This window comes from Citrobacter sp. Cb023 (genome assembly GCF_030336805.1).
Taxonomy (GTDB): Bacteria; Pseudomonadota; Gammaproteobacteria; order Enterobacterales; family Enterobacteriaceae; genus Citrobacter; species Citrobacter braakii.
Genome location: NZ_JAOWCV010000038.1, coordinates 57672 through 115342, shown reverse-complemented (window position 1 = coordinate 115342; position 57671 = coordinate 57672). Strand labels below are relative to the sequence as shown.

55 protein-coding genes and 2 pseudogenes (2 of these 57 cut by a window edge) are annotated in these 57671 nt (G+C 51.4%); 23 read left to right on the top strand and 34 right to left on the bottom strand.

Annotated elements, in window-relative coordinates:
- A protein-coding gene (locus OGW44_RS14120) for a SpoVR family protein (RefSeq protein ID WP_003833557.1) crosses the window boundary here: on the bottom strand, positions 1–1393 show its 5' portion. The gene continues 140 nt to the left of window position 1, outside the view; only the first 1393 of its 1533 coding nucleotides appear in the window; its start codon is at positions 1391–1393; its stop codon lies off the left edge, out of view.
- 322 nt (positions 1394–1715) lie between these two features.
- On the opposite strand from OGW44_RS14120, the gene OGW44_RS14115 reads away from it, so the two are divergent.
- From OGW44_RS14115 to OGW44_RS25815, 3 genes and pseudogenes are all read left to right on the top strand, one after another.
- Entirely contained in the window at positions 1716–3014 is a 1299-nt protein-coding gene (locus OGW44_RS14115) for a D-amino acid dehydrogenase (RefSeq protein WP_016156783.1), read from the top strand.
- A gap of 12 nt (positions 3015–3026) precedes the next feature.
- On the top strand, positions 3027–4097 hold the full coding sequence (gene dadX, locus OGW44_RS14110) for a catabolic alanine racemase DadX (protein WP_016156782.1): 1071 nt from the start codon (positions 3027–3029) through the stop codon (positions 4095–4097).
- Positions 4098–4102: 5 nt separating this feature from the next.
- Positions 4103–4273 (top strand): annotated as a pseudogene (locus OGW44_RS25815) (hypothetical protein); the annotation flags it as partial.
- On the opposite strand, the gene OGW44_RS14105 reads toward OGW44_RS25815, so the two are convergent.
- Both OGW44_RS14105 and ldcA read right to left on the bottom strand, forming a co-directional pair.
- Entirely contained in the window at positions 4205–5944 is a 1740-nt protein-coding gene (locus OGW44_RS14105) for a potassium/proton antiporter (RefSeq protein WP_016153367.1), read from the bottom strand. The pseudogene OGW44_RS25815 and the gene OGW44_RS14105 sit on opposite strands and share 69 nt — an antisense overlap.
- A 97-nt stretch (positions 5945–6041) precedes the next feature.
- The gene (ldcA, locus tag OGW44_RS14100) at positions 6042–6956 is read right to left on the bottom strand and encodes a muramoyltetrapeptide carboxypeptidase (protein WP_016156781.1); all 915 of its coding nucleotides are present in this window, start codon (positions 6954–6956) and stop codon (positions 6042–6044) included.
- 98 nt (positions 6957–7054) lie between these two features.
- Between ldcA and emtA the strand changes: the two genes are divergently transcribed.
- Positions 7055–7666, top strand: a complete 612-nt coding sequence (emtA, locus tag OGW44_RS14095) for a membrane-bound lytic murein transglycosylase EmtA (RefSeq protein WP_016156780.1) — start codon at positions 7055–7057, stop codon at positions 7664–7666.
- Between the two features lie 11 nt (positions 7667–7677).
- Here emtA and ycgR read toward each other — a convergent pair whose 3' ends face one another.
- On the bottom strand, positions 7678–8412 hold the full coding sequence (ycgR, locus tag OGW44_RS14090) for a flagellar brake protein YcgR (protein ID WP_016156779.1): 735 nt from the start codon (positions 8410–8412) through the stop codon (positions 7678–7680).
- Between the two features lie 200 nt (positions 8413–8612).
- Between ycgR and OGW44_RS14085 the strand changes: the two genes are divergently transcribed.
- Entirely contained in the window at positions 8613–8867 is a 255-nt protein-coding gene (locus OGW44_RS14085; protein ID WP_016153363.1) for a GlsB/YeaQ/YmgE family stress response membrane protein, read from the top strand.
- A 41-nt stretch (positions 8868–8908) separates the two neighbouring features.
- Here the strand turns inward: OGW44_RS14085 and OGW44_RS14080 are convergent, their stop codons facing one another.
- The 17 genes from OGW44_RS14080 to OGW44_RS14000 form a co-directional block, all read right to left on the bottom strand.
- On the bottom strand, positions 8909–10879 hold the full coding sequence (locus tag OGW44_RS14080; protein ID WP_016156778.1) for a TonB-dependent receptor plug domain-containing protein: 1971 nt from the start codon (positions 10877–10879) through the stop codon (positions 8909–8911).
- Positions 10880–10902: 23 nt separating this feature from the next.
- A complete protein-coding gene (modD, locus tag OGW44_RS14075; protein ID WP_016156777.1) occupies positions 10903–11760 on the bottom strand; it encodes a ModD protein in 858 nt (285 codons plus the stop codon).
- Positions 11757–12569, bottom strand: a complete 813-nt coding sequence (locus OGW44_RS14070; RefSeq protein ID WP_016156776.1) for a class I SAM-dependent methyltransferase — start codon at positions 12567–12569, stop codon at positions 11757–11759. Before OGW44_RS14070 ends, modD begins: the two co-directional genes overlap by 4 nt.
- A gap of 9 nt (positions 12570–12578) precedes the next feature.
- Positions 12579–13340, bottom strand: coding sequence for an ABC transporter ATP-binding protein (locus OGW44_RS14065; protein WP_016156775.1), 762 nt, complete (start codon positions 13338–13340; stop codon positions 12579–12581).
- A complete protein-coding gene (locus OGW44_RS14060; RefSeq protein WP_369707202.1) occupies positions 13337–14296 on the bottom strand; it encodes a FecCD family ABC transporter permease in 960 nt (319 codons plus the stop codon). The genes OGW44_RS14065 and OGW44_RS14060 overlap by 4 nt, the downstream gene beginning before the upstream one ends.
- Before the next feature lie 26 nt (positions 14297–14322).
- Complete coding sequence (locus tag OGW44_RS14055) at positions 14323–15345, bottom strand: ABC transporter substrate-binding protein (RefSeq protein ID WP_185654681.1); 1023 nt, start codon at positions 15343–15345, stop codon at positions 14323–14325.
- 208 nt (positions 15346–15553) lie between these two features.
- Positions 15554–17266 carry an alpha,alpha-trehalase gene (locus OGW44_RS14050; RefSeq protein ID WP_185654680.1) on the bottom strand — a complete coding sequence of 571 codons (1713 nt, stop codon included), beginning with the start codon at positions 17264–17266 and terminating at the stop codon, positions 15554–15556.
- A gap of 171 nt (positions 17267–17437) precedes the next feature.
- Positions 17438–18868, bottom strand: a complete 1431-nt coding sequence (gene dhaM / locus OGW44_RS14045; RefSeq protein WP_101700541.1) for a dihydroxyacetone kinase phosphoryl donor subunit DhaM — start codon at positions 18866–18868, stop codon at positions 17438–17440.
- Between the two features lie 10 nt (positions 18869–18878).
- Entirely contained in the window at positions 18879–19511 is a 633-nt protein-coding gene (gene dhaL / locus OGW44_RS14040; RefSeq protein WP_016153354.1) for a dihydroxyacetone kinase subunit DhaL, read from the bottom strand.
- Between the two features lie 11 nt (positions 19512–19522).
- A complete protein-coding gene (gene dhaK, locus OGW44_RS14035) occupies positions 19523–20593 on the bottom strand; it encodes a dihydroxyacetone kinase subunit DhaK (RefSeq protein WP_047358282.1) in 1071 nt (356 codons plus the stop codon).
- 325 nt (positions 20594–20918) lie between these two features.
- Positions 20919–22193, bottom strand: coding sequence for a Glu/Leu/Phe/Val family dehydrogenase (locus OGW44_RS14030; RefSeq protein WP_185654679.1), 1275 nt, complete (start codon positions 22191–22193; stop codon positions 20919–20921).
- Between the two features lie 321 nt (positions 22194–22514).
- Positions 22515–23483 (bottom strand): Csu type fimbrial protein, encoded by a 969-nt coding sequence (locus tag OGW44_RS14025; RefSeq protein ID WP_016153351.1) that lies wholly within the window; start codon positions 23481–23483, stop codon positions 22515–22517.
- Between the two features lie 13 nt (positions 23484–23496).
- On the bottom strand, positions 23497–25782 hold the full coding sequence (locus tag OGW44_RS14020; protein WP_185654678.1) for a fimbria/pilus outer membrane usher protein: 2286 nt from the start codon (positions 25780–25782) through the stop codon (positions 23497–23499).
- A 55-nt stretch (positions 25783–25837) separates the two neighbouring features.
- Positions 25838–26560 (bottom strand): fimbrial biogenesis chaperone, encoded by a 723-nt coding sequence (locus OGW44_RS14015; RefSeq protein WP_075848690.1) that lies wholly within the window; start codon positions 26558–26560, stop codon positions 25838–25840.
- 14 nt (positions 26561–26574) lie between these two features.
- Positions 26575–27105 carry a Csu type fimbrial protein gene (locus OGW44_RS14010; RefSeq protein WP_016153348.1) on the bottom strand — a complete coding sequence of 177 codons (531 nt, stop codon included), beginning with the start codon at positions 27103–27105 and terminating at the stop codon, positions 26575–26577.
- A 320-nt stretch (positions 27106–27425) separates the two neighbouring features.
- On the bottom strand, positions 27426–28157 hold the full coding sequence (locus tag OGW44_RS14005; RefSeq protein WP_032931597.1) for a MerR family transcriptional regulator: 732 nt from the start codon (positions 28155–28157) through the stop codon (positions 27426–27428).
- A 221-nt stretch (positions 28158–28378) separates the two neighbouring features.
- Positions 28379–29590: a diguanylate phosphodiesterase gene (locus tag OGW44_RS14000; RefSeq protein WP_016156768.1), complete on the bottom strand. Its 1212-nt coding sequence runs from the start codon at positions 29588–29590 to the stop codon at positions 28379–28381.
- 318 nt (positions 29591–29908) lie between these two features.
- Here OGW44_RS14000 and ycgZ point away from each other — a divergent pair, with 318 nt between their 5' ends.
- The 5 genes from ycgZ (at position 29909) to OGW44_RS13975 (ending at position 31686) form a co-directional block, all read left to right on the top strand.
- Positions 29909–30145 (top strand): regulatory protein YcgZ, encoded by a 237-nt coding sequence (ycgZ, locus tag OGW44_RS13995; RefSeq protein WP_016153345.1) that lies wholly within the window; start codon positions 29909–29911, stop codon positions 30143–30145.
- A gap of 42 nt (positions 30146–30187) precedes the next feature.
- A complete protein-coding gene (locus tag OGW44_RS13990) occupies positions 30188–30460 on the top strand; it encodes a hypothetical protein (protein WP_016153344.1) in 273 nt (90 codons plus the stop codon).
- Between the two features lie 34 nt (positions 30461–30494).
- The gene (locus tag OGW44_RS13985; protein WP_016153343.1) at positions 30495–30761 is read left to right on the top strand and encodes a biofilm development regulator YmgB/AriR family protein; all 267 of its coding nucleotides are present in this window, start codon (positions 30495–30497) and stop codon (positions 30759–30761) included.
- 128 nt (positions 30762–30889) lie between these two features.
- The gene (locus OGW44_RS13980) at positions 30890–31135 is read left to right on the top strand and encodes a hypothetical protein (RefSeq protein ID WP_016156767.1); all 246 of its coding nucleotides are present in this window, start codon (positions 30890–30892) and stop codon (positions 31133–31135) included.
- Complete coding sequence (locus OGW44_RS13975; RefSeq protein WP_094761123.1) at positions 31135–31686, top strand: LuxR C-terminal-related transcriptional regulator; 552 nt, start codon at positions 31135–31137, stop codon at positions 31684–31686. The genes OGW44_RS13980 and OGW44_RS13975 overlap by 1 nt, the downstream gene beginning before the upstream one ends.
- Positions 31687–31828: 142 nt before the next feature.
- Here the strand turns inward: OGW44_RS13975 and OGW44_RS13970 are convergent, their stop codons facing one another.
- Positions 31829–32620 (bottom strand): SDR family oxidoreductase, encoded by a 792-nt coding sequence (locus OGW44_RS13970; protein WP_185654677.1) that lies wholly within the window; start codon positions 32618–32620, stop codon positions 31829–31831.
- A gap of 148 nt (positions 32621–32768) precedes the next feature.
- On the opposite strand from OGW44_RS13970, the gene OGW44_RS13965 reads away from it, so the two are divergent.
- Positions 32769–33662: a LysR family transcriptional regulator gene (locus OGW44_RS13965; RefSeq protein WP_016156764.1), complete on the top strand. Its 894-nt coding sequence runs from the start codon at positions 32769–32771 to the stop codon at positions 33660–33662.
- Between the two features lie 24 nt (positions 33663–33686).
- Here OGW44_RS13965 and OGW44_RS13960 read toward each other — a convergent pair whose 3' ends face one another.
- From OGW44_RS13960 to OGW44_RS13950, 3 genes are all read right to left on the bottom strand, one after another.
- Positions 33687–34676: an aldo/keto reductase gene (locus OGW44_RS13960; protein ID WP_016156763.1), complete on the bottom strand. Its 990-nt coding sequence runs from the start codon at positions 34674–34676 to the stop codon at positions 33687–33689.
- A 26-nt stretch (positions 34677–34702) separates the two neighbouring features.
- On the bottom strand, positions 34703–35554 hold the full coding sequence (locus OGW44_RS13955) for an aldo/keto reductase (protein WP_047416655.1): 852 nt from the start codon (positions 35552–35554) through the stop codon (positions 34703–34705).
- 267 nt (positions 35555–35821) lie between these two features.
- Positions 35822–37051 carry an anaerobic sulfatase maturase gene (locus tag OGW44_RS13950; protein WP_185654676.1) on the bottom strand — a complete coding sequence of 410 codons (1230 nt, stop codon included), beginning with the start codon at positions 37049–37051 and terminating at the stop codon, positions 35822–35824.
- Between the two features lie 157 nt (positions 37052–37208).
- On the opposite strand from OGW44_RS13950, the gene OGW44_RS13945 reads away from it, so the two are divergent.
- From OGW44_RS13945 to OGW44_RS13920, 7 genes are all read left to right on the top strand, one after another.
- Positions 37209–38753 carry a PTS transporter subunit EIIC gene (locus OGW44_RS13945; protein ID WP_185654675.1) on the top strand — a complete coding sequence of 515 codons (1545 nt, stop codon included), beginning with the start codon at positions 37209–37211 and terminating at the stop codon, positions 38751–38753.
- A gap of 14 nt (positions 38754–38767) precedes the next feature.
- Positions 38768–40528: a sulfatase gene (locus OGW44_RS13940; protein ID WP_185654674.1), complete on the top strand. Its 1761-nt coding sequence runs from the start codon at positions 38768–38770 to the stop codon at positions 40526–40528.
- Positions 40529–40530: 2 nt separating this feature from the next.
- Positions 40531–41409 (top strand): aldose epimerase family protein, encoded by an 879-nt coding sequence (locus OGW44_RS13935; RefSeq protein WP_286454159.1) that lies wholly within the window; start codon positions 40531–40533, stop codon positions 41407–41409.
- Between the two features lie 43 nt (positions 41410–41452).
- Positions 41453–42334: a MurR/RpiR family transcriptional regulator gene (locus OGW44_RS13930; RefSeq protein ID WP_185654672.1), complete on the top strand. Its 882-nt coding sequence runs from the start codon at positions 41453–41455 to the stop codon at positions 42332–42334.
- Positions 42318–42710 (top strand): YidH family protein, encoded by a 393-nt coding sequence (locus OGW44_RS13925; RefSeq protein ID WP_185654671.1) that lies wholly within the window; start codon positions 42318–42320, stop codon positions 42708–42710. The genes OGW44_RS13930 and OGW44_RS13925 overlap by 17 nt, the downstream gene beginning before the upstream one ends.
- The gene (locus tag OGW44_RS25660; RefSeq protein ID WP_071600325.1) at positions 42707–42961 is read left to right on the top strand and encodes a DUF202 domain-containing protein; all 255 of its coding nucleotides are present in this window, start codon (positions 42707–42709) and stop codon (positions 42959–42961) included. The genes OGW44_RS13925 and OGW44_RS25660 overlap by 4 nt, the downstream gene beginning before the upstream one ends.
- Before the next feature lie 231 nt (positions 42962–43192).
- Positions 43193–43531, top strand: a complete 339-nt coding sequence (locus OGW44_RS13920; protein ID WP_047416664.1) for a hypothetical protein — start codon at positions 43193–43195, stop codon at positions 43529–43531.
- Between the two features lie 142 nt (positions 43532–43673).
- On the opposite strand, the pseudogene OGW44_RS13915 reads toward OGW44_RS13920, so the two are convergent.
- Positions 43674–43802, bottom strand: a pseudogene (locus OGW44_RS13915) (alpha/beta hydrolase); the annotation flags it as partial.
- A gap of 144 nt (positions 43803–43946) precedes the next feature.
- Here OGW44_RS13915 and OGW44_RS13910 point away from each other — a divergent pair.
- The 5 genes from OGW44_RS13910 (at position 43947) to OGW44_RS13890 (ending at position 50549) form a co-directional block, all read left to right on the top strand.
- A complete protein-coding gene (locus OGW44_RS13910) occupies positions 43947–44957 on the top strand; it encodes a LacI family DNA-binding transcriptional regulator (RefSeq protein WP_047416667.1) in 1011 nt (336 codons plus the stop codon).
- A gap of 125 nt (positions 44958–45082) precedes the next feature.
- The gene (locus tag OGW44_RS13905; protein WP_047416669.1) at positions 45083–46510 is read left to right on the top strand and encodes a glycoside-pentoside-hexuronide (GPH):cation symporter; all 1428 of its coding nucleotides are present in this window, start codon (positions 45083–45085) and stop codon (positions 46508–46510) included.
- Positions 46488–48176 (top strand): glycoside hydrolase family 32 protein, encoded by a 1689-nt coding sequence (locus tag OGW44_RS13900; protein ID WP_101700531.1) that lies wholly within the window; start codon positions 46488–46490, stop codon positions 48174–48176. The genes OGW44_RS13905 and OGW44_RS13900 overlap by 23 nt, the downstream gene beginning before the upstream one ends.
- Before the next feature lie 37 nt (positions 48177–48213).
- Positions 48214–49590: a NosD domain-containing protein gene (locus OGW44_RS13895; protein ID WP_137380194.1), complete on the top strand. Its 1377-nt coding sequence runs from the start codon at positions 48214–48216 to the stop codon at positions 49588–49590.
- Positions 49590–50549, top strand: a complete 960-nt coding sequence (locus OGW44_RS13890) for a carbohydrate kinase family protein (RefSeq protein WP_047416675.1) — start codon at positions 49590–49592, stop codon at positions 50547–50549. The genes OGW44_RS13895 and OGW44_RS13890 overlap by 1 nt, the downstream gene beginning before the upstream one ends.
- Positions 50550–51015: 466 nt before the next feature.
- Here OGW44_RS13890 and OGW44_RS25655 read toward each other — a convergent pair whose 3' ends face one another.
- From OGW44_RS25655 to OGW44_RS13855, 8 genes are all read right to left on the bottom strand, one after another.
- The gene (locus tag OGW44_RS25655) at positions 51016–51108 is read right to left on the bottom strand and encodes a hypothetical protein (RefSeq protein WP_353057862.1); all 93 of its coding nucleotides are present in this window, start codon (positions 51106–51108) and stop codon (positions 51016–51018) included.
- A gap of 285 nt (positions 51109–51393) precedes the next feature.
- Positions 51394–52011: a tetratricopeptide repeat protein gene (locus OGW44_RS13885; protein ID WP_109017614.1), complete on the bottom strand. Its 618-nt coding sequence runs from the start codon at positions 52009–52011 to the stop codon at positions 51394–51396.
- Positions 52008–52823 carry an SDR family oxidoreductase gene (locus tag OGW44_RS13880; RefSeq protein ID WP_230852504.1) on the bottom strand — a complete coding sequence of 272 codons (816 nt, stop codon included), beginning with the start codon at positions 52821–52823 and terminating at the stop codon, positions 52008–52010. The genes OGW44_RS13885 and OGW44_RS13880 overlap by 4 nt, the downstream gene beginning before the upstream one ends.
- Positions 52801–53466 carry an iron-containing redox enzyme family protein gene (locus OGW44_RS13875; RefSeq protein WP_047416676.1) on the bottom strand — a complete coding sequence of 222 codons (666 nt, stop codon included), beginning with the start codon at positions 53464–53466 and terminating at the stop codon, positions 52801–52803. Before OGW44_RS13875 ends, OGW44_RS13880 begins: the two co-directional genes overlap by 23 nt.
- 2 nt (positions 53467–53468) lie before the next feature.
- The gene (locus tag OGW44_RS13870) at positions 53469–54905 is read right to left on the bottom strand and encodes an AMP-binding protein (RefSeq protein WP_047416679.1); all 1437 of its coding nucleotides are present in this window, start codon (positions 54903–54905) and stop codon (positions 53469–53471) included.
- Positions 54895–55542 (bottom strand): thermostable hemolysin, encoded by a 648-nt coding sequence (locus OGW44_RS13865; RefSeq protein WP_065554730.1) that lies wholly within the window; start codon positions 55540–55542, stop codon positions 54895–54897. Before OGW44_RS13865 ends, OGW44_RS13870 begins: the two co-directional genes overlap by 11 nt.
- A 365-nt stretch (positions 55543–55907) precedes the next feature.
- On the bottom strand, positions 55908–56972 hold the full coding sequence (locus OGW44_RS13860; protein ID WP_047389853.1) for an alpha/beta hydrolase: 1065 nt from the start codon (positions 56970–56972) through the stop codon (positions 55908–55910).
- A gap of 135 nt (positions 56973–57107) precedes the next feature.
- Positions 57108–57671: the 3' portion of a carboxymuconolactone decarboxylase family protein gene (locus OGW44_RS13855; protein WP_137352333.1), read on the bottom strand. 198 nt of this gene lie beyond the right edge of the window; only the last 564 of its 762 coding nucleotides appear in the window; the start codon falls outside the window, past its right edge — the gene reads right to left on this strand; its stop codon occupies positions 57108–57110.

Genomic DNA, 57671 nt, shown 5'->3' with positions numbered 1-57671 from the left:
CGCGGTTATGCGGAATATAGCGCAAGGTGAGCGAGCGGTCGCCGCGCAGATCGACATTCCAGATTTGAATATTCGGCTCAAGGTTGCTCAGGTTATATTGCGACGACAGCCTGTTGCGGATCTCACGATATCCTTCCTCGTTGTGAATCGCGGAAATCTCCAGATAATTATGACGATCGTCATCCAGCACGGTGAACAGGCGGAAATCACGCATAACCTTCGGTGACAGGAACTGGCTGATGAAGCTCTCATCTTTGAAATCGCGCATCGCGAAATGCAGGGTTTCCAGCCAGTCAGAACCCGCTATATCCGGGAACCAGTATTTGTCCTCTTCGGTAGGCGACTGACAAATTCGTTTAATATCCTGGAACATGGCAAAACCCAGAGCATAGGGATTTATCCCGCTATACCACGGGCTGTTGTACGGCGGCTGGAACACCACATTGGTATGGCTATGTAAAAACTCCAGCATAAACCGTTCGGTGACTTTACCTTCGTCATAAAGGTGATTAAGGATGGTGTAATGCCAGAAAGTGGCCCACCCTTCGTTCATCACCTGGGTCTGTTTCTGCGGATAAAAATACTGGCTGACCTTGCGCACAATGCGCAGCACTTCGCGTTGCCAGGATTCCAGCAGCGGGGCGTTCTTCTCCATGAAGTACAGCAGGTTCTCCTGCGGTTCAGAAGGATAACGTCGGGCTTCTGCAACGGTTTTCTCTTCTTCTTTCTTCGGCAGCGTACGCCACAACATATTTACCTGGCTTTGCAGATACTCTTCACGGCTTTTCTGTCGGGCTTTCTCTTCCTGTAGGGAGATTTTTTGCGGGCGTTTGTAACGATCCACGCCGTAGTTCATCAGCGCGTGACAGGAGTCGAGGAGCTTTTCGACTTCATCCACGCCGTAACGCTCTTCACACTGGGTAATATAGTTTCGCGCGAAGATCAGGTAATCAACGATGGAGCTGGCATCCGTCCAGCTACGGAACAAATAGTTGTTTTTAAAGAAGGAGTTATGTCCGTAGCAGGCATGCGCCATCACCAACGCCTGCATGGTGATGGTGTTCTCCTCCATCAGATACGCGATACACGGATTGGAGTTGATAACAATCTCATAGGCCAGCCCCTGCTGACCATGCTTATACAAACGCTCGGTTTCAATAAATTTTTTACCAAACGACCAGTGCGGATAGTTGATTGGCATCCCGACGCTGGAGTAAGCGTCCATCATTTGTTCGGAGGTGATCACCTCGATTTGGTGCGGGTAGGTATCCAGTCTGTAGAGTTTCGCCACGCGGTCTATTTCCGCCAGATAGACATCCAGCAGATCAAACGTCCAGTCGGGTCCATCGCTTAACCGTGTGCTGTCCTTGTTCATGGAATCAATCGTAGCCATTCGCGCACCCTCATTGTTGGCGGCACTCTCTGTCTGGAGTACCTCATTTCAAGCATAGATCATGGTGTTAAAAAACGTGCTGCGGCTGAATTTTTTTCTTTGCGATTTCTTGTTAGCGAGGCGTCGAAAAACGGTATGGCCGCAAAATTTTATGCTGGATAAAAATAACGCACAGCAGGAGATACCAAAGCAGGGAGTTCCCCGCCATCACCGCCATATGTGAGATAAGTCACCATAAAAAAGCCATATGTTGAATAATATTTTCAACTGAGTTATCAAGATGTAATTAGATGATTGTTCTTTTACTGTTAACGGAGTGGCTATGCGAGTTGTCATACTGGGAAGTGGTGTCGTTGGCGTGACCAGCGCCTGGTACTTAAGTCAGGCTGGACACGAAGTCACCGTCATTGATCGTGAGCCCGGTCCGGCACTGGAAACCAGTGCGGCGAACGCGGGGCAAATCTCTCCAGGTTATGCAGCACCCTGGGCGGCGCCAGGCGTACCGCTTAAAGCAATTAAATGGATGTTTCAGCGCCATGCGCCGCTGGCCGTTCGCCTCGACGGGACGCAGTTCCAGTTGAAATGGATGTGGCAGATGCTACGCAACTGCGACACCAGCCATTACATGGAAAACAAGGGCCGGATGGTGCGACTGGCGGAATACAGCCGTGATTGCCTGAAAGCGCTACGCGCCTCTACCGGTATCGAGTACGAAGGACGCCAGGGTGGAACGTTGCAACTGTTCCGTACCGCTCAACAGTATGAGAACGCGACCCGCGACATCGCCGTCCTCGAAGACGCCGGCGTGCCGTATCAGCTCCTGGAAGCAAGCCGCCTGGCGGAAGTTGAACCGGCGCTGGCGGAAGTGGCACACAAGCTGACCGGTGGTCTGCGTTTACCGAATGACGAAACGGGTGACTGCCAGCTGTTTACCCAGCGTCTGGCGCTGATGGCGGAGCAGGCGGGTGTGAAATTTCGCTTTAATACTCCGGTCGATAAGCTGTTGAGCGATGGTGAGCAGATTTATGGCGTTCAGTGTGGCGAGGAGATAGTCAAAGCCGATGCCTATGTAATGGCGTTCGGCTCGTACTCTACGGCGATGCTGAAGGGGATCGTTGATATTCCGGTCTATCCGCTCAAAGGCTATTCATTGACCATTCCGGTGGCGCAAGATGACGGCGCGCCGGTTTCAACGATCCTTGATGAAACCTACAAAATCGCCATTACCCGCTTTGATAACCGTATTCGCGTTGGCGGCATGGCGGAGATTGTCGGCTTCAATACGGAATTGCTGCAACCCCGCCGTGAAACGCTGGAGATGGTCGTTCGCGATCTCTTCCCACGCGGTGGGCATGTGGAGCAGGCAACCTTCTGGACCGGGCTGCGTCCGATGACGCCGGACGGTACGCCAGTGATCGGGCGAACGCGCTTTAAGAATCTACTGCTTAATACCGGCCACGGCACGCTGGGCTGGACCATGGCCTGCGGTTCGGGTCAGTTGCTGAGCGACATTCTGTCTGGCCGCACACCAGCCATTCCTTACGACGATCTGAGCGTGGCGCGTTACAGCCCGGGGTTTACCCCATCTCGTCCACGGCATTTACATGGCGCACATAACTGATAAGGACGTGAGATGACTCGCCCGATACTGGCCAGCATTGACCTGCAGGCGTTGAAACAAAACCTGACCATTACCCGCCAGGCCGCGCCGGACGCCCGCGTCTGGTCGGTGGTGAAAGCCAATGCATACGGACACGGCATTGAACGTGTCTGGAATGCGCTGGGCACAACCGACGGTTTTGCCATGCTCAATCTTGAAGAAGCGATAACCCTGCGTGAGCGCGGGTGGAAAGGCCCGATACTCATGCTGGAGGGATTTTTCCACGCCGAAGACCTGATGGTGTATGACAAATATCGTCTGACCACTTGTGTACACAGTAACTGGCAATTAAAAGCGCTGCAGAATGCGCGCCTCAACGCGCCGCTGGATGTTTACCTGAAGGTGAACAGCGGCATGAACCGACTGGGTTTTTTACCGGAAAGAGTATCAACGGTCTGGCAACAGCTGCGGGCAATGCCCAACGTCGGTGAAATGACGCTGATGTCCCACTTTGCAGATGCGGAGCACCCGGAAGGTATTCAGGAAGCTATGGCGCGGATTGCACAGGCGACAGAAGGGCTGGAGTGCAGACGGTCGCTGTCCAATTCGGCCGCCACGCTGTGGCACCCTGAAGCACATTATGACTGGGTGCGCCCGGGCATTATTTTGTATGGTGCATCACCTTCGGGACAGTGGCGGGACATCGCCAATACTGGCCTGAAACCGGTCATGACCCTGAGCAGCGAGATAATCGGCATACAGACGCTGAAAGCAGGAGACCGGGTGGGCTACGGGGGACGCTATACCGCCAGTGGCGAGCAGCGTATTGGCATTGTGGCGACCGGGTATGCAGACGGTTATCCGCGCCATGCGCCAAGCGGAACGCCGGTGCTGGTGGACGGCGTACGCACTACAACGGTGGGGACGGTCTCAATGGATATGCTGGCGGTAGATCTGACACCGTGTCCGCAGGCGGGGATCGGGACGCCGGTAGAGCTGTGGGGCAAAGAGATTAAAATTGACGATGTGGCCAGCGCAGCGGGTACGGTGGGCTACGAGTTGATGTGTTCTCTGGCGCTGCGCGTGCCGGTTGTGACGGTGTAACGTATATGAAGCCGGATGTCGACGCTGATGCGCTTCATCCGGCTCCACCGTTTATGCGACGCAGAGCGCAAACCGGGCAAAGCGCTGCCGCCGCCCGGCAAAAAGCATCAACGCGCCTCATCCTCATCTTCAGCAACGCGAACACCGACCTTCAGCACCGCATTATCTTCTTTCTCAGCAACCGTCCAGATCATGCCAGCAAATTCGACCTGGTCACCGACGACCGGCGCGGCGCCAAGCAGATGCTGGACAATTTCACCCAGCGTTTGCTGTTTATCACGATACTCTGTGCCATCTTCCAGGCCATAAATCAGTGCCACATCGGCATATTTTGCGCTGGCCTCGAGAATAAAATCACCGAAGAAGCGCTGGTCTAACGACACCGGCGGCGACTGGCTGAACAGCTTGCCGAGAGCAGGGAGATCGCGCTCGCGGCCAATGACGCACAGAACATCGCCTTCACGCAGCCGCGTACTGCCGGATGGGTGAAACAGCACGTTGTCCCGAAACAGGGCGGCAATTCGCGTCTCTTCCGGCATATGCAGGTCACGCAATGCGGCTCCTACACACCACTTATCCGCGCTGAGCTGATAAACAAACTGCTCCCAGGGGTTTTCCGGGTGAATATCCAGACCAATGCGCGAAACGGGCCAGCCGACGGGAGGAACCACCACTTTGGCTTTTTTGGCGGCCCAGGAAAGCGACGTTCCCTGAAACAGCAGCGAGATCAGAACCACGAAGAACGCGACGTTAAAGAACAGGCGCGCATTCTCCAGACCCGCCATCATTGGGAACACGGCGAGGATGATGGGGACTGCACCGCGCAGGCCCACCCAACTGATGAAAATGCGCTCGCGCAGATTGAAGCCACGAAACGGCAGCAGTCCGGCGAAGACCGAAAGCGGACGGGCAATGAATATCATCCATGCAGACAAAATCAGCGCAGGGATCGCGATAGGCAGCAGGTCGGACGGCGTAACCAGCAGTCCCAGCACCAGGAACATGGCGATTTGCGCCAGCCATGCCAGACCGTCGAAGTTTTGCAGAATGCCAAATCGGTTGCGGATGGGGCGATTACCCAGCAGGAAACCACACAGATAGACCGCCAGAATACCGCTGCCTTCCAGTGCAGTGGTCAGGGCAAAAATCAGTATCCCACCGCTTAAGGCCAGTAGCGGATAAAGCCCGGCAGGCAGTGAAATGCGGTTAATCATTTGCTGAAGCAGGTAGCCCCCACCGAGGCCCAGTATGATCCCTAAGCCGAACTGCTGGATAATATGCACCGCAAACATCCAGCTTAATCCAGTCTCGTGATTTTGAATCATGGCGATAAGCGTGATGGTTAAAAACACCGCCATCGGGTCATTACTCCCGGATTCAATTTCCAGCGTAGAGCCAACACGTTCGTTAAGCCCCTTGCCGCCGAGCAGGGAAAAAACCGCCGCGGCATCGGTTGAACCGACAATCGCGCCAATCAGGAGTCCTTCAATAAGATCCAGATGAAACAGCCACGCGGCCATCATGCCGGTGAGTCCGGAGGTAATCAGCACCCCGACGGTCGCCAGCGACAGCGCCGGGCCTAACGCGACACGAAATGAGCTGGCCTGGGTGCGCATCCCGCCGTCGAGCAGGATAACCGCCAGCGCCAGGTTACTCACCATATAGGCGAAAGGGTAGTTATCGAAAGGAATACCGCCCACGCCGTCGACTCCCGCTAACATACCGATAGCGAGAAATATCACCAGAATAGGGATACCAAGACGTGATGAGAATGAACTGAGTAAGATACTGCAGGTGACGAGTACGGAACCCAAAATAAAAAGGCTAATTATTGCTGCGGCATCCAACGTTCGGTTACTCCTGAATTACGCTGTTTCGTATTTATAAACCCTAACATAATAACGACAGAAACAGCGTTTTACTTAGCCCTGTTAACCGCTTTTTTTACGATTTAAGTACCGGATGCCCACTTAAGGTGAGCTGAGCGCCGTTTTTATCATTTTTCAGTACCGCTCTTGCCCCCAACGGCAAGGTGACGGTGCGTTGTTCATGACCAAAATCGAGGCCGTCGATCACCGGAACCGATAACCTGGCGCGTAGAAAATCACAAACTGAGTCAAGACTGTAACCCGCGTCGTAATCATTAGGTGCGCTGCCGCTAAAACTGCCGAGGATAATGGCGTTTTGTCGGGCCAGTATTCCTGCGTGATACAGTTGCAGCAGCATGCGTTCAATGCGAAAAGGATGCTCGTTAATGTCTTCCAGCACCAAAATGCCGTTTTCGATAGCGGGCATCCACGGCGTGCCCATCAGAGAAATGAGCATCGCCAGATTTCCGCCCCATAGCGTACCTTCGGTCGCACATGCCGGACCGTTACCTTGCCACTCGAGGGTAAATTGGGCATTGCGAACAGCCTGCCAGAAATGGTGCTCGGTAAATGCGTTCATCTCCTCGGCGCCAAAGTTAGCCGCCAGCATCGGGCCGCTGAAGCTAATCACATTCCCCTGCGCCAGCAGACCACACTGGATCGCGGTAAAATCGCTGTGTCCGCACAGCAGCAGCGGGTTGTGTTGCTGACGGTTCGCCAGCGCCTGCCAGTCAATCTCTGCCAGTAAACGGCTCGCGCCATAGCCGCCGCGTACTGCCATCACAATGGTATCGGGCGTGTTCAGATTTACGAGCGCGTTCACATCAGCAAGCCGTTCTGCTTCTGTACCCGCAAAACGCTGGCAGCGGCGCGCAATGACCGCTGAATTGTCGACCTGATGACCGGCCTCAGTAAGACGCGCCAGCCCGCGTAAGGCAGCCTGCTGGTTGATACAGTAGCCCGACGGGGCAATTAAGTGAAACCGGGACATGGCATTTCCTTGCTACAACTAAAACCAAATGTATATCATGCCGCGTAGGTATGTCGTTGTCACCTCAGCGACAGGTTCCGGCTATAAGGATAGATGACGTGAAATTGAGATGGTTTGCTTTTTTGGTTGTATTACTTGCGGGCTGTAGTTCAAAACAGGATTACAAAAATTCGCCGTGGAATGCTGAAGTTCCGGTTAAACGCGCAATGCAATGGATGCCGATCAGCGAAAAAGCCGGTGCGGCCTGGGGTGTCAGTCCACAATTGATTACCGCTATCATCGCCATTGAATCAGGTGGAAACCCGAATGCGGTCAGTAAGTCTAATGCGATTGGCCTGATGCAGTTAAAAGCCTCTACGTCAGGGCGTGATGTTTATCGTCGCATGGGGTGGAGTGGCGAGCCGTCGACCAGCGAGCTGAAAAATCCTGAGCGCAATATCTCGATGGGGGCCGCATACCTGAGCATTCTTGAGACCGGGCCGCTGGCCGGGATCGAAGATCCGCAGGTGATGCAATATGCGCTGGTGGTATCGTACGCCAACGGTGCGGGCGCGCTGCTGCGAACGTTCTCCTCTGACAGGAAAAAAGCCATTAATAAGATAAACGATCTCAGCCCGGATGAATTTATTGAACATGTTGCGGATAATCATCCGGCGCCGCAGGCTCCGCGCTATATCTGGAAGCTTCAACAAGCGCTGGATGTGATGTAATTCAGGTGATGCTAATCGCGCACCTTATTCGACTTTTCCCGGGCCTCGCGCTCGAGGGAAAAAATAATCCGCTGTAGGTTACGCTCCACCGCCGGGCCGACGTTGAGAAAACGAAAGCTCAGGCGGGGAGTGGTAATTGTTTCGTTTTTCCCGTCGATAACTTTGCGTTCGCTAATGGAAATTAGCTGGGCGTCCACCTGATACACTCCCCATTGCTCCATGTTCAGTTCAACCTGTGAAAAGCGCATGCCTTCTACCAGTCCCTCTGGTTTTGCCGTTTCTAACAGCCCGCCCATACCGCCAAGAGACAAATCGAATAAGCGAAAACACAGCGTGCTGTTATCCGGCATTTTTACCGTGCAGCGATAGGGGGGATGCAGTGGAGCACCGATACGGAAATATTCCCGACGCTGGACGAACCACAGAGATGGCGGCAATGATGAGATAAATGCGGGTAGCCGCTGGTATTCGCCTTTTTTCAGCTGTGGCAGGGTGAACTCCACTTTGGCTCCCTGCGTTTCGGCGATAATCTTTATCTGACTGGCCCGCTGCACGGCCTGGTTTTCATATTCCTGACTACCAAAATCCATGATCAGTTCGTCCGGGCTGACCGCCAGTATTTTGCTGATGAACTGGCCACCTGACCAGGAAATACGCAGCGGAACCTGCTGCGAATTTAAGTCCCGGAGTACGCCTAACACCGCTAACGGATTTTGCTTCAGGAACTGCTCATTGTAGTTACTCACACCTAATGACTCCTGGATGCCTGGTTTATCGTTGGATTATCGGCATCAATCAACGGAACTTAATACAAATGGATGAAATTTTTTACCAAACCCAATGAATTAAGTCTGAGGGAAAAAGCACGTAGCGATGGCTTGCCTATACTTAACGTGCTGGCGCAAGAATGTCTTGCGCGTGCGTTCACTGGAAAGAGGGCCTGGAAATGGGAATTATTACCTGGATTATTTTTGGTCTGATTGCGGGGGTTATCGCCAAACTGATTATGCCGGGGCGCGATGGCGGTGGATTTATCCTGACCTGCATTCTCGGTATTATCGGTGCGGTGGTCGGTGGATGGCTGGCTACGATGTTCGGTATCGGCGGCGATATCAGCGGGTTTAATCTCCACAGCTTCCTGGTGGCCGTGGTCGGCGCGATTGTTGTGCTGGGTGTCTTTCGGCTTGTACGACGAGATTAATCGAACGGCCCCTGACGGGGCCGTTTTTCTGCATTGTTAAGTCAGAACTGATACTCAATGCCCGCCCAGTAATTACGCCCCTCTTCAATAAATCCTTCACTGTAAACGTACTGCGTATCGAACAGGTTATTGACCGAAGCGTTAACGCTAAACCCGTGGCCAATGGCGTAATCAGCGCGCAAATGGGTAATGGCGAAACCAGCGGCTTTCTGCGAGCCGTCGGTATTGCTATAGCTTGACGAACGGGCCTCTTCGGACAGCGTAATGCTGAGTGGCTCCCACGGTTTCAGCGTCATCCAGGCGGTCAGGGTTTGCGTCGGCAGATCGGTAATCTTACCGATATCGCTGCGTTTGGCGTCCGCATGAATAAGGCCGTAGCTCAGCCCGACGTCCAGCATATTAAAAACTTTACCTTTAACGCCTGCATCCAGGCCGGTGTAATCCACCCGACCACTGTTCTGATTCTGGATGGTATCGGCATCAATATTGTGCGAAAGAATCGCGTCGCTGATGCGGTTGTAATACACGCTGGCTTCGAATCCCCAGTTCTGGCTAAGTGAACCATTCCATGTCAGGTCCACGCTGCGGGCGCGCTCCGGTTTAAGCTGTGGATTGACCAGGGCTACCTGGTTATAGGCCGGTTTCGAGGTCGTGTAGCGTTCTTTTAACGTTGGGAAACGCGTTCTGTCAGAGTAAGACAGCGCTAATGTGTCTGAATTTTCAAAGTGGTATTTGGTCATCACCTGCCAGTTAAAGGCCGACTGATTGTTGTCATCGTAGTGCGTGACGCTGCCGTTTTTCTCGTGCTTCATACCTTCCAGACTGTCTCGCCAGTCATAGCTTATTCCCGCCACCACATCGACATTATCCGCCGCAGCCCACTGGTATTCACTGGCCACGGACCAGGTGCGGTCTTCGTAGCGGTCGTAAGCCGCATTCGGTGCGCCTTTCTCGCGGTGAACATCGTCCTTCCAGTTCACGGCGAAAGAGAGCAGATCGTTTTCTCGCATATCCGCAGCGAGCTGCAGGCCAGCCCCATCGCTATAGTCCGAATAATGGCTGTAGCTGCCTTTCTTATTTTTCAGATCGGCCAGCGAGTTGTACATCATCAACGTATTTTCAAAGGTGTCGCGATACAGACGGCTTTTCAGAGTAAAACGGTCGCCCAGATGCGTGGTTCCCTGATAGTAATAGCTCTCTTTATCGTATTGTGGCCATTGCCAGTAGCGTGATTTCTGGCTGCTGGTTCCGGCGTACGGTGGATTATCTTTTTCACCGTCCTGATTTATATAGGTCAGCACATATTCATCATCTCCACGAGGGGTAAAGCCCAGCTTCACGATGCCACGCTTGTCATCAGCGGAAGAGTTGATCATCTTGCCGTGACTGCCCGCAACCGGGTTGTCCACGCCATGCGGTAATCCAAGAAAATCCTGCTTCAACTGACTGCCGCTGAGCTGGATATAGCCGAGATCGTTACTGGCGCCAAATGAAGCGTGCATATCGTGGGCGTTGTCTTTGCTGCGACTCCAGCCCTGGCGATAGCCAATGCTGCCTTCAAGCGGTTTGGTCGGTTTTTTTGTAGTGATATTGATGGCACCGCCCATCTGGTTTGGCCCCTGCAACAGAGACGAGTAGCCTTTGGAGACTTCAACCGAAGCGATATCGGATGTCAGAAAACGGCCTAAATCGAGGTTGCCGTCATAGGGGATGTACACCGGCACGCCGTCAAAAAAGACGGGAACCTGACGGCTGTCAAATCCGCGCACTTTTACCTGTTGCTCGTTGCGGTTGCCTGACTTTTGCAGCACGACGCCGGGGACGACGCTCAGCGCCTGCGCCACGTTCTGTTTATCCAGCTGTTGTATCGTTTCCTGGCCGAGAACCGTGGTGGTTGCCGCGGAGACCGGACTAGACCAGACGGTCATGTTTTCGCTTTCCTGCCCAGCAAAAGCACTGTGCGCGAAAGCAAACGACAGGGCTGTGTAAAGACAACTTTTGTTGAAATTCATTATTTTTAGTCCATTTTTTGATGTTATAGGCCACGTGCGTCCGGGCTCAGGCTCACTTTGATATCCGCAGGTGGAGCGTAGTAAGGCGCGGAAGTGATAAAGAGTCTGATACCGCAGTCGAGATAACCCGCCAGCGAGGCGAGGGTAATGCCGCCGGTCAGTGCCAGCGTGCAATGGGGGGCCAGAGCAGGGGCCTGACGGGCAATTTCTGCCGCCTGCTCGGGTGTAAATTTGTCGAGTTGTAGGACATCAGGGGCGGCGCGTAGGGCGGCCAATGCCTCATCTGGCGTATCCGCTTCGACCACGATCTTTTTTTCTGGCGCATGGCTGCGTAAGCGCGCAATCGCGCCTGTCCAGTCGTTTGGGTTGGTAAGAAAACGGCGGTGATTAGCAAACAGCAGTACCGTTTCGGCGCATCCTCCCCGATGGATAATGCCCCCGGCGGCAAGTATTGCCTGAGTCGCCAGTAAACGCGTACCGGGAATGGCTTTGCGGGTGCAGGCAATCTGCCCATCGGGATAGCGTTGATGCAGCATGCTCAGCATCTCGACGAGATAGCCCGACACGCCGCAGCTCCACTCCAGTACATTTTGTACCGCTTTCCAGCCCTGGTGCAGCGCCGCCGCCGGTCCGTGTGCGCGAATCAGTCGCTGTCCGGCGTTCGCCCGTTCGCCATCAGACAAAATATCGGTGACGGTTAATCCCAATGACGTCAGCATTTGTCTGGCAACAGCGGTACCGCTAACGCATCCGCCCTGGCGATGGTTAAACTCGATGACGCCTGGTTGGGCGCCGATACCCAGCGCGCGGGTGGTCAGATCGCCGCCCTGAATATCTTCCAGCAGCAGCGCGTCAGTTTGCGCCTGCGAAAAGTAGATCATCGCAGCGCCTCCCGCGGGATGCTGTCCCACCAGATAAGCGCCCAGTCACGGCTGGCGGGGGCAATAGCGCGTGGATCCTGCTGTTGATACCAGTTTTCCAGACGTTCGACCTCGTCGGCGCTCAGTTCACCCATACTCCAGCGCACGTTTTCCAGAAAACGCGTCCAGGTGCTGTTGTCCTGCTGACAGTTGGGACCGCGGATAAAATCAACATGCGCGTGGATCCCCATCTGATACAGAACATTAAGCGCATAGATATAGTTGGGCAGTTCAATCACTTCGCGGCCAAGTGCGCGCTGAATGGTGGGAGAAACGAAAGATGAACTGACAAGGTGGGTGGTATAAACCCGCAGCCGGGCCTGATTATTCAGCTTGCTCATTGCCTGGCGCATATCGGCAACCAGCGTGGAGCGCGAGGCGACGGCGATATCGCACTGGGGTAAATCATCCCAGTGCTCTTCCCAGGCTCGTTGCACCCATTGTACGTGACGGGCGTTCATTTGTGCGGCGCGGCGGGCAGCTACGCTCAGCATTCCCTGGCTGTAATCTACGCCGTAAATTATTGGCATTTTTTTAGCCAGCGCCAGCGAGACTGTACCGGGGCCGCAACCCATATCAAACAGCGACTCTGCACCTTGCAGGTCGATTTTCCCCAGCAGTTGCAGCAGATAGCTGTCGGTTAATGAGGCGCAATTCTCCGCCATTTTTTCCGCACGTTTGTCCCAGTGCTCCGGCTTTTTCTCGGTTCTGTTCGCCAACTGTAATTGCTTACGGTAAAGATCGGCAAAATCAATGTCGTCAATGAGCATGAGTATTCCTTAATTGAGTGAACCATAAAGATGGTGGGTAATTTGTGACGGTGTAACGCGATACAGCGCGGCCAGGCGGTCGGCGGCGAGCTGATGTTCAGGCAGACCCTGCGACACCTCGCCGTTTGGTTCAACCCGTACCACGCTGTCGGCGATTGCCCGGGCGTGCAACGGGTGATGGGTCGACATCAGCAGGGCCATACCGGAATTTTTCAGCGTCACCAGCGTGTCGAGCAGACGGATTTGATGCCCAAAATCAAGGCTGGATGCGGGTTCATCCAGCAATAAAAGACGCGGACGTTGCGCCAGCGCGCGAGCGATCAACACCAGTTGCCGTTCGCCGCCGCTCAGGGTGTTCCAGCGTCGAAGTGCCAGGTGAGAAATCTCCAGCATCGCCAGTTGCTGATGCGCAATTTCACGCTCTTTAGCGCCGGGAACCGCAAATGCCGCCAGTTGCGGGGCCAGTCCCATCATCACCATGTCCAGGGCGGTGAAGGCAAACGCGCCGTCGTGCGCCTGAGGAACCCAGGCGATGGCTGCGGCGCGTTCCCGATCGCAGAGATGATTCACTGCGACGCCATCAAGCAGAATGTCACCGCGAAGCGGCGGAAGAACGCCGAGAATGGTGCGCATCAGGGTGGTTTTACCGCTGCCGTTAGCACCAATCAGACAACAGACAGAACCGGGCGAAACCTGAAAGGAGATATCACGTAACACGGGTTGTTTACTGTGGTATCCCAGCGACGCGTGGCGCACGAGTAATAGCGTCATGGGCGGTTTCCCCGCAGCAAAAGCAGCAAAAAGAACGGTGCGCCAATAAATGCAGTCAGGATCCCCAGCGGGATTTCCGTGCGGCTCAGCGTGCGGGCGAGGGTGTCGGTGAGCAGGAGTAAAATGGCGCCGATCCCCATGGACACCGGCAATAACTGCTGGTGGTTATTCCCGCTGAGGAGTCTGCCGATGTGCGGCACCACCAGTCCAATCCAGCCGATAATGCCGGCAATGGCGACGGTACAGGCGGTGACTAACGTTGCGCAGACGATCAGTCCCAGCCGCAGTCGGGAGACGTTGATCCCAAGCGATCGGGCTTCATCATCCGACAGGGTGAGCAGGTTCATGCGCCAGCGCAACAGCAATAACGGGACCAGTCCAGCAAGGATCAGCGGTGCTGAGAACCACAGATCGTGCAGAGTAATTGTCGATAAACCGCCGAGCAGCCAGAAGGTGATCGACGGAAGTTGGGTATACGGGTCGGCCAGCGTTTTGATGAGCGAAATTCCCGCACCGCAGACCGTACCCAGCGCAATCCCGACCAGCACCAGTGTTAACACCGGATCGTGACGCTTGACTCGCCGGGTAATCAGCCAGACACCGGCGACCACTAACAAACCGCCAGTGAACGCATACAGCTGAATAAACAGGATTGGTAGCCCCAGCAGGATTGCCGTACAGGCGCCCAAACCGGCACCGGCCGCCACGCCGAGGATATCCGGCGAAACCAGTGGGTTACGGAACATTCCCTGATAAGTGGTTCCTGCGCCAGCCAGCGCTGCGCCGAGTAACAATGCAGCCAGAATGCGCGGCAGTCGGATTTGCCAGAAGACGATTTTGTCCTGCATCGGGACGCCATCCCTGCCCGCAATAAGATCCACGACCTGTTGTGCATCGAGGCGATAAGCACCCGACACCGCGGCGATGCTCGCGCAAAGCACCACCGTCGTAATCATCAGAAAACCGAGGGTAGATGTTTTCATCAGACGCTCACCAGTTGTTGATACTGTGCGTCGCTTAACGTGGTGTGCCAGAACAGTTCACTGTAGCGCTGCATATCGGTTTTAAAGCCCGCTTCAACCTGTGGATCAAGCCAGGCATGCAGACGGCGTAACCCCAGCAAACGATTGATGCCGGGAGGCGCGTCCAGCCAGCCAAACGGCAGGCCGCTGAGAAACAGAATGCGCCGATCGGCAACCGCTTTGACTCCTTGCCAGACGGGATCTTCTCGCAGGTACTGTGCCGTAATCGCATCCTGTACCAGAATAATATCGGGCTGCCAGCTCAACAGGTTTTCCATTGAAACCTGCGCCAGCCCGTGCAGCCCAGGAATTTGCGCCACATTGTGTAATCCCAGTAGTTCTGCCGCTTCGGTATGCAATGAACCTTGTAATCCTGTTTCAAGTCCGCGGGCGCCGCGCGCGGCATAAAAACGCAGCTTTGCTGCGGGAGAGTGTGAAAACGCGAGGGCTTCATCAATAAAACGCTGGGCCAGTTTGGCCTGAGTCCTGGCCCGTGTTGCGACTCCCAGCGCTTCACCTGCCGCGAGTAGCTGTTGCGGGCTGAGCCGCAGTTCGCCATTAATCAGCAGCCAGGGAATTTGCGTTTGCGCATTCACTTGTCTGGCCTGAGAAAGCCAGGTTTCATCGGCATTGCCGCAGTCAATCACCAGGTCGGGTTTAAGCGCCAGTAGCGCTTCAAGCGAGAGTGTGCTGGCGCGTCCCGCCAGCTTGCCCAGTTTCGGTAAAGCCCGAATGTCTTCGTGAAACGGGATGGCGGTCTGACGAGAAAAATCAAAGGATGAAAACCCAACCAGTTTTTCCGGCGCGACGGCCAGCAGCAGCATGTCGGCGGGTGCGCCTGCGCTGACCACGCGTTGGGCCGCCTCTGGCGCTGGGTGGCCTCCAACGGCAACGGTTAGCGGCGTTTGAGCCAAGGCGGGAAGATGGCGTAGCAGCAGTGCAGATGCCACAAGCTGGGCAAACATCCGTCTTGTCAGTGGCATAATTGTTATCCTGAAGGTGATAAAATCGCTATATATTTACATATATAGCGAATAAAAACATGTTCAGAATCAATTTCTCACGGATGAAAACCCGGAATACCCCATAAGGGCTAGATGGCGTAGAGACAACAGGAATGGCGAAATATAAGCCAGAAAAAATCCGCGACGCAGCGCGGATTCGGGGAGTAAAACGCTTCAGGTGACGGCATTAAGACGTCGGCTGAGCCTGTTTTTTAGGCTCGACTGGCGTGGTACTTGCCGGGGCCGGGCGCGATGCGGGCACGCTGTCACAGGGCTTTTCTTTGGCGCAGATCAGGTCGAGCATTTTTAGCGTTACGCCGTTGGTCCAGCCAAAACCATCCTGCAACGGATATTCGCCGCCGCCTCCGCCAGTGCCTGTGCTACTCACGTCATACTTTTCAACCAGCTTTTTCTCACGATCGTAGGTGTGCTGCACGTTGGTGAGGAATCGCCAGGTCACGTCCATGGCGACGTTATCCTGACCGTAATTCTGTAATCCCGATGCGGCGACCCACTGTAGCGGGGCCCAGCCGTTGGGAGCATCCCACTGCTGGCCGCTTTTCACCGACGTGGTGGCCAGGCCGCCGGGTTGCAGCAAATGCGCCTGGGTTGCCGCGGCCACTTTACTGGCGCGATCTTTTGCTGCTGCATTGACATACAACGGGAACAAGGCGGCGGCCGTGAGTTGGTTACGTACTTTGTGGCTCTTCAGATCGTAATCGGCATACCAGCCTTCTTTGTCGTTCCACAGGTGCTTTTCGATCCCTTTTTGTCGGGCATTAGCGAAGCCTTCATATTGTGCAGCTTTGGCATTATCCCCGGCGGCCTTGCTGGCGAGGGCGATCATCTTTTCCATTTTGTACATCAACGCATTGAGATCGACCGGAACGATGCTGATGGTGCGCAGGGTGCCTAGTTGATTGGGGTTATCCATCCAGCGGGAACTAAAGTCCCAACCCGACGCGGCGGCAGAACGCAGGTCGCGGTAGATTTCTGTGGCCGGTCGGTTCGGATTGCTTTTCGCTGTGGCGATATCCTCCACCCAGGACTCTGGCCGCGGCGTATCGCGGTCATCCCAGTAGCGATTCAAAATGGTGCCGTCATCCAGTTTAACCACGCGCTTATTCTGCTGACCGGGCTGGAGCGTTTCGACGCCTTCCATCCAGTAGGTGTATTCTTTGAGCATCTGCGGGAGGTATTTTTTCAGCGCGTCATCCCCGTCATGCTGCGCCAGCAGTTCCACCATAAAGGCAAAGAATGGCGGTTGAGAACGGCTCAGATAGTAGGTGCGGTTGCCGTTAGGAATGTGTCCCCAGGCATCAATCTCGTAAGCGAAGTTTGCCACCATGTCGGAGACCTTATCCCAGTGATTGCTCTCGGCAAGCCCCAGCATGGTGAAATAGCTGTCCCAATAATATATTTCGCGAAAACGCCCGCCAGGCACGACATACGGCTCCGGGAGCGGCAGCAGAGAGTCCCATTTTTCAGCGTCGGTTGTCGAACGAGTGAGTACCGGCCACAGTCCGTCAATATGCTCGCGCAGCGATTGCCCGGCTGGAGGGACGTATTTCTCGCCAGCTTTCGGCAAGGTGAAATTCACTTCCACAAAATGACGTAAGTCGAATCCGGACTGATTTTTCTGCATCCGGTAATCGGCAAGGATCATTAATGGATCGCTGTTAGGGACGGCGTCAGCAAAGGTTTTCTGGTCAGGAAACAGTTTGGCCGTTTGTACATCGTTAAACAGTGGGCCAAGCAAAATATCAGGCGGCTGAGGCGTTGCGGTTGGCGCGTCCTCGGCGTTGACGGCAAAAGAGGAAAGGGCAAAAAAGGTGCTTGCGAGCGTCAGTTTTATTGCAACAGAGAGCAGGCCTGGATGGCGAGTTGCAGGCGTTATCATCGGTTAATCTCCTTAGGGTGTGCCGAAGCAGCGGCATTTACCATGAGAAAACCTTAGTTCAGGATCGACCGTTGCGCGTGATCGACGCCCCATTTTGCGAATAAACAGACATTTCCCGACGCGAATCGAAAAGATGCACACCCTTTGTCGGCAAAGGGCGTGCAACCGACATCAGCCCGCGCGGGTTATCCGCTGGGCCACGCTGTCAAGGGTCAGGGTATCACCCATCGTGATACTCTCGATGGCCTCGCCTTGCTGACACAACCAACATAACCCCATTGCACGGGCGATAATCGCCGGGTGGGACGCTTCGCTCCCGTCCCGCAGGCAGATGCCTTTGATGGTCTTCGGATCGAGTTGCAGCACCGTAGATGGATAGATGACCTCCGCGACCAAAATAGTGGGGCGGATGAACGCGGGAATTTGTGCAGTCTCTCCCGTTAAATACTGCAGTGAACGAGACAACAAATCTTCAATATCGATGTATCGCGCCTGCAGGTAAGGATCGTCGAGCTGTAAATACTGCTGGCTGAGATCGCTCAGCACCTGATGCCAGGCCCAGGCCGCGCTGCACTGCGTTTCACGCATTAGATCACAGGCCATATCGAACAGATCCGGATCGTCCAACAGTGTGTGGTGACCGGAGAAAATAGCGGCGATATCTGCGGAATATCTCTCTTCTGCAAGCGCGGTTAGCTCGCTTAAGTCGTTCAGCGTGCTTTGGATAGCGACCCGTAACCGTTGCTGCTCAATCTGGAGTGAGGCTACAGGCTGTTGGCTTACCTGTGGTGAGAACGGTGTGTAACAGAATGCCGTCCCCGTGACCTGTGAGGGAACCTTCGTCACTACGGTATCAGCATGCGCGGGCTCGAGCGATTCACCAAAATTCTCAGCCGCCAGCTGTTTGAATGCGGCCAGCGCATCCTCTGCCTGTTCGCCCTTGGCAATCAGGCGCAGCGTGTCGTTACAGCGTACCTGCAGCAGGGCAATCTGATTCAGGCTATCAGGGACGACGCACTTGCCATTTTTCTCGAGCCACATATCGGCGTTAAAGCCAGACAGCGTGGAAACCAGCCGTGAAGCCGGACGCACATGAATGCCGTTTGGGTTTTTCACCACAATGGCCACTGAATGAGCATCTGCATCGGGCGCGAATTCGGCGGATGTCGGCTTTGCTGCAGATGGCGAAGGTAAACCCAGTTGCTCACATTTGGCGTCGAGGGCGTTCATGGCATCACAGATGACCCGCTCAATGTCAGCACCTGCAGCAGCGCTAACCGTTGCGGCGAGCGTGCCTTCGACCAGCGGCGCGGCGCACAAACGTACTTTGGCGGCAATGGCCGGATCGAGCAGTTCCAGCGCGGTTTCCGCACTCAATAGCGCGCTACCGATATCCATCATCACCAGCACGTGATCCGTATCGGCCACGGACTCAATGGCTTCCATCACCTTGATAGGATCGGTACCAATCGGATTCTCAGGATCGTCAATGCCTGCGGCAATAGCGATTTTGCAACCATCACCCATTAACATCTGCCGGGCTAGCGCGCCGACGCCTTCGCCCAACTGGGCGCTGTGAGAAACAATAACCAGGTTTACCATCGCTTTATCCTTACTCTCTGGACGCCTGAGCCAGCATTTGCATCATAAACATTACGGACGTTGCCCCGGGATCCTGATGCCCAATGCTGCGCTCACCGAGATAGCTGGCGCGGCCTTTGCGGGCCTGCATGGTGATGGTGCTTTGCGCTGCTGCTTCCGCTTGTTGGCTTGCCGCTTCCAGCGCCGCCTGTACGCTCAGCTTTTGCTCGCAGGATTGGCGTAAAGATTCCACTACCGGCAGCCAGACATCGCACATGGTTTTGTCGCCAGGTTCAGCTTTACCGCGGCTAATCACACCTTCTGCGCCATCACGAATCATTTGATACAACTCCTCAAGCGTCAGGCTTTGATGAGCCTGGGTCACCTGGGCGGCGCGGATAAAAAAGGTACCAAACAGTGGACCGCTGGCCCCCCCGACGCTTGAGAGCAGCACCATGCCGGTGTTTTTCAAAATAAAACCAATGTCTTTATCGGCGATGGACGGCAGCTTTTCGACGACTTTGCTAAAGCCGCGGTGCATGTTCAGACCGTGGTCGGCATCACCAATTTCCCGATCAAGACCGGTGAGGAAATCACTTTCGGTGGTGAAGATCTCACCGCAGCGATAGAGCCAGTTAACAATTTGTGTTCTGTTGAGGGACATCATGTATCTCCTTATTTACCCCAGTTGAGAGCAGGGGTGTGAACCGGTGCATCCCATAAGCTCAGCGTGTCGTCATCCACCTGTAACAGGGTGATTGAGAAGCCGGTCATATCCAGAGAGGTACAGTAAGAACCGATCAGGTTGCGCTCAATGACGATGCCGGCGTCCTGGCAACGGCTTTCGAGGCGGTTATACACGCCGAAGAGTTCTGACAGCGGCGTCGCACCGAGATTATTGACTAGGGCAATGACGCGATCGCCGCTTTGCAACGCGCGTTTGCTTTCTTTGCCTTCCTGCCACGCGCCCTGAACGTTGTCCCAGTGGCGGAGCGTACGGCTGTAGTTGCCGTTTTCCAGCAGGGTATCGAACATTTCATCAACGGTCTGATCGAGGGAAGTGAAGGTGCGGCGGTCAATGCCCGGTTCCCCGTGGATACCCACGCCAAACTCCATTTCGTTATCCTGCAACGTGAACGACGGTTGTCCGGCGGCCGGAACGGTACAGGCGCCAATGGCTATCCCAATGGAGTGGCCCTGGTTATTCAGTTTACGACCCAGCGCCGCACAAACTTCCAGTGAGTCACCGCGTTCAGCGGCAGCGCCGACCAGTTTTTCGATCAATACGGTATTCGCCACACCACGACGACCGGCGGTATACAGACTGTCTTTCACCGCCACGTCGTCATCCACTACCATGGTGGTGACTTTGACGCCGCTTTCATGCAACAGCTCGGTGGCGGTTTCGAAATTAAGAATATCGCCGGTGTAATTTTTGATGATCAGCAGTACGCCTTCGCCGCCATCAATTTGCATGGCGCATTCGAACATTTTATCCGGCGTGGGTGAGGTAAAAATTTCACCCGGGCAGGCACCAGAGAGCATGCCCTGACCAATATAGCCGCAGTGCATAGGCTCGTGTCCGCTGCCGCCGCCGGAAAGCAGCGCCACTTTGCCCATTACCGGCGCATCTGCGCGGGTGACATATACCGGATCCTGATGCAGTGCCAGGGAAGGATACGCTTTCGCCAGTCCGGTGAGTTGTTCAGTCAGTACGTCTTCAACACGGTTAATCAATTTTTTCATTATTTATGCTCCGCAGACAGTCCTGGATGGCTGCCAGATTCGGGCAGGCATCTGATGTAGGGTATCGGGTTATACAACGCCACGGCGACTGCTCGCTGCCGATAAGGTAATTTTGCACACGGGTTGGCAAAAGAAAATTGCTGCAATGGACGTTTCAATACGAAACGTAGCAACATAATAATGTTCCGTATTGGAACGTCATGGTGCATAAAACAGCGAAAATGAGAGGTTGGGCCGTATTTGGCCGGGAAGCTGATTAACGGGTGTTTATGGAAAACAAACCACCTGCAGAGCAGGTGGTTTGTAGGCAAGGTCGATTTCGGCGTTAGCCCGGATAAATTCCGCGATCTTTACGTGCCAGCAGAATGCGTTCGCAGGCAACAATGTAGGCTGCCGTACGCAGTGAGCAGGATTTCTCTGCCGCTTTTTCCCACACGTGTACCATCGCATCGGTCATGATTTTGTCCATGCGATTGTTAATCTCTTCTTCGCTCCAGAAGAAGCTAGCCATGTCCTGAACCCATTCGAAGTAGCTGACGGTTACGCCGCCGGCGTTACAAACAACGTCTGGGACAACCACGATACCGCGGCTTGCCAGAACGTCGTCGGCATCCGGATAGGTTGGGCCGTTAGCGCCTTCGAGTACCAGTTTACAGGTCAGCGTTTCCGCGCGGTGACGGGTGATCTGGCCTTCGAGCGCGGCCGGGATCAGAATATCCATCTCCAGGTTCCAGAAGGCTTCGCTGGCAATGGTTTCAGCGCCCGGGAAACCGGCAATCTGTTTGTGCTCCAGTTGCCAGGCAGACAACGCGGCCATGTCGATACCCGTTGAGTTAAACAGCGTTGCGGTGTGATCCTGAATCGCGACCACGCGTGCTCCTGCTGCCGCGAACAGGCGGGCGGCTTCGCTGCCGACGTTACCAAAACCTTGCACCGCTACGCGAGCGCCTTCAACGTCGATGTTGGCACGACGCGCCACTTCCAGACCGCTGACGAAAACACCACGACCGGTGGCTTTATCACGGCCTAACGAGCCGCCGAGGTGAATAGGTTTACCGGTGACCACGCTGGTCACGGTGGTGCCGTGGTTCATGGAGTAGGTATCCATCATCCAGGCCATTACTTTTCCGTTAGTCCCCACATCCGGCGCAGGAATGTCCTTCTGCGGCCCGATGATAATGCCGATTTCGCTGGTATAACGGCGGGTTAAACGCTCCAGTTCACCTTCGGAAAGCGAGAACGGATCGACGCGCACGCCACCTTTCGCACCGCCGTACGGCAGGTTCAACGCTGCGCATTTGATGGTCATCCATGCGGACAGGGCCATCACTTCATTAAGATCAACATCAGGATGATAACGCACACCGCCTTTGCCCGGCCCGCGGGAGAGGTTATGTTGCACGCGATACCCTTCAAAATGACGGATAGTACCGTCATCCATCTGCACCGGGATATCGACAATCAGCGCGCGTTTTGGGTGGCGCAGGGTATCCACCCAATGGGAAAGTTCGCCCAGGTAAGGGGCCACACGCTCGATTTGTTGCAGGTAGGTATTCCAGGCAGATGTGCTGCTATCTGAAGCGTAAGATAACTTATCCATGATAAACCTTAGTTATAAAAGTAATATGTTCTTAATTTGGCCGTGGTATACAGTGAATCACACCATATGAACCTAAATTTAACATTTATTTCATAGAATGGCCTGTCCGGCTAACACGGTTTATCGGCATGAAGCGTGTGGGCTTTGGCCGAGAGGTGAATAGTTATTCTCTGATTGTGCTGATATTTCGGTAATTTTGCTGGCTGGGTAATTTAATATGCATGATTTATAAAAATCGCAATTTGTCAGATTTATGACGCACCTCTAAAAGTAAATAATATGATAATAAAATGTATTTGCTTTATTGCGATTAAGCTGGGGTCAGTAGGTCACGGCGATGGTAACGGTATCAGCATAGTTGTCAGGCGTGTAGTTCGCGCTGGGAACGGTGGCGTAAACCGGGTAGGTGGTGGTGGTTCCCGTACCGTTGCCCGCGACAGTATTGAGCGATGAATTGCCCCAAACCGTTCCGGACGGCCCTGGCGTCGAGCTAAGCTGGTAGGGGACCTTGTCCGTATTTGACCCCGTGCCGGCCATCACGCCGCTGCCTGCCGTATTGCCGTTAGAGGGCTGAAGTCCGATGGTGTAAGGCGTGTTATTGGAACATGCTACGCCCACGGTATTTGAAGCCGTTAGGTTACGCCCGGTCGCCCCGGCGGGCGCAAAGCTAATATTGGTTGCAGAGGTGATATTGCACTGTTTGCTGACCGTCGCCGATACGGTGAAGGGCAGCCTGGCGGCAACGGTATCGCCACAGGTGGTCGGCGGGAAAAGCAATCCAGGATTGAGGGTGACAAGGGCTGTCGCCGCCGTATAGCTATCCTGATAGCTTCCGGGGACCGCTGAGGTTTGTGGCGTGACAATCTGCGCTGATACCGTGAGTGAGCCCGTCACTGGCGTCAGATTCAGCAGGTTAAGCTGTACCATTGGAAAAGTTGTTCCCGACTGATACTGACTCCCCCAGACTTTGGTGTGTCCGGCATCCTGGTAAAGCTGGTATGCCAGCGTTCTGGCAGGTGTTCCGTTTAATGACATATTTCGGGGTGTCACCTGGCCACTGACGGCTGAGGCGCCAATATTAAAACAGAGGTTGATCCCTGCCAGCGCGTCGCCAAGCTCTTTGGTGCAGGTGTAGTTGAACGTCATTGATGACGTTGCGCCTGTCGCAGACAGCGGATTGACTGAGCCCAAATTTATGGGTTGTACATTGCTCACCGAACAGGTTACGGCATGGCTAATCGCCGGACAAAAGAGTACGGCTGCGATGAGTAACAGATGCCTTAACCTCATGTGCGCACTCCTGTCAGTATGGCCGGCAAACCAGTGGACCTATTTGCACAATCCCCTTTGCGGAAGCGGGATAGTCAAATTGCACGCGACAACTGCCGGTGTCTGTCTCAACGCGTAGCGCGTTGTGCTGTTCCAGCGTGTCGAACCAGGTCATCCCATCAAAACCAACGACAGACGATTGTCCTGCTCCGCTGATGGCGTATGCCATGCTGCCTTCGGGAATGGGTTTACCCTGATTGTCGACGAGGATGACCTGCGCAGCGCGTACCGGGGTAATGCCAAAGCTAACCAATGTACCGGAACGATCGGCAGGCGTTGCATTCGTCTCAACGCGTGCGATCCGCATATTGGCGGGGAGATCCATAGGGTCAATACTGATCAGGTTTTTTTGATAACTGTTCAGCGGCGTGACCAGCAATAGCCCCTGGTCGTCGCTGCGACCAATCAGGTTATTTTGTAATTTAATCGGGACGTCAGGAACGCCGTCAGTTGATACGACGGCAAAGCCATTGTTGATTTCTCGTGCTGCAAACAGGCCGCCTCCCATGGTAACAAGCGATCCGGTGGCGCCTGCGTAGCCGTAATGGTTATCCGGTAAACGGCTGAATCCCGCGTACGCTTTACCATAACGACCCAGATATCCCACTTCTCCCTGACCGCTTTGCCGGGAAGCCTGCTGACTGGCGGCCAGATTCCAGCCCCAACCGCCGTCGGCAGGAGGCGTCAGGCTGGCGTTGAGCTGGTAGCCGGTCTCATCATTGGTGCGTTGTAGGGTGCTGCTGGCACTGAGATTGTTATCAGTGGTCATTGTCACCATCAGATAGAGACTGCGATCGCGGTTATCGTCGATGTTTTGGTTGAATCCGGCATTCAGTGAAATGTTGTCGGTAATCGATTTGAACCAGCTGGCGTTGGCGTAGCGCACCGCATTTTCGTGCGGATAACGAAACTGCAGGTAACTCAGGCTGACATTACCGGCAGCTTCCAGCGAATAGCCAATGACCGTATTGCTGTTAAGCGTCGGTGGCGGCTCGCCATAATGGGTGGCGACATCACGATAATCGCCGGAAGTGGCCGTCGTACTGGTACTGAAATTAAACCGTTCGCCGGACCAACGATAACCAAAACTGTACAGAAAACCGTTCTTTCCTGCGTCGGTACTTGCGGCAACTGAGGTCGAAAACGTGCCGCTGCGGGTGCCTGGGATCCAGTCGTTACTGAAGCCCGCGTTAATCAGTCCATCGCTGGTTTCAGCGTGAGTCCCGGCGGTGAACGTATTGCTAAACCCCCGACGCCATGTACCGCTCAGTACCGGTGCGCTGGCATAATCAAAAGAGGAGTAACCATAGTTTTCGCGTACCGTACCCAATTCTGCAGACCAGGCAGTTAATCCTTCCAGCAGGAGTTGCTGATCGTTGTAGAACGAGAAATTTTGTACGCTCGTTCTGCCCAGCGCATCCGTCATCATTACCTGACCCGTTCCCGCGCCGCTGATGTTCGGCATTGTGTTGATCTGAAAGCTACCCGCGGGGACTTCTCCGTTGTAGTACCTGACGCCGTCGACGTACAGCTCAACGTTTGACGGCAACGTCGCGGAGCCAAGATATGCAGGGAGCGGGGTGGTTGGCATATAGGGCCGCAAACCAAAATCGGTTCCTATCTGAATGCCGCCGATACGCGTCGGTCGGGACCAGATAAGTGAACTGGTCAGGGTATCGCCAACGGTTACCGCCAGCATCGTTTCGGGAAATGACGTACGCCAGCTGGTATCGAGTCGCTCAACGCTGTTATCCGCATTTTCCTCGGTGGAATACTGCGTCAACTGGGTGGTGCTGAGCACGCCTGCAGCATTGAAAGCGCGGAATTCGCTGAAGGTATTTATTGCGCTTTCATCCCCCTGTTGGGTATAGATATCGTAATTGAGCAGCGCTCCGCGTGATGTTGTCGCCGTCGGCGCGGTCTCCACGGGGGAGTTAAGCTGCGTGGTCGCAAGATCGAGTGAACTGAGTGGCGCAGTAAGCGAAAGCGTTTGCAACTGAACGTTATAGTCAATGGTTAGCTCGGGGATATCGTTCAGGCAGACGGCGTGAGTGGCGTCAGGCGCAAAGCGAAAGCCCATTTTTCGCAGGGTATCTGCCCCTGCATAGAGCTTTCCATTATCGTAACCCAAATGCACCAGCCCAACGGGATTCCCATTTAAGGTGACGTCGAGATACAAATTGACCCCCACGAGCTGCGCTGCGCCTTTAATAACACCATCTTCGCTCTGGTTATTATTCAGCGTTTGTGCGCAAACCATTCCCGATATTAATACTCCATTGAGAAAGCAATATTTCACCAGAAGCCAGGATCTGTTACAGATCTTGTACTGTTTTTTGGCCATTGATTGTGACTTCAACTTTCCCGCCATCATGAGTATTACTGGCCGACGGGGAGACTATCCAGCGCATTGTTGAGCCGGGTAAAACGTAGCCTAACAGTCCGGGCGTAATAACTTTTTTAGCACCGTCAGGGCTTATAAATGTTGCAGCAGATAATTGTGCATGCCCATTTCCCTGGTTACTCACTTCAATAAATTTTTTGCCATCAAGCTGTTGTAATTTCCATTGCAATTTTGCCTGCGTTTGCGCCGCTGATGTTGGTTGAATGAAAACGGGGACGGAATAATGCAGCACAAACTGAAGCTTATTTTTTTCTACTTTTGCAGGCGGTAACTCATCTATCGATAACCGATAAGCGTCTTCAGCATGTGCCGAAGGTGGGCCGGTCCGAATAACGCGAATCAACTGACGTTCTCCAGGGGCTAATGCCAGCATCGGCGGGCTAATGACCAGCCCCTGAGAGGGGGAAAGTTTGTCGCCGTAAGCGCTCTGGCTCCAGCGAAAAACCCGAACCTGGGCATTGAGCGCGTTTTCACCCGCATTACTAAGCCAGATACCATCGGCATTTTGCGTCGCGAGCAAAGTTAACGTGACCGGGGCGATTTGCAGTCCGCTGGCGGCGGCAGGGTTGAGGCTCGCAACCATCCCTAACAGGCATGCGCAGGCACACTGCTGAACAGGCAGTTTTACTCTCATGTGGCTTCCTGAAGTTAGTAGTTAACGTTAACCGTTACCGTGTCGGCATAGTCGTCAGGAGTGAAGTTGGCGCTCGGTGCGGTGGCATAAACCGTAAACGTTTGCACCAGCCCGGTCCCTGTCGCCGCTACGCCGTTTCCAGGCGCGGTGTCGGTGGCGGTGTTCCCCCACACCGGACCTGTTGCTGATGTTCGATTTAGCTGGTAGGGCACTTTATCGGTATTGGTGGCAGCGTTAGCCACGGAGGACATGGCGCCTGAGCCCGTCGTCGTCCCCCCATTGGCGGCCGACGGCGCCAGGCCGATAAAATAGGGCGTGGTTTTTGAGCAATTAATCGAAATCGTGTTGCTTGCATTGGTATTTGTTGCCGTGGTATTCACCGGCCCAAGCGTGATATTTGAAGCCGAACCGGCAGTCACGGTACAGGCCTTTTGAATCGTCATCAGTACCTGAAATGTTCCGTTAACGGTTGCTGCATTTGCCACGGGAATAATGGAAAAGGCGCAGCAACAAAGAATTAAGCGTTTGTCTAAGACTAGAGCCATATCCTTTACCTTTTTCAAATAACCACATTTATTACTTTAGAAAAACAATAATGTGGTACAAGAAGACATGGTTTAACCCTAGAATAAGTATTAGGCGTGCGCCAGTTGATCTAATAAATTTTACTTAGGAAAAAGGTGATGTCGTTTGCAAAAAAATAATACCCACGGGTGAGTATATTGTTGTGTTTTTATGCTACTGCGGACATTAAGTCAGGCGGGTAGGGAACACAGATTCATTGGATGGCATTCAAAATAACCACCCAAAAAATGAGAATTAGTAAGATTTATCTTACTCAGCTCATTACTGCGATACATGTTGGTTACGGGCTGTGAAAAATGACTTTATAACCTTGTTCGTTCCAGTGTTGTAGAAGTTCATTTTGTCTGCGGGTTGGCGTAATACCAGTCCAGACAAAAAGCGTTTGCCCGGGGAAGAGTTCAGGTCTTGGCGATTCAATGGGTTCAGCAAGCACGGCAATATGCCAGCCCGATTGCGATAAACGCCAGGCTTCGAGCCATAAACGGGTTCGGTCTTCAACATCCCAGGCCATCAGGATGGCATCTTTCCCTGATTTGCGGCGCGTTTCAGACAGCAGGGTGGCTACATATTCAATCAATGCGCCATCAAGCATACTGTTCATGATGCGGGATGTATTATGGTCAAGTATCAACCGCTGACGCACAGGAAGATAAACGCGATCAATCAACGCATCTACGGGGTAGGCGCGACCGAGTGCGATAATTTTGGCTCGCAGCTTCGGGGGATACGCCATACGAAGAATGCCCATCATCTCTTCTTGCAATTGATTCCAGTCGTCGTCAGTTTCACGGGTACTGGTTTCCAGCAATGCTTTAACTTTGCCAACGGGTGTGCCACTGCTAATCCAACGTTTTATTTCTTCAATACGTTGAATATCCTCTTCATCAAAGAGTCGGTGGCCACCTTCGCTGCGTTGAGGTTTGAGTAAACCGTAACGTCGTTGCCATGCCCGAAGGGTGACAGGATTTATCCCGCAACGTTCTGCGACATCCCCAATGCTGTAATAAGCCATAATTCCCCCAGACACTCATGATTCTCCGTCACCGATATGCGGTTCCTGCTACTTTGTACAACATGCATCAAATTGTACAAAACATACATAGGATTCTAGCAAAATTAAGATTTACTTTACTATCACGTAGGGAGTAAATGCTGAATTTTTATGTTCAGCATAAAAGAGGTGGCGGGATTATTGTGTAATAACAATACGTTAATTATTATAACGCTGAGAAATCATTTTTTCTCTGGCCACGCGACAGACGGAGTACCATTCAGGCAGGCTCTTGCAAACAGGTTACCCTGGAAGATCTCAATACCCGCGGATTCAAGCCACATCCACTCTTCAGGTTTTTCGACGCCGACCGCAGAAATCATTATCTCCAGTGAAGCGCAGCATTTGATTATGGCCTGAATGATGGCCTGCCGTGGTCCACTTTTATGCACATCAGTGATGAGTTCGCGGCTTATCTTAATTCGGTCCGGTTGAAAGCGAGACAAAAGTTGAAGCCCGGCAAAACCTGCCCCGAAATGATCTATCGCCACACATATACCCGCTGCCTTGAGTGACTTCACGGCCTGCGCGAACGTATCAAAACGCGAAATAACTTCACTTTCGGTAAACTCTACAATGATTTGTTCAGGCACCAGTCCATGCGCCGCGATTTCGTTTATAAGAAAGCTGACTGCATCGGGTCTGTTTACCAGGGTCATGGGTAACAGATTAACCGACAGCATTTTGTGATTAAGACCCAGTGCGCTTGCCATTGCAAATGCAGTCTTTTTGCTCTGCAGATCCGCGGTATACACATCTTCAGGTTTGAATTTGTCAAAATACGTTGCGGGTGTTTCACCGTCTTTACCGCGAATAAGGGCTTCAAGCGCAATGACGCGCTGTGACATAGGATCGATAATTGGTTGAAAAGCAAAGCTGAAATCTGTATCTGACGGGAGTGTGCTTTCATCCAGGATGGTACAGGTATTGTCGGTTATAAAACTCCAGTAATCAGGCGCAGGTATTTCAAAATAGCTCGATTTTTCCGTGGCGAGGACAAATGTGCGGAAAAACTGTAATGCTCTGTCATCATACGTGAGCTGAAATTTGGACGTACCCTTATTGAGTACAGCTTGCAGGACGTCATTCCGTTCATGTTTTTGTAAATCAAATAACTCCATCCCTACATTTCCGAATCTTCTCGCAGGCGCGTAATCACACATCAGTTCAACGATATTGTGGTGCCGGGGGTCGTTACAAATACAACGATAGATCTCTTTTACCTGCTCCTCTGGGCCTTCAAGCAGTTGGAAAAAGTGATGGCCGTTAAAGAGTAAGATCCCCGTAACATCTGATCGCCTGTTTTTGATATTTGCGGCTGTCACCATATCCTCAAGCGCTTTGAGAGGGGCGTCTTCACGTAGATGGCTACGGTAAATAATGGTCGTGAGCATGGACAGTCCGGGATCAAGGAAGGAGAAGAGGTCTGGTCAGTATCAGACAAACCAGGTTACGCCCTGATTTTAATACATAATTCTAACTTTGTCTTTACAAGTAATCGGGCTAATACAGATCAATTTCATTGATAACACAAAGTGATTTGTACAAAGAAATTGAATTTCATGGAGATCTTAACCATCGTAACTACATGATTTAATTGATTTAGCCTTTTTTGCTAAAAATTAGCGTGCTATGTTGTACACATTTTCGGTACAGCTTTGCTACTGTTATAAAACTTAATATTCACCAGCATTTTGTTACAGGAGCACTCCATGCAGCAGCATACCGTTCGCACTGATTCTGCAAGCGCGATTTCTCGTTACTTTGCTAAAGCGCATCTGCCAACCCAACAGGAAACGTTGGGCGAAATCGTGACTGAGATACTAAAAGATGGGCGCAATCTCAGTCGCAAATCACTGTGTACCAAACTTCTGCACCGTCTTGAAAATGCCTCAGGTGAGAATGAACAGAAACATTACAATGCGTTAATCGGCCTGCTTTTCGAATAAAATAAAGCCCTACTATGATAATGGGTAAGTAGTGAAGGAGTTATGAAGAAACCTGACAGTGAACGCTTGAAACATGAAATTACAGGTTTGGCTGTGCTAGAAATTTTGCGAATGCATAAAGACGTTTCGTTAGCTGCACTGATTAAGCAATTGCGGCTTATGCATGCCAGTGAAATGGATGGTACACGTAAACAATTAATTGACAGCGTTATCAATGATTTCACAAATGTTAATCCGGGGAAGATAAGCAGAAAACCGGAAAAAACGAGAGATGAGAGTGCTTTCAGTGCCAGCAAAAACCCTAAATTACATTAAAGATAATTCTCCAGACTATACAAGCGAGGTTACCATGCTTCATGAAATTAATGTCCACAGTGTAATGACGGATAAAGCTTTATCAAGTTACTTCCATAATGCAGGTGAACTATTAGCAGATGAGTCAGTGGTATTGGGGCAGGCGGTAACAAATGTAATTCTGGCAGGTGATAATGTTAATAATAAAAACATCATTTTAAGCCTGATTAGTTCGCTGGAGTCAACAACTGACGTTGTCAAGGCAGACATTATCAGAAAAACCCTGGAAATAGTGTTACGTTATACGGCTGATGACGTCTAATGAGATAGCACATTAATATAAATACACAGCACAATTATTGTATGATGTAAGTTCTGTCGCTTCGCTGTTTGGATTAAGACTATACATAGCATCCTCTTATTTTTATGACTGCATATTATGGAGTTGATATGGCTAATTCAATTCCGGAAGATTTTATTTTCCGCTGCGCTTTGTATAAGGATATAGAGCGTAATGTCATGTTAAAACAGGGTTGTATCAGTAATGATGTTCTTATTCAGGCATTCAGCACGCAGTTGAAGAATGAGAAGAATGTGATACTGACCGATCTCTATTCACAGATTCTGGCACATCTTCAACTCGATAAAACTTCGCAGCCCGGTGAGGTCAATGGTGATTTTTCGTTGAGGTCATAATGATGAACATCGTGCAGGAACATGCTGGAAACGCAGTTTTATGGATTGATGATATCTATATCAGGCAAGGGTTAAAGAATATCCTTGCAGATATCGTTTTTGAAGATGACAAGGCGCGATTTGTTTTCTTCACCGCTAATCACTTTGACGCGGTAAAAAAGCAAAATTACGATCTGAATACATATCGTCTGGTGCTGCTGATTGATGGCCATCTGTATCAGTATCTCAATGACATCTCACTTTACAGACTGCCAGTAGATAGCGATGTTGCCTCAATCAAGCAATTTATTATTGATATTACTCGTGCTGGTGGAAAGCACGAGCATCAATCGGAACTCAATATCTCCTTGACTGCGCGAGATAAATATATTTTAACGCAGCTAGGGGAGGGGCGAACTGTTTTTGAGATATCTGCCATGTTAAATCTACACTTAAAAACCATTTACCAGGCCAGGCAGAATCTGATCAAGAAACTTGGTTGCTCAGGGCTGATTGATTTTCAGGGAATACTGCAAGCGCAAATATTCCGGAACTGGCTGAAGCATGCCTGACCATCGATACGCTGAACTTACCTTCAGCGATTTGTGTAAGTTTAAATCAATCGCTCGGGTTATCTCATCGATGATGTCTTCTGTTCTGAACATAAATTAACGCGCATTATAAGAGGGTGATGATAAAGCCTTGTCGGGATGCTTATGATTTATTTATAGATTTCAGCAACCCCGTGCGGTTCAGCTCGTTAATAATGCACTCAGGTTCTTCACACAGAGGCATATTGTCTATATCTAAAACGCCATCATTTTTTTGTGGATCATCAGCCTGCAGGTCTGCAAACAGTGGAGTAAGATCCCGCGGTGCTTCGCCTCGTTCGGTCACCAGCTCAAACGTTTTATTTTTTGCCGCCTCGTTAGTCAGGACACTGACCAGAACCTGGGCGATTTGCTGCCTTGATATCACACCATCTTCTGGTGTTCCTGCATGGCGACGATCCCCCTGGAGCAAAACGATTCTGTGTTCATCATCATTGTTGTAATCAAACCAGCCGGGTCTGACGATGGTATAGGGGTGACCACTCGCTCTGACCAGACGTTCGGCACGTCTTTTCCAGTCATGAACCTCAGTGCGTTGATTCCAGGTACTGAGTCGTTCAGTCACGCCAATCGTGGTCATTAAACCGATGCGTACAGGTGTATCCCTGAAGAGTCGTAAAATGTTACGCACACCGCCGTAATCTATCGCTCTGGCGCCAATACGCCCCTGGCCATCGGAACCGAGAGTGAAGATGATGGCATCAATATCTTTCGGCAAATTGGTAAGTGTTTCAGGCATTGAAACATCGCCGTAAAAAACATCCGTTCCACGCGGAAGTAATTTTACTTTCCGTTTATTTCTGACCAGCGCCACGGGCTGATGGCCCATTTCGATAGCGGTATTCACGACATGAAGACCAATACTTCCGGTCGCGCCTGCAATGAGTATTTTCATGATAAACCTTCTGATAATTCAGACTTATTTTCTCTACAGCCAGAATATCAATTATCATTATTGTCAGTAATAGGGCTAAAATGATTGTGTCTATGAACACCCTTCATGAGTGCGCGATGAAGGGAATGCCACCATAAGGAAATCGCCGATGCTCAAAGAAAACTTCAACGAACTGCAAATCTTTCTGGTGGTGGCAAGGGAGCGAAGTTTTACCAAAGCAGCGGGCAAACTGGGTGTATCTCAGTCTGCACTCAGCCATGCGATGAAGGCGCTGGAGGAAAGGCTCAATATCCGCCTTCTGACCCGTACGACCCGAAGCGTTGCCCCTACAGAGGCCGGTGAGAGAATTATTGCCTGCCTTGAACCGCGTATTGCCGATCTTGAACAGGAGCTGGAATCGCTGGTTCAACTGAACGGCACTGCCTCCGGCAATATCCGCTTATCTGCTGGGGAGCATGCCGCGCGAAGTCTGGTATGGCCAAAGTTAAAACCTTTCCTCAGGGAATATCCGGAAATTAATCTCGAACTGGTGGTTGATAACGGCTTTGTCGATATTGTTGAGGGCCGTTTTGATGCCGGGATCCGCCTGGGCGAAAGCGTGGATAAGGATATGGTTGCTGTAAGAATTGGCCCGGACATGCGCATGGCCGTGGTGGGAGCACCGTCTTACTTCGCGGCAAACCCTGCACCTGAAACGCCGCACGAGCTACAAAATCATCGGTGCATCAATATGCGCCTGCCGACTGCCGGTGGGCTTTATCACTGGGAGTTTGAGAAGGAAGGGAAACCGTTACGGGTCAGAGTGGAAGGGCAGGTAACGTTTAATCAGCAGGCAGAAAGGATTGATGCTGCTTTATCCGGTTTTGGCATTGCCTGTATGCCTGAAGACAGGGTGCAGGATTATATAAAGTCAGGAGAGCTTATTCAGGTTCTGCAGGACTGGTGTCCATCTTTTCCCGGCTATTATCTCTACTACCCGAGCCGTAAGCAGCACCCGCCCGCATTTGCGCTGATGATTGATGCACTTCGCTACGCCCAATAACGGGTCCGTGGACCCGTTCGGGTATTAACGGCCTACGCGGGCCAGGTGCTCAGGAGAGTAACGTTCACCGACGATGTTAATCGTTTCCAGCGCCTGGGTTATCTGCTGCGTATCCTTCTGTGAAAGAATGATGTCGGCAGCCCCCAGGTTTTCCTCCAGCCGGTGTAGTTTGGTGGTACCAGGGATAGGAACAATCCACGGCTTTTGTGCCAGCAGCCATGCCAGCGCGATTTGCGCAGACGTCACGCCTTTCTCTGCCGCCAGTTCACCCAGCAAGGAGACCAGCTTTTCATTGGCTTCAATTGCCTGTTCGGCGAAACGCGGCACTTGGCTTCTGTAATCATCCTTGCCAAAAGTGGTTCCTGGCTTAATCGATCCCGTCAGGAAGCCTTTGCCTAATGGGCTGAAGGGAACGAAACCAATACCCAGTTCCTCCAGTAACGGCAGGATTTCCTGCTCAGGTTCGCGCCACCACAGAGAGTATTCGCTTTGCAGCGCAGTAACCGGTTGAACAGCATGCGCACGACGAATGGTTTGTGCGCCCGCTTCGGACAGACCGAAATGTTTGACTTTGCCTTCCGCTATCAGGTCTTTCACCGTTCCCGCGACATCTTCAATGGGGACATCCGGGTCGACACGGTGTTGATACAGCAGATCAATGACATCAGTCTTAAGGCGGCGTAATGATCCTTCCACAGCTTCACGGATATGCTCCGGACGGCTGTTTAAAATCTGCTGCTTGTTGTCCGCACCGAAGGTAAAACCAAACTTGGTGGCAATAACCACACGGTCACGAAACGGTTTTAAGGCTTCGCCTACAACCTCTTCATTAAGAAAGGGGCCATACACTTCAGCGGTATCGAAGAAGGTGACGCCACGTTCAACCGCAGCGCGAATGAGCTCGATAGCCTGACGGGTATCGGTCGCCGGACCGTAGCCATGGCTTAAGCCCATGCAGCCGAGCCCAAGCGCGGATACTTCGAGTCGGGATTTACCCAGATAACGTTTTTGCATTGAATGAATACCTCTTTTATCGCGACTTAAACATCAAGTTTGCGGCCGGTCAGCCATTCCACCATCGCCGGATCGCGGTGAGAGAAGAAGGCGCTGGTTGCAGTGTCGAGGGCAGCAATCTGCAGCATATCTTCAGAACTGAGTTCAAAATCGAGAATGTTAATGTTCTCTGCCATGCGTTCTTTGCGCACCGATTTCGCCAGTGAAATGATGCCTCGCTGGAAGATCCAACGCAGAACAACCTGACCCACGCTTTTGCCGTACTTCTGACCAATTGCCGTTAACACGGGATGCTGGAACAGACCATTTTTCCCTTCAGCAAACGGAGCCCAGGCTTCCGGCTGAATGCCACGGCTTTGATTCCAAGGAACGGCATGCAGCTGCTGGTTGAAGGGGTTAACTTCAATCTGGTTTACCGCAGGGGCAACGTTGTTGAAGGCGATAAGGTCGGCCAGTCTGTCAGGATGGAAGTTGCTGACGCCAATGGCGCGAATTTTTCCTTCCTGTTGTAATTCTTCCATGGCACGCCATGCCCCATGAACATCACCGTAAGGCTGGTGAATCAGATACAGGTCAACATAATCAAGTTGCAGACGATTCAGGGAGCGTTCGAACTGGGCTTTAGCGCCTTCGTAATGAGTATCCTGCAGCCACAGCTTGGTCGTTACAAAGAGTTCGTTACGGTCGATACCGCTTTGTTTCAGAGCGTTCCCGACCTGGGTTTCATTCTGGTAAGACGCGGCGGTATCGATCAGGCGGTATCCCGTGTCGATGGCATCAATCACGGCTCTTTCGCATTCAGCGGCATCAGACATTTGAAACACACCAAAGCCCAGCAGGGGCATTTCAATACCGTTGTTCAGTTTTACAGTTTGCATGACGTTATCCTTTGGCTGTTGTCGAGGAAAAGCATAACGCAAAGTTATTTATTCGATTAGATGGGGTAATTAGCTAGGGTTTATTAGATGTGTTCATTAATTTTGAGGAGGGCTGATGACCGGCGTTGTGCCAGATATCGTCATTCACACCCTGAGACCTTCAACAAAGGTTTGTCTGACGAACTTAGCACACTGCCTTATTTTCTTGCGTGGCCGAAAATATATCCATTCCTGGAATCCATCAGCGATTTATAGCTGATGCGTTATCTATGAGCCCCGGGAATGGCTTTCCTGATTAGCAATAATCGCGGCCACCTGCATCACCTCTGCTGGTGGTCGCTGCATACTGATTTGTCTGGCCATATAATGCATGTAAGGGGAAACATGACTGAAAATTGCCTTGTAGCCCGCACACAGGTGATTATGCCAGCGCTCGCCCATTTTATGTATCCGGTGCTTCGGGCAACCGCCATGACAGGCAAATCGCCACTCACAGCGCATGCACTCTGAACTCACCTCTGTTTTAGCAAGCCCAAACCTGCGTTGCTGTTTGCTGGCGACCATCTTCGCCAGGCTATCCCGGCGCAGATTTCCCAACCGGTGCTCAGGGTAAACGTAATGGTCGCAACTGTAGACGTCACCGTTTTGCTCCACGACCAGACCAAAACCGCAGGAAGACTGCATTACGCACAATGATGGCTTTTCACCAAGCCAGGCCGCCAGCGCGCTATCAAACATCTGTACATACACGCGGCCAACGTCCCTGCGTATCCACAGGTCAAATACCCCCTTCATGAAGTTCCCCCATTGTTCCCCGGATACTGACCACTCCGTGACGGAACCGGCGAGTGTCTGGGGGTAGAGTAATTCACCATACTTTTCGTTAGCCGGGCGCTGCTCGACCGCCGGGATAAACTGAACAAACTCAGCCTTCAGTTCCTGGGTCAGATACGCGTAAATCTCTTGCGGATGTTCAGCTGTGACATTATTGACGACAGTCAGAACATTCACATCAACATGGTGTTTCTTCAGCAAATCCATCGCCCGCAGTACGTTGTCAAAAACAGACTGCTTACTCCGGGTCTTCCTGTAGCGGTCATGCAACCAGGCTGGACCGTCAATCGACAGGCCGACCAGAAACTGATTTTTCGCCAGGAATGCAACCCATGCCTCGTCAATCAGCACGCCATTGGTCTGGATGCTGTTACTGATACGCTTCTTCCCGGCATATTTGCTCTGCAACTGCATCGCCTTTTCATAGAAAGCAATACCGGCAAGCGTTGGTTCGCCTCCCTGCCAGGTAAATTCCACCTCTGGGCCAGGGTTCGCCTCAATGTACTGCCGCACATAGGCTTCAAGCGTGACATCATCCATATGCCGGGCGGGTTTATGGGGTTTCAGCGTGCTCTGTTCTTTTTCCAGATAGAAGCAGTAATCGCAGGCGATATTGCACTGATAGCTGACGGGCTTGGCCATCAAATGGAATGGTTTGCTCATGGTCGCTCCTGAATAAATCACACACGAAATTTAGTGATATTGCTCACTCTTTTATCACTGTGTTTTGACTTTGGCCAAAAAAGACTGAAACATAGTTTTCATTGATATCAATATAACATGAAATATAAACTTCATAACACCAACATTAGGGGTCTTTATGAGCAAACTGTTTGCCGGAGCACAAAATCTGGGTAAATCGTTTATGCTGCCGATTGCCGTCCTGCCAGCCGCAGGTCTGCTTCTGGGATTCGGTGGCGTGTTCACCAATCCGGTTACCATCTCCACCTATCCAGCCCTCAACAGTGAAGTGATTCAGGCGATTTTTACCGTCATGAAACTGTGTGGTAGCGTGGTCTTCGATAATCTCTCTCTGCTGTTTGCCGTGGGCATTGCTGTAGGTATGGCACGAAGCGACAAGGGAACGGCCGGTCTTGCTGCAGTACTTTGCTTTATCGTCATGAACAAGGCGATCAACGCGTCACTATTGCTATCTGGAACGCTGGCCTCAGAGAATCTGGCCGCAGCCGGGCAGGCGAGTGTAATGGGGATCACTACGCTACAAACCGGCGTGATGGGCGGGATCATGAGCGGTCTGCTGGCCTTCTGGGTTCAAAAGCGGTTTGGCAAAACCGAGCTACCCAGTCTGCTGGCCTTTTTCAGCGGCTCCCGTTTCGTGCCTATTGTCAGTTCCTTTTTTGCCATCTTCCTCGGGGTGGCGCTGTTCTGGGTCTGGCCTCATATCCAGACGGGCATTACCCATCTGGGGGGGCTGGTTGAAAAAACCGGTTATGTTGGGACCCTGTTCTACGGCATGATCCTCAAATGCCTCATTCCCTTGGGCCTTCATCATCTGTTCTACCTGCCATTCTGGCTGACCAGTGTGGGAGGGGAGCAAATGGTGAACGGACACCTGGTACAAGGAACGCAAAAAATCTTCTTTGCCCAGTTGGCCGATCCCTCTGTGACGCAGTACTACATCGGGGTATCCCGTTTCATGGCCGGGCGTTTCGCAGACTTTATGTTCGGCCTGCCGGGTGCAGCGCTGGCTATCTACCATTCTGCCCGTCCTGAGAACAAGAAAAAAGTTGCCAGCCTGATGCTTTCCGCTGCGCTAACTGCGTTTGTCACCGGCATTACTGAGCCGCTGGAATTTGCGTTCATGTTCTGCGCGCCGTTGCTGTATGTCATGCACATTGTGCTGACCGGCGTTGCATTTATGTTTACACACATCCTGCAAATCACGGTTGGACAGACATTCTCCGGTGGGCTTATCGACTTTCTGCTGTTTGGTGTTCTTCAGGGTAATGCCAAAACCAACTGGTTGCTGATGCTCCCTCTCGGTGCGGTCATGTTCTGCCTGTATTACTTCTCCTTCCGCTTCCTTATCAAATGGCGTCAACTGAACACGCCGGGCCGTGAAGATGACGCAGAAGATGAACAGCCGGTAGCGGCATCTGTCAGTGGCAGTGAACGGGCTGCAGGGATCGTGCAGGCACTGGGGGGCCGGGACAATATTGTTGATGTGGATTGCTGCGCTACTCGTCTTCGTATCACAGTCAAAAACCCACAAAGCGTTGTTGTGGACGCCTTTAAACTACTCGGCAGCCGTGGGGCGTTTATCCGTGGAGAGGGGGTGCAGGTAGTCTACGGCCCACACGTGACGCTGATTAAAAACGAAGTCGAAGAATTTATCGGTTCATAAAGAAGAGACGTTTTATGAAAGCTGTAATGCTGATGTTTGATACGCTGACGCGTAACCACCTCGCCCCTTATGGGGGCGATGCCATCACTCCCAATTTTACCCGGCTAGCCCGTGAGTCTGCGCAGTTTGATAACTTCTATGTCGGCAGCATGCCCTGCATGCCAGCCCGACGCGAACTGCATACTGGGCGTTATAATTTTCTGCACCGCAGTTGGGGGCCATTGGAGCCGTTCGATTTCTCAACGTTCCAGGCGCTGAAGCAGGCTGGCATTCATACCCATATGGTGACCGACCATAAACACTACTGGCGTGATGGCGGAGCGACCTACCATACCCGTTATTCCACCTTTGAGTTTATCCGCGGCCAGGAAGGGGATTGCTGGAAAGGGCAGGTTGAAAAACCAGCCATCAACTGGCAGGGAATGGAAGACGAAGAAACCCTGCGCCGTCGCAGCGGGCGTATGATCCAGGACCTGATTAACCGTGCGGCGATGCCCATCCAGGACGATCACTTTACTCACCGTACCATCAGTGCCGGTATAGATTTCCTGGAAACCAATAAAGATCAGGATAACTGGTTCCTGCAGATCGAATGTTTCGATCCCCATGAACCGTTCTTCGTACCGGAAAAATACCTTGCGCAGTATGGCTGCACCCCTGATGAATTTGACGGGTGGGTGCCTTACTACTGCGGCGCACCAGGCGGCAGGGATGATGATAAAGTCCGAAAATTCTACCAGGCACTCATCACCATGTGTGACGACTACCTTGGCCAGGTGATGGACAAGCTGAAAGCACTGGAGCTGTGGGAAGACACGTTGTTCATCGTCTGTACCGACCACGGATTCCTGTTGGGAGAGCATCAATGGTGGGGCAAGAACATCATGCCGGTGTACAACGAAATCGCAAACACACCGTTCTTTATCCGCGATCCACGTTGTAAAGCAGAAGGCGTACGCCGCAGCGCGCTGGCACAGACTATCGATATTCCGGCAACTCTGCTGGAGTATTTCGACGTTCCACGTCCGCCATCCATGACCGGTAAGCCGCTGCGTCCGGCTGTGGAAAATGATACCCCAGTACGTGATTATGCGATGTTTGGCTACTTTGGCGGCCACATCAATATCACCGACGGCGAGTACGTCTATATGCGCTGCCCACGGGAGGAAGGGAAGGGGGGGCTGTATGAATATACCCTGATGCCGGCCCGAATCGACAGCATGTTCAAGGTGAATGAGCTGCAGAATATCACTATCCATCCCGGCTTTGATTTCACCCAGGGCGCGCAGGTCATGCAAATTCCTGCAACCTTTGGTTATCTGAATCCGTGGCGGTTCGGGGATAAACTCTTCGACCTCAACGCCGATCCGCAGCAGATGCGTCCTCTTCACGACAGTGAACGTGCGTTTCACTACGCACAGGCAATAACTGGGCTGATGGAACGGCATGATGCACCACCAGAACTCTACGTCCGTTTTGAACTGGACATGCTAACGCCGGAACGCGAAATTGCCTTCGCTGAGCGCTGGGCCAGACAGCGTCCATGGACCGGGAAAGCCTATCGCTGTGCGCATCATGGCGTGGAAGAGGCATTACGTTTTGTCCTCAGTGCAGCCAAAGAGCAGGGCATAACGCAGGATGAGTTGCTGAAGCATTTCCCGGCCGGACATTCACTGGCTGAAAGGGATATCTTCACGCTGATTGATGCTTGTTTCACCGGAGACCGGCATAAGGCGCTGGTTTATCAGAGCCGATTGCTGCTGAGGACAGAGTAACCATGAACGTCTGGCAGCTTGAAAATAACCGCTTTCTGGTCGTGGTGAACGCGGCGGGCGGTGAGCTATCTTCTCTGCGCGATAAATCCACGGGGCGTGAATGGTTGTGGCAACCGCAGCCAGGCGTCTGGAATAACTCGGCTACGCAGCTGTTTCCTGTGGTCGGGGCGCTCATCCATGAAGGACTGCGTGTAGACAATCGACATCTGCCGTTACCGGCGCACGGTTTTTTACGACATCAGACGTTTACCTGCCTTGAACAAGGTGTGAACCATCTGTTGCTGGAAGCCTGCTCCACCTCTGAAACCCTTGGCGTATGGCCATGGTGCTGGCGGATTCAGTTACGGCTCATGTTGCATGAGTTTGGGGTCAGTGTGACACAGCGAGTTTTTAATGATGACCGTCAGCCATTCTTGTATTCCATTGGCTGGCACCCCGGGTTTGCGCTGCCTGTATCCAGCCAAACGGGATGGCAGGTGAAGTTTGGTGAGCTGGCGGTCAGAGGGCCTTTTCCGACGCGTAACAGAACACTGGTCACGGAAGACCTGACTCGAACAACGCAGTCCTTTGCACTGACAGAGGCAGCCTTTCGCGAGGGGGCCATTTACTTCGGTGACTACCAGCAGCAACAGATCAGGGTTTGTTCACCCGACGGCACAATCGTCATGACGCTTGAAACGGCTGAATATGACTGGCTTGCGCTCTGGGGCGTTCCCGGTGCTGACTTGCTCTGTATCGAGCCACTCGCCGGGACGACCGATGCGCCAGATTTTGACGGAACGGTGGAGAAGAAGCGCGGAATACGACTGCTTGCACCGAACCAGAGTCAGAGATTCTCCGTGAAACTGCGTTTTACGGTGGACGCATGCGAAGGGGATTGACAGAATACCCGTTATTTTTCATGCAAAAGGATCGGGTGTTGCGATGAGCGTAAATCGTGAAAATGTGCGGGTGTATATCAGTAATGTGCTGGGTGGACTTGGTGAAACTGACCAGCATATTGCCCGGTTTATTCTTGAGCAGCCCGCTACGGTAGCGCAAATGCCGGTACGTAAACTGGCCGAAGCCATATCAGTCAGTGAAGCGACGATCGTGCGCTTTTGCAAAAAAATTGGTTATACCGGGCTGCTCGAGCTGAAAGCGGCGCTTAAACGTGAGCTTCTGGCCGATCGCGAGCAACTGCTGCCATCGTCCCCGGACATCTTCCTGAATGATTCCCGCAACGATGTGGCGCAGAAAATAGCCATGACGGTGGAAACCACCCTGAATGAGACCATCGGTCTGCTGGACATGAAAGTGGTCAATCCAGTAGTTGAGCGATTTTTGACCGCGAACCGCGTTTTGTTCGTGGGGTTTGGAGCCTCAGGTCTTTCTGCAATGGAAGCCCGCGACAAAATGAACCGTCAGGGCATTGATTCGGAAGCCTATACCGACCGTTTTACCATGACGTTGAAACTCGCCAACCTCAAACCAGAAGACCTGGTGGTTGCATTTTCTCACTCAGGCGAAACACCGGAAGTGGTTAATGCCTTCCGGCTGGCCAAAAAAGCGGGCGCGCATTGTCTGGCAATAACGCACAGTCCGCAGTCACCGCTGACTGAACTGGCAGACACCTGGTTGCTGACCAGCGGTAGTGCTGGCCCCTACCAGGGAGACTCGATCGCCACCCGTATGTCACAGCTGTTCATGATTGAGTTTCTGTGCACAGAAATCACTCGCCACAATCTGCGCGACAGCGAATCGACCGGACTGTCTATTAAAGAATTGTTGATAAAAGAAAGGATTAAACGTGAGTCTACAGGATAATACTCCGTCAATACGCCCAAAGGGGAAGTGGTGGCTTGAGGGTAAAACCCCCGATTATCGTTTTACGCTCGCCAACGAGCGTACATTTCTTGCCTGGATCCGTACTGCGCTGGCACTCATGGCCGGTGCTGTCGGCATCGAGCAGTTTTCCCCCCAATTATCTTCTGCGGAACTGCGTATCGGTATTTCAACACTGCTGCTGGTCGCTGCATCAGCGATGGGATTTATGGCCTGGCGACGCTGGCGCAAGAATGAATATGCTATGCGTCTTGAAAATGATTTACCTTACACCCGTTTGCTGGTGGTTCTGTCAATACTGATGCTGGTTCTTGCAATATTGCTGGGTATATTACTCTGGCAGGGAAGACCATTATGAAAAGAGATCCGGGCTTACAACCAGAACGTACACACCTGTCATGGCGAAGAACAGGATGGTCAATGCTCGCGCCTGGTCTGTTGTGTTTTCGGGGATGGAGTCATACTGGTAATCTTCTCTACGGTGTGGCGGGTATGCTGCTGATGGCTGGTTCTTTCGCTATTTTCTGCGGAGCCCTCACTTGCCGGCATGTAGTGATCTCATTCAATGTAATGATTGCAGGTGTATTGCTCTTGTTATCTCAGTTATAAGCGCACCGTGAAGGACGTAGAGGTAGAATTTAGTTTACAGGAAGGATTTCGTCTCAGGGCAGTCACTCTTTCACTCGGTTGGCGGGCCTGTTTTAGTTGACCTCTACACTGGAAGCAATCGGAATCTCCGATGCGTTATCTGCCGTCGTCCAGCATGTCAGTTGGTGCTAATATTAAATCAATGGATTTATGAGAAATTATCCCCTTAATTATGCATGTAGAAGATGAAGAATGAAAAGGCTGCTGATATTGACCCTTCTAGGGTTTTCCTGTGTGTCACAAGCCAAGTCAGTAATGCGTTGTGAGGGCGACAAAGCGGTTGTCTTCGACAAAGAGCGGGCGACCATTGTTTATGACGGTCGTGTTTTTGAGAATGCATACCAGAGAACGCTTAGTGGTATGGTCATAATCAGTGGCACTGACGATCTGGGCTATGAAGGTGAATTGTTGTTTTCGAAAGTCGAAGACGTTGGCGCATGGAGCTTCAATATCAGCGAAAGTGACGAAATGACCCCTCCAGAAGCTAAGACGCGGAAAACGATTTTATCCATAGATTGCACTCCACAGTAGGATGGAGGTGCGGGCGTTACTATTGAACTGCCACATGTCCGCTCCTCGTGCCAAGCAGACCGTCACGTTCCCATTTTATTTTTTTGATAAAGCTGATGTTTGTATTGAGCCCTCAATAATGAAGGCTCAATATTATCTCTTTCTATTGCAGGTCTTTCTCCTTCAGGAATTGACTCACCATATCAGCAATCTGCACGTTATTCAGATCCGAGAACGGGAAGTGGGTATTGCCTTTGATTCCTTCCTCAGGCAGATGCGTCACAGTGACATTGAATTTTTTACGGTGCTAACGCCAATGGAAGTGAGAGCGCGAACTGGGTTTCATGTAACGCAACAACATGTGAACTGGCTTACATCTTTGACCTCTATCACACTTTATAGTGACATTACTTTTTAGAGGACACATTTCATCATCATGGCTTCCATTAAAGATGTTGCAAAAAAAGCAGGAGTATCAACGGCTACTGTATCGCGGGTGCTTAACAATCACCCCAGCGTAGTGCCTGAAACGCGTCAGGCGGTACGTGATGCAATGGATTTCCTGTGTTATGTGCCCAGTAAAAGCGCGATTCAACTGAGCGGCAAATGTTCAGGCCTCATCGCCGTCGTGTTGCCGAACCTGGTCAATCCGCACTTTTGCGAGCTGCTGGCGACTTTTGAGGAAGAAGCGCGATACATAGGCAAGACGGTGATCGTTAAAACGCATCAAAACCAACCGCAGCAGGATAAACAGATAGTTCATACCCTGATCGGTACGGGAATTGATAGTCTGCTGTGGGTACCGACGGAAGCGGAATCTGAACTTGCAGAGTGGCTCGCGGCTACTCATATTCCGGTTGCGGTGGTAACACAGGTTTCCCGGTTTTTTAATTCGGTATCGATTAATCAGAGCAAAGGTGCAGAAAGCATTGCAGAACATTTTATCCAGACCGGACATACCGCCTTAGGTTTTATTGCGCAGGAGGGGGTCGACAATCGCAAAGTGTCAGCGTGGAGTAAAAAAATCACCGGTCACGGATTAACCATTAACCCACAGAATCAATTCTGGATTACGAAAGGCGAAGGTGAAAAAATATCAGGTCATATAAGTACCCTTGACGACATTATAGAAAAATTAGCCAGGCGGGAAACAGTATGTACATGCCTGATGGTCTATAATGACGTCGCCGCCAGTTATATTATTGATGGATTAAATAATCATGGCATTTCCGTTCCACAGGACATTGCCATTGTCAGTTTTGATAACACATTTTTGGCACAAACTAAAAAAATAACAAGTATAGCTCAGCCGATAAATGAAATTGCGCATCTGGCATTTCAGATGGTTAGCAATAAAAACAATCAGGAGAGTATTGAAATGTATGAAATTGTATCTCGCTTAATTATTCGTGAGAGCAGTGTTAATATTAACATTACAGCTTTGTAAGAATAATATTTACAAATTAAGAAGAACTCAAAGTAGAGAGTATAACCCCGCCTATTTTTACTACGGCATGCGCCGCGCATAAACCGTGCTTTGTAATTATGGCTGTTCAATATTAAGGGATATATATGTCTAATACAGCCGCTGAAAAACACAGCTATTATGAAAGATTGAGCCTGAAAGAAAAGATTGGTTACGGTATGGGTGATGCCGGTTCCTGTATGATTTGGAGCGTACTGGCACTCTATCTGACCTGGTTTTATACCGATGTCTATGGCCTTGATCCCGCGATTGTCGGCACTCTTTTTCTGGTGATCCGCGTTTTTGACGCCTTCAGCGATCCAGTTATGGGGGCGATTTGTGACCGGACCCGCACCCGCTGGGGGAAGTTCCGACCGTGGCTATTATGGATGGCCGTGCCGTTTGGCCTCGGTGCTGTCTTAATGTTCACCACGCCCGACCTGAGCATGAATGGAAAAATCATCTATGCTTGGATCACCTATTTAGTCATGTCATTGATTTATACAGCAATAAATATCCCTTATTGTTCGGTCGCAGGCGTCATTACGCTCAACCCGAAAGAACGCATGGGGTGCCTGTCATGGCGCTTCTTCCTTAACGGCCTGGCCACGCTGATCGTCTCTTCCTCGATTTTACCATTAACCGATTGGCTGGGTGATGGCAGTCGTGCATCCGGTTTCCAGTTAACGATGATGATCATGGGCGGCGCAGCTACCTTAATGTTCCTGTTCTGCTTCTTCAGTATTAAAGAGCGCGTGGTCTCAATTAAAACCAATGAGACCTTAAGAAAGGATCTCAAAGACATTATTAAAAATGACCAATGGTTATTGATGATCTCGATTACCTTCTTGAATGTTTTTCCGGCATTCATTCGCGGGGCCGTGACCATTTATTATGCCACTTATGTGATGCAGGCTTCGGTAGGATTTATTACCTTCTTCATGGCGCTCGGTGTGGCCTGCAACATGTTGGGTAGCGTAATTGCTAAACCGCTAACGGATCGCTTTGATAAAATTAAATTATTCCGCATTATTAATATTATTCTCGGCATACTCTCTTTCGCTCTGTGGTTTGTCGATCCACATTCACTGACGCCGCTGCTGGCACTGTTTATTGTGATTAATATTTTGCACCTGATTCAATCGGGGCCTATTTTGTGGGCAATGATGTCCGACGTTGACGATTATGGTGACTGGAAATTAGGTAAACGGCTGACCGGTATTTCTTTTGCTGGTAATCTATTCATGCTGAAAATGGGACTGGCAGTCGCAGGCGCTATTGTTGCGTGGATATTGTCTTACACCGGTTATATTGCCAATAAACCACAACAAAATACACAGGCCCTCCAGGGCATTATTATGATGTTTTCGTTATTGCCGATGGTGAGTTATTTCCTTAGCGCCTGGATAGTACGCTATTTCAAACTAAACGATACGTTCCTCAGAAAAATTAAAGTCGACCTCGCTAAACGCGAATTGCAAAACGGCTCTGCCCAGACTCAGGAGTATAAAGATGTCCCTGTTGTTGAATGTTAAGCAAGGCCAGCGTATTGATTTATGGCTAAAAGAAACCAAGCCAGCCAGTGAAGCCTTATTTTCCATCCGTATTGAGAGTGAGGTGGTATTCAAAATCAAAACGGCCCCTTGTTATTATTCCTATTTTACCTGGACCGCCTGGCAGGATGGCAATGCTTGTCTGGACTGGTTGCAAGATAATAGCGAGATCTCGCTATGTTATACCTGGCATCCGGATACACTCTCCGAGAATGGAGTCAGTTTTATCGCCACAGAGGGCAATGCGCTTTGTTTGCTGAATGATCGCGACATTGCCAATGGATATCTGCAAGATCCTTTACGTCCGACGCTGCATTTTTCGCCTCACACCGGCTGGATGAATGATCCAAACGGCCTGCATCGCAAAGGCGACGAGTGGCATCTGTTTTACCAGTATCACCCGCATAGCACCCAGTGGGGACCGATGCACTGGAATCACGCGGTGAGCAAAGACCTTTATCACTGGCGGCATTACCCGGTCTTTCTCCAGCCAGAGCAAAATCTGGCGGCGCTGGGGGCGACAGGCGGTGCCTTTTCCGGAAGCGCGTCTATTGATATGCAAGGGCAAACCCATTTTTGGTATACCGAGCGTCTACCGGCATACGATCTATATCGCGGTTATCGCGAAATTCAGAAAATGGCCGTGCCACTGGACAGTTACGACAAACCTGCGTCAGTGAAAACGGTGTTAACTGAACTGCCTTCCGGCGTCGATTGTGATTTTCGCGATCCTAAAGTCTGGTATGAGGAGGCCGATTCCTCTTTTTATATGATCCTCGGCGCCTCTGTGCATGGCGATCCGGCGATGCTGCTGTTCCATTCTTCTGACAGTGAACGCTGGGAATTTCACCATGTGCTATACGTGGCCCCGGCTTACTTTCGTGAAAATGGTGGTCGTTGCGTTGAATGCCCAGACTTTTTCTGCCTTGATGGCGTGTGGGTGTTAATCCTTGGCGTTGTGGGATATACCGAACCTGTCACCGGTCGCCACAACCTGTTGTTCGCACAAACCGGTGATTTTCAACACGGTCATTTCACCCCTTCGGCACAAGCGCTGCAAATGCTGGATTTCGGCACCGATTTCTACGCCCTGCAAACCTGGGGTGAAGAAGAGGGACGTACCGGTTTTGCCTGGTTATATAACTGGGCCACGCAAAAAAACGTTGATTCCACGTATTGCGGCGAAATGTCTTTACCGCGTCGCTTTCATCTCAACGCGCAACAAGAACTGTGTATGACCCCGGTTTTACCGCCAGAGTCACTGGTCATCAATCAGAACAGGCTGGCTGATAACATGCTTTGGTCAAGTGCAGAGGGCAGTAAAGCCTGCATGATCACGTTCACGCCGACAGCCGAGTTTTGTCTGAGGCTAAACGGAAACAGCGGCCAGGAAATTGTCTTCGAATATGACGGCAATTCGTTGTCACTGCGGGAAAAAGGTCAGGATGATGGCCGTTACCATGCACCACTGACCCACGTAGAGGATGTCACATTGTGCTTCGATGCCGGGATCGTGGAAGTCTTCACCAATCAGGGTAGCGTCTGTGGAACACGACGATATTATTCGTGCAATGCACTGACACAAATACAACTCGCCGGTGCTCCGGCAATAGTCACTCATTATCGTGCCGCTTATGCGCAACAATAAAATGGTTTAATTTTAATTCCCAACAAGGATTTAACATATGTCGAGTAATAATTATTACGATGTCACTGAATGGAAAACCGGTAATCCGTATGATGATATTGGTGAAGTTATTAATAGCATCATCGCTGATATTAAGAGCCGACAAACAAATGCCGATATGAATGAAGGCGGTAAACCCGGTGCGGTGATATATATTCCACCAGGCGATTATCATCTTCTCACCCAAATCGTGATCGATATTAGTTATCTAAAAATAATGGGTTCCGGGCATGGTTTTACGTCCTCCAGTATTCGCTTTAATACCCCCGAAAGTGATTGGCCAAACTGGCACGAAATATGGCCGGGTGGCAGCCGTATCCTGGTGGATAGGTTACCGGAAGATGGCGCAGCGGAATCTGCCGGGGCCGCATTCTATATCGCACGCAGTGGCGACCCACGTATAAGCTCGGTCGAGTTTGCAGACTTCTGTATTGACGGCTTGCACTTTGTTGATGACGGTACTGGAAGCAATGATCCGGAGAATAGCTATCTCAATGGCAAGACGGGCATTTACATTGCCAGCGCGCAAGACTCCTTCCGCATCAACGGCATGGGGATGGTCTATCTTGAGCACGGAGTGACGATTTATAATGCTGATGCCTTGGCTATCCATAACAACTTCATCGCTGAATGCGGGAACTGCATCGAGTTACGCGAGTCTGGCCAGGCCTCGAAAATAACCGATAATTTGATAGGTGCTGGCTACAGAGGCTATTCTGTTTATGCGGAAAACTTCGGTGGCTTGTTAATTACCGCTAACAATATCTTCCCGCGTGGTAAAAGTAGCGTTCATTTATCCAATGTGGTTCGCTCATCCATTAGTAGTAATCGCTTTCATTCATTTTATCCAGGCATGCTGATCATGGAAAATGGTTGCACTGAAAACCTGGTTTCGTCCAACCATTTATTCCGCGAACGTGAACCATGGGGACCGATGCAAGTTTACGATAACGGGTTAGATGATTTATATGGACTGCTGTATATCAGTGGCGATAATAACTCGATCATTGCCAACCATATTTCTGAAACTATAGATAAGCAATATATTATGCCAACTGGCGCAACCCCGGTTATTATTCGGGTTGTCTCTGGCAAAGGCAATACGGTTTCTAATAACCATATTGTTGCTACGACCGAAACCTCCGACGTACAGACAGTAGCTAACGCCAATGCATGTTTCTCTACCCAGGTCAGTGCGTTGTTGTCTACACAGGGCCTGGAAACGCTGACGGTAACTACCGTCCAGATAGAAGCGGCCTCGCAGCAAAATATCGTGTTGGACTCAGGCACTGACGGCCAGGTAATGATAGATAAAACCCTGAATGCTTTCAGAGCGACACCCGCTCCCGGAGTGACGGTGGAGGAACACCGTTAATGCGTGGTCACAACATCGCCTGCATTGGCGAACTGTTAATTGATTTTGTCTGTACCGACATTGGTCTGGGGCTGGAGTTCGGGGCCTCCTTCCTCAAAAAAGCTGGGGGAGCCCCGGCAAACGTTGCCGTAGCAATCAACCGTAGCGGTGGGCAAGCCAGGCTGGCGGCAAAAGTCGGCTACGATCCCTTTGGTGATTTCCTGCTTCACACGCTGAAATCGGAAGGCATCGATTGCAGTGGTGTGTCGCGCAGTTCTACAACCACAACGTTAGCATTTGTCGGATTGCAGAACGATGGCGAGCGCGATTTTACCTTTTGCCGTGGTGCGGATGGTGAGCTTGGCTGGCAGGATATCCCCTCAGATTTTCTTGACGATGTCGGCATCGTTCATTTTGGTGCCGCCACTGGCCTGCTGGACGGCGAACTCTATGCTACTTATCAGCGCCTTCTGCATGAAGCCAAACGGCGTGGTTTATTGGTCTCATTTGATCCCAACTATCGAGGAGGGTTGTGGGGGCAAAATCCCCAAGAATTTATCGTCCGCTGCACACCCTGGTTTCAGCAGGCGGATATCGTGAAAGTCAGTGAAGAGGAACTGCACTTCATTACCGGTGCGAAAACGGATACAGAGGGGTGTCAGATACTGCATGAGGCTGGTGTCAGCTATGTCACTGTCACCTGTGGTCGTCGAGGAACGTGGGTCAGTCATCGAGCTGGCATGCAACAACTTATCCCCTCTGTGCCAGTGGATGCTGTTGATTCGACCGGGGCGGGGGATGCGTTTATCGGTGCCTTGTTAGCGCAAATTGCCCGGTCCGGCAGCAGATTAGACGATGGTCCACAGTTCCTGCATGCGGTGCGTTGGGCCAATATCTGTGGCGCATTAACTTGCATGAAATTTGGTGCTATTGACGCTATCCCCGTTCGGCAAGATGTTGATAAATATTTAAACAAGTAGTTAGTGTCGAGAAAAGAAGTTGAAATATCCTGAACTTTCCAGCGCCAAAAATGGCGCTGTGTCGGTATATCCCATTCTGGAAACAGAAGTCGACGTTATAAGGCTATGTTCCTGTTTCTTGCTCATGAAATTCATACGAACATTGTTAATGTGTACAACTGACCGACTTCCCATAGCTCAAGAAGGTTCGATGTAAGAATAAATTCAGAACGTCCGCTTTTCGCTGTGAGTTCAACCGATGGACGCAACACAGGGCTAATGGTAGATATGCTCGTGTAATATAACTTACAATCCGTAAGGAAATGACTTAGGTCTTCATTTACATAAACTGGAAAACAATCATGAATAACCTCGATGATTTGCCTAAGCGCGATCAGAATCATGTTCACGATACAATTGCTAAGACTGCGTTCGAAGCTTGTATCGCTTCGTCAGGTGTGGTTCTGTAGTGGCACAGTTCATTTGGCTACTTGAACAGCCGATTATCGTTGATTCCATGCTCACGAGCGAGTTTCGCCACGGAGATCTCTGGTCGATCTGAGCGTTCAACCATTTTGATTTTGAACTCAACGAGATAATTAGGGCTTTTTTACGCACTGTAGTTAACAATTTCATGGATAGCGCCCATCTTATTTGGTGTCCGCTATGCTGTCAGAAAATTGAGAGTCTGCCAGACGGTGCTGAAATGACGCCTACAATAGGTGAGCTGGGTGTGGATGACAAGCCTGAAAAAGACGAAGGCATCACCACAGTGATGGCTATTCTCGTCAAAGGAAAAAGGGAATATCTGTACCGTTCACAGGGAACAGTGGGCGGCACAGTATATTCTGCGGGTACTGGTTTTTTACTTAATACTGGCCAGATCCTTCGCAATATCACGACGGCGTCCATTATCAGCAATCTCTCGTCCTGGGCGCGCCGGAGCTTTCAGTGCTTTATCCAGATAGCGCTTCGCGTCCTGGTTTTTTTTCTCCTGCAATAGAAAGTCACCATAAAAATAGTTAGGGTCAATACCGTCAGGATTGATCGCCAGCGCTTTCTTTAACATTTCTTCGGCTTTTTCTTTATCACCAAAACCAATCGGCCAGCCTGGTACCTGATAATACAGCGCACCGAGGCTAGTCCAGGCTGACCCCTGCAATGCGCCTGGATCAATCTCAATGGCTTTTTCCAGATTACTGCGCGCCTGTTTAACAAGGCTCAGCGCGCCAAGACCGCCTTTGGCGCCAGCCCAACTGCTGTCAATAATACCTGACCAGATTAACAACGGTGCATCGGTATTGTTAGCTTGAATAGCATTGTGGGTCTTTTGGCTGAGCGCACTGAAACAACTCTCTTTTTTCGCGGCTAACGTCTGATATTGGCAAATGGACCACTCATGCTGTAAATCTTCCAGCGTCGTATTCGCCATTGCAGAGACAGGTATCACTGTCGCAATAATGAGTACATGTAGAATTCTCATTTATGTTCTCCCTTGAGCGGTTTTCTGGCAAATAACTGAATCACAGGTAATTTCTTTCCTAATGCCCCATCGATGACGGTGGGAAACCAGGCATTGATTTTGACAAACAGGCGTTCCATCACGCCAAAGCGGTAGCGTTTCTGTTCAGTTTCAAGTAGACGGGTGAGTCGCGCGGCAACAAAGTCGGGGGAATCGCTACTGTTGCCGAGTTTCTGATTCAGGGCATACACATGTTCGTTGTTCAGCAAGGTTTCTGTTGAACGCGGAGCGGCATACAGTACCGTGATGCCGCTACCCTGTAATTCACGCCCTAATGCTTCAGAAAAACGGTGTGTCGCTGCTTTGGTCGCACTGTAAACGCTCCAGGCTGGATGACCAATTTCCCCAAAGATAGACCCTATATTGAGCACGATCCCTGGTGTATTCATCTTTTGCATTAAAGCACGGGTGAGTAAGGCCGGGATCTCAATGTTGGCGCGGATCTGCTCACGAATATCGTCAAAAGATTGCTGTTCAAACAACGCAAAGCGACTACTTCCCGCATTGTTTATCAGGATATCCAGCCCACCATCCTGGCTAAATCGTGCGGCCAGCGCGTTGATTTCATCATCAGAATAATTACGCATTAGCGCGATGCTGTGCCGCTCCGCATAGGGAAGTGTCTGTTGCAGAAGCTTCATTGCCTGTTCGTTGCGCCCGACAAGGCAAAGCCGTGCCCCTTTTTTCGCCAGCGACAGTGCCAGCGATTGACCGATACCTCCGCTTGCGCCGGTGAGTAAAACCGTCTTGTCATGCAGGTTCATTTGCGTCATTTCCCAGTTGCTCAAGCATCTGCCCATACAAGTTATAAACACGACGGGCGGTGTGGATAATGGCAGTCTGATCGTCCTTATCGGTAATGGTATCCATCAGAGATGCAAAAAATCGCAAATGTCCCTGATCAAGCTCGCCATGTGAACGCAGATAAGTGGTAGCCTGCTCAGGTAGCGCCAGCGTATGCTCAACTTGTGCGGCAACGGCTGATGCTATCGACACGCTGGTACCTTCCAGTACCTGGACCATGCCAAAGAGGCTCATTGGATTGATTCGTTCAATACGATAGTAGAGGTAAGCGATCATCATTTCGATTGGCAGCCCAGGCGTTCCATTTCTGACTTTTTCCGCGTCGCCACCACAGGTGCGAATATCATTGAGGATCCATTCCTGATGTCCGTACTCTTCATCAATATATTCGGCAATGGCTCCTCGCACTGCTTCATGTGAAGCACCAAGACGACTGCCGGCGCACATCAGCAGCGGTACGGTATGGCTGACGTGGTAATATGCCTGCGTCAGAAAGTGGATATACATTGCGCGGGAAATATCGCCTTGCTGGCAGCGGGCGATGATTGGCGATGCCAGTAACCGCTGACGGTCCTCAGCGGTTTGTTTTTGCAGTTCCTGATAAAAACTCATGATTATTCCTCCTCACTGCAGGTGAGAATATCTTGTTTCAGGGAGTGCCAGATGGCGCTCCGCCGGGGACGCCCATTGGCGGTAAACATATCGGGAGATGACAGGACTGAAGTAAAAAGCAGTCGATGGAACCGGGCATAGTCAGGCAAGCGAGCGGAGAGGGCCTGAAGTTGCTCACGGGCCAGTTCCTGTTGACCTTCAAAGACATCAACCAGGGCAACATTGCGTCGCAATCCCTCGCCGAAGATCACAATACGTCGGACCGCCGAACATGCCATTGCTTCAGCTTCCGGCCATTCTGGCGAGAAATTGCGACCAAAAGCATTTATCTGAATATTTTTTAGACGCCCATGAAGATATATAAATCCTTCTTCATCCACTTTGCCGAGATCGCCAGTCGCAACATTCTGCGAGGGTGGTTCAGTCCCCAGATAGCCCAGCGCATTGGCCGGGCTGTTTACATACAGTTGCTGACTGGCATCAACCGATACCTTGATACCCGGTAACGGTTTGCCGACGCTGCCCGCTTTTGCCGCATCAGGCAGATTCAGTGCCACAACGGAACCACATTCCGAAAGGCCGTACCCTTCAAATACCGGTAGACCGCTTTGTCCCGCCAATGCCAACAACTGGGTTGAAATTTTTCCACCGCCGACGGCGATAAAGCGCAAGGATTGCGTGCTTTCCGGGATCTGCTGGTGCAGGTGGAGCAGCGCCCGTAACAGTTCTGGCACCAACACCAGACTTTGTGGATGCCATTTCATCAACACGTGGAAAAACTGAGAGGGATTAAACTGGCTGGAACCTGCGAATCCAATCTGTGCAGAGGGCAGTACCACTGTCTGTGCGCCCAGCAACATAGGGATATAGATTCCGCACAAATTCTCCAGCAGAATGCTGAGCGGTAGTGTGACCAGATGCTTTTGCGAATTGATATTCTGCAGGGCCCTGGCCAGCGTTTGTGCAGTCCAGAACATCCCTTCCTGGCTCAGACAGACGCCTTTAGGTTCACCTGTAGTGCCAGAGGTATACGTTATTTTGGCCGTCCCGGCAGGCAGGGGCGTTGGAGCAGTAATCTGGCGAGTTTGCAGTCTGCCGAATGGGAAATCATGCCTCAGCCAGCCGACCATCAACTCGCCGCCGATTTGCGCATCAACCGATGCCGATGCGCGTACCCACTCTTTTTGTGCGTCGGTGAAGAAGGCGGGGACAGGGATAATAATGATCCCACAAGCCAGACAGGCGAGATCGATGATCGCCCACTCCGGGCTGTTGTCGGCTTCCAGCGCCAGACATTTAACTCCGAGTGACTGTAATCGTGTTGCGGTGTCAATCACGGTTTCATGATATTGCCGCCAGCTCCAGAACCGGGTTTCTCCTTGCAGGGCTACGCTATCGGGATGTAGACGAGCCTGCTGCTCAAGCGCGTTAAGAAACATGGCGTCCTCCTGAAAGATCAGTCCATGGGGCATCTGGTAATGGCGTAAACAGGGCTAACAGCATGGTGTTCTGACTCAGCGCTGTGTATCCGCCAGTCAGTTCTCCTGCCATTATTTGTGGATCATGTTGGTAGTACTCACCCCATTCCAGGGCCGCATCGCCCAGTCTGCCAGGATCAGCAGACATCAACTGAATGGGATGTAGATTCAGACGGTAGAAGGTGTTGCGGATTTTCTTCGTACCAGTAAACACGATCCATCCGTAGTGATATTGATTAAGCAACAGACAGAGGGCGGCATACATAATCCGCGCGCTGGCACCATCACGCGCGCCGAAATTGCCGATTTCGACAATTGCTTCACGCGGAACAGGCAGTTCCAGCCGCGACGATAATGTCGTTTCAATTGGAGTATCAAGGTATTGTTCCAGGTATAACGTTCCATGAGATGCCACCTGGACGCCGCATGCGGCTTTAAGTTCACCGTTGGCGTCATACATACCAAGAAGCCAGGGCATACAGCGGGAAAGTGAAGCATGGTAAACCTGATGATAGTTTTCGCGTATTAATGCAGAAATATCATTATGTTCGCTTCCGCCATGTAGCCATTTTAATGTGTAGGGCGAGATTATTCGCATGATAAGACCTCTCACAGATGTCCTATCAATAATGGGGAGATATTATTATGTTAACCTTAAGATGACTGATTATTTAAATTTTCCAAATTTAATAAAACTTTAAGGTTTTCTATCTATAATTCATCACTTTCGTTAACGGCTTTACGACATGCCCCTTTTTTAGAAGTAAATACCGGTATTTATGCTCGGGTATATGGTGAAAGAACACCAACTGGGATGCTATCCTTAATATAATGTGAAATTAGCGGGAAGCAAAATTCCGCCTCTCCCTTATAGCAGACTTTCGCTCCCCCATTTTATTTTTTTTTGATATAACTGATGATTGTATTGAGCCCTCAATAATGAAGGCTCAATACTAGCTCTTCCTATTGTAGATCTTTTTCCTCAAGGAATTTACTCACCATATCAGCAATCTGCACGTTATTCAGATCCGAGAACGGGAAGTGGGTATTCCCTTTGATTCCTTCCTCAGGCAGATGCGTCACAGTGACATCCCCGCCATGCTTGTTCACCACGTCACGCCACTCGCGAGCCATTGCCAGACGTACGCGCCAGCTGTCCTGCGCGGGCATGGCGACAGGTTTATCCGGGATGTTATCGCCGTAAATAATCAGAATCGGAATTTTAGTCAGTGCCATAAACTGCTCCATCGGCACCGGTTCACCCTTCAGCGTGTCGAACGCGCTTGGCATTGGGGCAGGGAGCTCTTTCTCCGGGAAGACAAAGCTGCTACCAGGCTCGAAGGCGACAATGGCTTTGACCTTGTCATTTTTCATCGCCGTGTACCAGCCTGGTCCGCCACCCTGGGAGTGGGTGAAAAGGATAGCCGGGCCGGATTTATCCACGACGGCGGACATCGCATCGGAGATAACATTGATATCAAACGGCCCGGTATTTGGGGTCATCTGACGGAAATACTGATTCAGGGCTTCTTTGTCGTGAGAAAACTGAACGCCCTTAAAATACTCTGGCCACACGCCAACGCGGAACTGGTTAAACCACATCTGTTCATCCGGTTTAGGCGTAACCGTACCTTCTACCGTCGTGCGCCCGGCGCTGCCCCGGCGGGGCTGATCGACAAGATAAGTTGAGAATCCACGACGCAGGAATATGTTCTGGAATCCTTCGCGACCATCCGGGGTGGTTTCCCAGGTGCGGGAGAACTGACCTGCGCCGTGCAGCATGACGATAGGGTATTTATGCGGATTTTCCGGAATTTGGTAGAACACAGACGCATGATCGCCATGCCAGGTTTGACCCGCAGAGTCCAGCGGCGTTTTCGCGTCAAATTTCCCTGGTGCGGTGATGATAGTGCCACCAGCAGAAAAGCTTCCCTGTTCCTGAATGACCAGCGGCTCGGCGTATACCGACTGAGCCACCATGCCACCCGCCATCGCGCAGATGGCCAGCGTTTTTAAGACAGTTTTCAAGATTACATCCTCTGTTATGTTTGCCGTTCAATCATATCTGAGTTGTCAGCGTGAATTATTTAGCACCTTTGATTGCCCTTATTTGGCAGACTCATGAATGCGGAGGATTAGCACCGTATCGTCTCAAACCAACGCCTAACTGTTTGCTAACGCCCGTTGCAGCGCCTGTTCCGCCCGCGTAGCCGCATCTTCTTCGCCATGTTCACGCAGAACCTGTGCCAGTTGGCGCAGTTGCGCTGCCGTCAGGCCGACTCGCATGCTGGCTCGCGTATGCGATAACAGCTGAGCTTCAACGCCCGGCGTGGCGGCTAATGCGCCAACCGTTGCCAGCTCGCGGCTTTGCCAGTCGAGGTTATCGCGGGCGAAAATGTCGCCGAACAGATGCGTTTGTAGGAATTGATTAATGACCGGGGCAAAATCAAACAGAGGTCCCTGGACGGGGGCGCCGGAGATTTTAGTCTGGTTTGCGGTACCGACACGGCGAAGCTCATCTCCGACAGGGATGGCGGCGACCGGCTCTTTACCTTCAACGTCTTCAACGCCACGTTGTTTACGTGCTTCGACGACTTTCATCAGTTCATTCAGCGCGTTCAGGCTACGGGGAAATCCCGTATAGGCATAGAGCTGGACGAGAATCTCTTTGGTCTCGTTTATCGTGAGTCCTGCATCAAGCCCCTGATTCAGTGCGGCATTCAGCTT

Excerpts from the sequence above, each read along its gene's own strand:
- OGW44_RS14115 (WP_016156783.1), top strand. The coding sequence starts at position 1,716 with ATGCGAGTTGTCATACTGGGAAGTGGTGTCGTTGGCGTGACCAGCGCC.
- dadX (WP_016156782.1), top strand. The coding sequence starts at position 3,027 with ATGACTCGCCCGATACTGGCCAGCATTGACCTGCAGGCGTTGAAACAA.
- ldcA (WP_016156781.1), bottom strand. The coding sequence starts at position 6,956 with ATGTCCCGGTTTCACTTAATTGCCCCGTCGGGCTACTGTATCAACCAG.
- OGW44_RS14085 (WP_016153363.1), top strand. The coding sequence starts at position 8,613 with ATGGGAATTATTACCTGGATTATTTTTGGTCTGATTGCGGGGGTTATC.
- OGW44_RS14080 (WP_016156778.1), bottom strand. The coding sequence starts at position 10,879 with ATGAATTTCAACAAAAGTTGTCTTTACACAGCCCTGTCGTTTGCTTTC.
- modD (WP_016156777.1), bottom strand. The coding sequence starts at position 11,760 with ATGATCTACTTTTCGCAGGCGCAAACTGACGCGCTGCTGCTGGAAGAT.
- OGW44_RS14070 (WP_016156776.1), bottom strand. The coding sequence starts at position 12,569 with ATGCTCATTGACGACATTGATTTTGCCGATCTTTACCGTAAGCAATTA.
- OGW44_RS14065 (WP_016156775.1), bottom strand. The coding sequence starts at position 13,340 with ATGACGCTATTACTCGTGCGCCACGCGTCGCTGGGATACCACAGTAAA.
- OGW44_RS14060 (WP_369707202.1), bottom strand. The coding sequence starts at position 14,296 with ATGATTACGACGGTGGTGCTTTGCGCGAGCATCGCCGCGGTGTCGGGT.
- OGW44_RS14055 (WP_185654681.1), bottom strand. The coding sequence starts at position 15,345 with ATGCCACTGACAAGACGGATGTTTGCCCAGCTTGTGGCATCTGCACTG.
- OGW44_RS14050 (WP_185654680.1), bottom strand. The coding sequence starts at position 17,266 with ATGATAACGCCTGCAACTCGCCATCCAGGCCTGCTCTCTGTTGCAATA.
- dhaM (WP_101700541.1), bottom strand. The coding sequence starts at position 18,868 with ATGGTAAACCTGGTTATTGTTTCTCACAGCGCCCAGTTGGGCGAAGGC.
- dhaL (WP_016153354.1), bottom strand. The coding sequence starts at position 19,511 with ATGTCCCTCAACAGAACACAAATTGTTAACTGGCTCTATCGCTGCGGT.
- dhaK (WP_047358282.1), bottom strand. The coding sequence starts at position 20,593 with ATGAAAAAATTGATTAACCGTGTTGAAGACGTACTGACTGAACAACTC.
- OGW44_RS14030 (WP_185654679.1), bottom strand. The coding sequence starts at position 22,193 with ATGGATAAGTTATCTTACGCTTCAGATAGCAGCACATCTGCCTGGAAT.
- OGW44_RS14025 (WP_016153351.1), bottom strand. The coding sequence starts at position 23,483 with ATGAGGTTAAGGCATCTGTTACTCATCGCAGCCGTACTCTTTTGTCCG.
- OGW44_RS14020 (WP_185654678.1), bottom strand. The coding sequence starts at position 25,782 with ATGGTTTGCGCACAAACGCTGAATAATAACCAGAGCGAAGATGGTGTT.
- OGW44_RS14015 (WP_075848690.1), bottom strand. The coding sequence starts at position 26,560 with ATGAGAGTAAAACTGCCTGTTCAGCAGTGTGCCTGCGCATGCCTGTTA.
- OGW44_RS14010 (WP_016153348.1), bottom strand. The coding sequence starts at position 27,105 with ATGGCTCTAGTCTTAGACAAACGCTTAATTCTTTGTTGCTGCGCCTTT.
- OGW44_RS14005 (WP_032931597.1), bottom strand. The coding sequence starts at position 28,157 with ATGGCTTATTACAGCATTGGGGATGTCGCAGAACGTTGCGGGATAAAT.
- OGW44_RS14000 (WP_016156768.1), bottom strand. The coding sequence starts at position 29,590 with ATGCTCACGACCATTATTTACCGTAGCCATCTACGTGAAGACGCCCCT.
- ycgZ (WP_016153345.1), top strand. The coding sequence starts at position 29,909 with ATGCAGCAGCATACCGTTCGCACTGATTCTGCAAGCGCGATTTCTCGT.
- OGW44_RS13990 (WP_016153344.1), top strand. The coding sequence starts at position 30,188 with ATGAAGAAACCTGACAGTGAACGCTTGAAACATGAAATTACAGGTTTG.
- OGW44_RS13985 (WP_016153343.1), top strand. The coding sequence starts at position 30,495 with ATGCTTCATGAAATTAATGTCCACAGTGTAATGACGGATAAAGCTTTA.
- OGW44_RS13980 (WP_016156767.1), top strand. The coding sequence starts at position 30,890 with ATGGCTAATTCAATTCCGGAAGATTTTATTTTCCGCTGCGCTTTGTAT.
- OGW44_RS13975 (WP_094761123.1), top strand. The coding sequence starts at position 31,135 with ATGATGAACATCGTGCAGGAACATGCTGGAAACGCAGTTTTATGGATT.
- OGW44_RS13970 (WP_185654677.1), bottom strand. The coding sequence starts at position 32,620 with ATGAAAATACTCATTGCAGGCGCGACCGGAAGTATTGGTCTTCATGTC.
- OGW44_RS13965 (WP_016156764.1), top strand. The coding sequence starts at position 32,769 with ATGCTCAAAGAAAACTTCAACGAACTGCAAATCTTTCTGGTGGTGGCA.
- OGW44_RS13960 (WP_016156763.1), bottom strand. The coding sequence starts at position 34,676 with ATGCAAAAACGTTATCTGGGTAAATCCCGACTCGAAGTATCCGCGCTT.
- OGW44_RS13955 (WP_047416655.1), bottom strand. The coding sequence starts at position 35,554 with ATGCAAACTGTAAAACTGAACAACGGTATTGAAATGCCCCTGCTGGGC.
- OGW44_RS13950 (WP_185654676.1), bottom strand. The coding sequence starts at position 37,051 with ATGAGCAAACCATTCCATTTGATGGCCAAGCCCGTCAGCTATCAGTGC.
- OGW44_RS13945 (WP_185654675.1), top strand. The coding sequence starts at position 37,209 with ATGAGCAAACTGTTTGCCGGAGCACAAAATCTGGGTAAATCGTTTATG.
- OGW44_RS13940 (WP_185654674.1), top strand. The coding sequence starts at position 38,768 with ATGAAAGCTGTAATGCTGATGTTTGATACGCTGACGCGTAACCACCTC.
- OGW44_RS13935 (WP_286454159.1), top strand. The coding sequence starts at position 40,531 with ATGAACGTCTGGCAGCTTGAAAATAACCGCTTTCTGGTCGTGGTGAAC.
- OGW44_RS13930 (WP_185654672.1), top strand. The coding sequence starts at position 41,453 with ATGAGCGTAAATCGTGAAAATGTGCGGGTGTATATCAGTAATGTGCTG.
- OGW44_RS25660 (WP_071600325.1), top strand. The coding sequence starts at position 42,707 with ATGAAAAGAGATCCGGGCTTACAACCAGAACGTACACACCTGTCATGG.
- OGW44_RS13920 (WP_047416664.1), top strand. The coding sequence starts at position 43,193 with ATGAAAAGGCTGCTGATATTGACCCTTCTAGGGTTTTCCTGTGTGTCA.
- OGW44_RS13910 (WP_047416667.1), top strand. The coding sequence starts at position 43,947 with ATGGCTTCCATTAAAGATGTTGCAAAAAAAGCAGGAGTATCAACGGCT.
- OGW44_RS13905 (WP_047416669.1), top strand. The coding sequence starts at position 45,083 with ATGTCTAATACAGCCGCTGAAAAACACAGCTATTATGAAAGATTGAGC.
- OGW44_RS13900 (WP_101700531.1), top strand. The coding sequence starts at position 46,488 with ATGTCCCTGTTGTTGAATGTTAAGCAAGGCCAGCGTATTGATTTATGG.
- OGW44_RS13895 (WP_137380194.1), top strand. The coding sequence starts at position 48,214 with ATGTCGAGTAATAATTATTACGATGTCACTGAATGGAAAACCGGTAAT.
- OGW44_RS13890 (WP_047416675.1), top strand. The coding sequence starts at position 49,590 with ATGCGTGGTCACAACATCGCCTGCATTGGCGAACTGTTAATTGATTTT.
- OGW44_RS13885 (WP_109017614.1), bottom strand. The coding sequence starts at position 52,011 with ATGAGAATTCTACATGTACTCATTATTGCGACAGTGATACCTGTCTCT.
- OGW44_RS13880 (WP_230852504.1), bottom strand. The coding sequence starts at position 52,823 with ATGACGCAAATGAACCTGCATGACAAGACGGTTTTACTCACCGGCGCA.
- OGW44_RS13875 (WP_047416676.1), bottom strand. The coding sequence starts at position 53,466 with ATGAGTTTTTATCAGGAACTGCAAAAACAAACCGCTGAGGACCGTCAG.
- OGW44_RS13870 (WP_047416679.1), bottom strand. The coding sequence starts at position 54,905 with ATGTTTCTTAACGCGCTTGAGCAGCAGGCTCGTCTACATCCCGATAGC.
- OGW44_RS13865 (WP_065554730.1), bottom strand. The coding sequence starts at position 55,542 with ATGCGAATAATCTCGCCCTACACATTAAAATGGCTACATGGCGGAAGC.